The organism is Vibrio sp. PID23_8 (genome assembly GCF_003584965.1).
Classification (GTDB): domain Bacteria; phylum Pseudomonadota; class Gammaproteobacteria; order Enterobacterales; family Vibrionaceae; genus Vibrio.
In genome coordinates this window covers 1-50,361 of record NZ_LIXE01000016.1, presented here as the reverse complement: position 1 = coordinate 50,361, position 50,361 = coordinate 1, and the positions used below count along the sequence as shown (strand labels likewise).

Here is a 50,361-nt window from a genome sequence, read left to right as displayed (position 1 = left end):
CAACAAATCCCCCGAAGGTTCAATGTTGTCGCTGCCGCTCGACTTGCATGTGTTAGGCCTGCCGCCAGCGTTCAATCTGAGCCATGATCAAACTCTTCAATTTAAGATTTTGTTCGGCTCAATGAATACTGACTTCAAAACTACTAATGTAATTTTAAAGCTATTATCGTTCCAACAGAACGATAATGAATTGACTGTGCCAAGTCTTGCGACTTGATTGGTCACTCAGTTCATTGAAACCTAATTTGATACCAAGGTATCTAATTGGATTATCATCAACGAGTGCCCACACAGATTGATAGGTTCTTATTTTTAAAGAGCGATTCTTCTTTGTGATTTACATCACTTCGGAAGAGGCGGCCATTCTAGCGAGATAATCTTTTGTGTCAAACACTTTCTCAAATTATTTCGTTTTTTTTCTTTCTGACCTTGCCGACCTTGCCTTGAGCCCTTGTGAGCCCTGCCCTGTCGACAAGGACGCATTATAGAGATCGTGCTCACATTGGCAAGCGTTATTTTGCAAAAATTGCAAAAACAATGGTTAAACGCTGCGTTTTCGATCAAAGCCTTATTTATCCAACTTTACCCAAAGAACGTGAACAACTTATCCACAGAGTTATACTTTTGAGGCACATTTTCATACCTTATAAATAAAGAAAGCGGCTTTGTAGCTGCTTTCTTTATTTACCTGAAAGTCGGTTACAGCCAACTTTACGACTAGATGCCCGAACCATCTTGCTCAGAGCCATCATCTTCATGCAATCCACATTCACGCTTTAATCCGAAGAAGCGGGTTTCTTCTTCCGACATTCCGGGCTCCCACTTTATAGTCGTATGGGTATCACCTACAGAGAGATAGCCTTGGTCCCAAAGCGGATGATAACTTAAACCGTGCTCTTCTAAATAATAGTGCACATCTTTATTTGTCCAATCGATCACGGGCAAAAACTTGAAGACACCATTTTGTATTGACAAGATAGGTAACCCCGCTCGTGACTTGCTTTGTTCGCGGCGCAACCCTGAAAACCAAGTTCCTATATTTTGCTCACGTAGAGCTCGTCGCATTGGCTCGATTTTGTTTATCTTGTTGTACTTTTCAATTCCCTCTATACCTTGTTCCCAAAGTTTTCCGTAACGTGCTTCTTGCCAATTGGCACTTTCTTTAGCTTGGTACACTTTAAGGTTAAGATTCAGTTGCGCTTTCAACTGATCGATGAATTGATAAGTCTCTGCAAATAGATAACCGGTGTCCGTTAGGATGATGGGAATGTCCGGCTTTTGTTGTGTCACAAGATGGAGCATCACTGCGGCTTGGATACCGAAACTGGATGAGACAGCGAACTCCCCTTCCAAATTCTCCAATGCCCACTTTAGTCTCTCTTGTGCCGAAAGCTGTTCGAGATCGACATTGATTTGAGCAAGACGGAGAATTTGCTCCGTCTTCGTTAATGTCAGTAACTCTGCTAGCTCCGGTTTGGACGCTACAGAATCAAGCATGGAAGTCCCTCTTTGATATGAACACTTCTTGGATAATACCAACTCGAATCGTGAAGTCGCCAAATGCTTCGCCTTCCTCACGTTCAGCAGCCCAACGAGCCACCAGCTGATCAATCTCTTCTAAGATTTGCTTATCCGTAATATTCTCTTTGTACATCTTCGGCACTCGCGTTCCGCCACGGTTACCACCTAGGTGTAAGTTGTATCGACCTGGCGCTTTACCAACTAAGCCGATTTCTGCCAACATTGCTCGACCACAACCGTTTGGACACCCTGTTACACGAAGAATGATATTGTCTTCTTCAGGTAGACCATGCTTTTCGAGAATACCTTCTACATCGGTTACGAACTGAGGAAGGAAGCGCTCTGCTTCTGCCATTGCTAATGGACATGTTGGGAACGCCACACACGCCATCGAGTTTTTACGTTGTTCACTTACGCCGTCATCCATCAAGCCATGCTCACGAGCAATCTTCTCGATCTTCGCTTTTTGGCTTTTCGGTACACCTGCAACAATCAGGTTTTGGTTTGCTGTCATGCGGAAATCGCCTTTATGGATTTTGGCTATTTCAGCAACACCCGTCTTAAGTGGTTTCCCTGGGAAATCCAGCAGACGACCGTTTTCGATGAAGAGTGCTAGATGATACTTACCATCGATCCCTTCAACCCAACCGATACGGTCACCACGTTCCGTGAATTCGTACGGGCGGCTTTGCTCAAACTTAACCCCGGCACGTTTTTCTACTTCTGCTTTAAACACATCACTACCGACACGATCTAATGTGTATTTGGTTTTTGCATTCTTACGGTTAGAACGGTTACCCCAATCACGTTGAGTTGTTACTACAGCAGCAGCAACATCAAGTGTTTTCTCTAATGGGATAAAACCAAAGTCATCCGCTCTACGTGGATAAGTTGACGTATCGCCATGCGTCATCGCTAGACCACCACCAACGAGCACGTTAAAACCAACCAGCTTACCGTTATCTGCAATCGCTACGAAGTTAAGATCGTTAGCATGTACGTCTACGTCATTTTGCGGTGGGATAACCACTGTGGTTTTAAACTTACGTGGCAAGTAGTTCTTACCCAAAATAGGTTCGTCTTCTTCCGTGCTTTCTACTTTTTCACCGTCGAGCCAAATCTCTGCATAAGCGCGTGTCTTCGGTAATAGATGCTCACTGATCTTCTTCGCCCATTCGTACGCTTCTTGGTGTAGCTCCGACTCCACTGGGTTAGTGGTACACAAGACGTTACGGTTAACATCACCCGCGGTGGCAATCGAATCAATACCAATGCTGTTTAGCGTTTGGTGCATCAACTTGATATTTGGTTTTAGCACGCCATGGAACTGGAACGTTTGGCGAGTAGTAAGACGAATACTTCCATATAAAGAGTGCTCAGTTGCAAACTTATCGATCGCTAGCCATTGCTTTGGTGTAATGATGCCCCCCGGCATACGTGCACGAAGCATGACGTTGTGTAGTGGCTCCAGCTTTTGCTTAGCACGCTCATTTCGGATATCGCGATCATCTTGCTGGTACATTCCGTGGAAACGAATCAACTGGAAGTTGTCTGCAGTAAAGCCACCAGTAATGCGGTCTTGCAGATCTTGTTCAATCGTTCCACGTAGTAAATTACTTTCTCTTTTAAGGCGCTCGTTATCCGAGAGTGGACCAAGCACCTCACCTAATACTTCTTGGCTGTTTGATTGTTGATTCGCGCTCATTAGTACACATCCCTTTGGTAACGTTTCGCTTTACGTAGATCGTTGATAAATGCTTCTGCTTCTTCACGAGATAGCTTGCCTTGTTGCTCGGCTACAAATACCAGCGCATCGTGAACGTCTTTTGCCATACGAGTAGCATCACCACACACATAGATGTAGGCACCATTCTGAATCCATTGCCAAACTTGTTCAGCGTTTTCTAGAATGCGATGTTGAACATAAACCTTCTCTGCTTGGTCACGGCTAAACGCGACATCAAGACGGGTCAGCAAACCTGACTTGAGGTACTTTTGCCATTCAACTTGGTAAAGGAAATCTTGAGTAAAGGTACGGTCACCAAAGAACAACCAGTTCTTGCCTTGCGCGTCACGGTTATCACGCTCTTGAATAAAGCTGCGGAAAGGCGCAATACCTGTACCTGGACCAACCATGATGATTGGTGTGTTGTCATCTTGTGGCAGTTTGAAGTTATTGTTGTGCTCAACAAACACTTTCAGTTCACCGCCTTCTTCTAGACGTTGAGCGAGGAAACTCGATGCTCCGCCATAGCGCTTCTCATCACCTTTGTCGTATTCAACCAATCCGACAGTTAGATGAACTTCTTCGTCCACTTCCGTTTGACTCGAAGCGATAGAATATAGACGAGGTGTCAATCGACGAAGTAAACCAACCAATTCTTCTGCGCTTAGCTTGGTCTTCTTTTCTGCAAGGACATCTACGACTTGAGTATTTGCTGCGTACTCACGAAGTTTGTCTTTATCTTCCACTAGCTTTTGTAGTTTCTTACTACCAGAAAGCTCTGCAAACTTCGTGACGAGTTGAGGATTAGAAGCGGTGATCTCATATTTGCTAACTAAAGCGCTGTGAATAGATAAACTCTCACCATCAACTTCGACACTCTCGACACCGGATAAGCCTGCTTTTGCAAGGATGGCATTCGCCAACTCTGAACTGTTATCAAACCAAACTCCGAGCGCATCACCGGCTTGGTAAGTTAGTCCAGACTCTTCAAGGTCAATTTCGACATGGCGAACATCTTTACCTGAATCTCGGCCAGTGATCTTTTGACTTGTCAGCAGTGATGCAGTGTATGGGTTTTGCTTATTATAAGACGAGTGGCCTGATGCTGCCTGCCCGACTGGCAACTGAACCACTTCCGCTTCATTACCTGAACAAAGCGCTTCTTTCACTTGTTCAAGGGCTTGTTTGCGCCATTCCGCGGCAGGCGCATCGTAATCCACATCACAGTCAATGCGATCGATGAAGGCAGTTGCACCAAGCTTAGACAAGTAAGTATCGAAGTCTTTACCCGTTTGGCAGAAGAACTCATAGCTTGAATCGCCAAGCGCAATGACTGCGTATTGCAGGTTTGGTAACTTAGGTGCTTTCTTAGATTGAAGGAATTCATGCAGTTCAATGGCATTATCTGGCGCTTCGCCTTCACCATTGGTCGAGGCCACGACAATAACGTGTGTCTCTTTAGCGAGGTTTTTACCTTTGTAGTCACAGGCATCAAAGAGCTCTACAGCAATGCCTTCGGCTTTCGCTTCTTGCTCTAGTGCTTCAGCAACACCTTTTGCATTACCCGTTTGAGAAGCAAAGATGATGCTCAACTTACCTGCCGGTTGTACAGCGACAGCCGCCGCTGCGTGTGCGATTGGTGTCGCGACTGCAGTACTTGGTTGATTTTGTGCGAGACCCCAGAAATAACCACTGACCCAAGCAAGTTGCTGTGAAGACAACTCAGAGACAGTTTGCTGGAGTGAACCAAATTGTTGATCATTAAGAGGGCTTGCGATTGGCGAGTTTCCACCTTGCCCATTTTTTCCTTCCGACTCATTCTTGTTAGAAGATTCATTCTTTTGAAAAGACATTGTCACGACATCCCTATTCATTGCGTGACTATAGATTAACCACTCTCTTTAATAACAAGAAAGAATAGAAGTGAATGCTTTATAACTTTTTGGAAGTAAGCCCCTCTGCGTTACACTCAACGATCTTCGATGCGTACCTGTTGAAAGCCCACAGCCATTGCCGACTTGGACGCCGTATCGAGATCATCATACAGACACTCCTCACCATGGGTATCAGTGAGAAAAACAAATCCGCCTTGTGCGTGACGAAATTCCACGACCCAACCACCTTCTTGCATTGCAGGCTCGATGATGGCCTCTACAAGCTGTTTTTCACGAAATAGATGTCTTAGTTCATTTATAGTCATCGTAAGCCTCAGCTCCTAGCGTTTAACACTAGATAAGCATGGCCCAACTCTGCGAAGTTAGGCGAGTATTTCGAATAAGTATAATGAAGTGATATAAAAAAAACGCCGCTTATAAGGCGACGTTTTAAAAGAAGTATCTTGAGCTAACTTAAAATGAGAATTCTACACTCGCGAAAAAGCCATTGGCAAAGATAAACTCTTTACCTAAATCTGATAAAAACTCTTCTGACTCTAGGTCAATTACACGGTAACCACCACGCAAAGCCAATTGAGACTCTTGGAAAGGAATACGGTACTGTATGCCTGCCATTAAGTCCGTGCTCTTAATGCCTTTGTTATCACCAAAGTTCATTTCACCAATCACATCAAAATTGGTGTTTGGCACCGTGATTTCGGCGTAGCCGTACCAAGCCCAAATCAGTTCATCGAACTCTTCCGTACGAACGTTAGTCCCTGCATCAGTGTATTTAGTATCACTTAAGTTGCTAAACGTTAGGCCCGCATCAAAGTGCAACAAATCATGCTCAAGAATTTGGTAGTAAAGAGTGAGGTCAAGCTTATCAAAGCCCATAAAATCTGCATCAATGCTGGAATAACGAAGACGAGCATTGGGCACGTATTTTACGTCATGCTCTACCGCTGCGTAGAAAGACCCTGTTGTATTGCTATCTCTTCTTACTTCATTAACTTTGGTATCCGCAACCCAAACTTCTGCACCGACTTTCGTCGTCAAAGAAGACTCTTGTGCAAAAAGAGGGAAAGACGCGGCCAACGATAGTGTCGCTAAAGCGAGGGTCGCTTTATTTGTCATGTAATTTTTACTCCGAGATAGCTGATTTCAACATTAAGGGCATGTAAGAAATACTACCATACTCTCACAGCCCTCTATCAACTAAATCTCGACAATCCGTTACTTATAACGCGGTTGGGCAACAACACTTTTAAAGAACCATATACCTAGAGCAATGACTATCAACCAAGGTAACAGTTTCAATACAGCACCAACCATGCCAAGTAGGAACATCACCACCAATGCGATACCTGTTGCGGCGAATACCGTCATCATTGTGATACCTGTTACCAACAATGTCGCGGCGAACACTAAAATAAAGATAAGCTCCAACATAATCACTTCTCCTTTGTTTTAGTGTTATTACAGCAGGTTCTATACCAACTTTTTCAAATGAAACTAACATAATGATCTAAAAGAAAAAATAAAACCAGAGGCACTTCTGCACTCTGGCTTACATATTCATCACTTGGCAATTCTAACCAACCACTGGTGAATTTTACACATTCAGTTCTTTCGGAATTTTCGCTAGTGCATCTTGCAGTACTTCTAGACCAGAGCCTGGCTTATGCGCGTTTTCACTGATGTGGCGACGCCATTGACGTGCACCCGGCATGTTTTGAAACAAGCCCAACATATGACGAGTAATGTGCCCGATGTAAGCACCTTTTGCCAATTGCGCTTCAATGTAAGGATACATCTCTTCGACAATTTCACTGCGTTTCTTCACTGGTGCATTCGAGCCAAACAGCTCTTGGTCTACTGATGCAAGCAGATAAGGGCTTTGATACGCCTCACGACCGATCATCACACCGTCTAAATGTTGTAGATGTTCTTTTGCTTCTTCTAATGACTTCACACCGCCATTCACAGCGATAGTGAGATGAGAGAAGTCTTTCTTCAACTGGTAAGCGCGCGGGTAATCCAATGGTGGTATTTCACGGTTTTCTTTCGGGCTCAAGCCACTCAGCCACGCTTTACGCGCGTGAATAGTGAATTGCTCACAGCCGCCTTTTTCAGACACAATCGATACAAAGTCAGTGAGGAACTCATAAGAGTCTTGGTCGTCGATACCAATACGTGTTTTTACCGTCACTGGAACATCAACCACGTCCTTCATCGCTGCTACACAGTCAGCCACCAATTGGGGCTCTGCCATCAGACACGCACCAAAGCGACCGTTTTGAACTCGGTCAGACGGACAACCCACATTTAGGTTGATCTCATCATAGCCGCGATCTTGAGCTAGCTTGGCACACTTCGCCAAATCTTCAGGGTTTGAGCCACCCAATTGAAGCGCTAACGGATGCTCTTCTTCGTTGTAAGCAAGGAAATCCCCTTTTCCATGAATGATCGCGCCTGTGGTTACCATTTCGGTATACAGCAGGGTTTCTTTGGTCATTAAGCGATGGAAGTAGCGACAATGACGATCGGTCCAATCCAACATTGGTGCTACAGAGAGCCTGCAAGAATGAGTCATGATATAAACACCCGTTTTTACGTTGCCAAGTAAGAGCGCATTGTGCACTCAAAAAATTAAGTCGGGTATTGTATACCCAAGTACCCTCTAGGTGCTAGTTTCAGCAAGAACGACTGAGTTTTCAGATATGGCGACGAGTAAGGTTCGAGTAGTTCTACACCAAAATCATCACAAACTACGCTAGCCAAGGCAACGCCCCTGTGGGAGCGCCATGAATCCGCTTATGGCTGCCTGATTTCTGCACTGGTCTCTCGTTCTCTGATATCCACAGCGCATCCCTCCCTCGCGGACTTGCTTTATTTCATGATTTTCGTTCTGATTATGGGTAAAATAAAGCGCTTCTGCACAAAGTGCATATTGAAGTGCTTTATCATCAAGCACGTCCGATAGTTATGGTGAAAGATTTGGACTCAAAAATCATTGAACAAATTGAGCGTACATGCGTGGAACGTGGCGTTAGGCTGACTCCACAACGCAGACGCGTTTTTGAACTGATTTGTTCTCACCGCCGCGCTTCGAGTGCGTATGAGCTATTGGAGCAACTTAAAAAGAGTGAACCTCAGGCGAAGCCACCAACCGTTTATCGAGCGTTAGATTTTCTTTTAGAGCAAGGTTTTATCCATCGAGTCGAGTCAACAAACAGCTTTATCACTTGCTGCTCTTTCAACACTCAACAACATTTTTTTCAACTGTTAATTTGCGATAAATGTGGTGATGTCGTTGAACTTGAAGACGAGACGCTGATATCCTTGTTAGCCAATAACGCCGAGAAACACGGATTCAAGTTAACAAATCAAGTTATTGAAACCCACGGTGAATGCCAGGCATGTTCCTCGTAGACAAAAAAAGATAGATAGAAGAACGTTATGCGCGCTGAATTTGTAAACCCGTTTTTAGCTTCTTTAATGAATGTTCTAAAAACTATGGCCTCTCTAGAACTGAAGCCACAAAAACCGCGAATCAAGAAAGATGAGATCGCACGAGGGGACGTTTCTGGCCTTATCGGTATGGTTGGTCCACAAACACGTGGCTCAATGTCAATTACCTTTGATGAAGCATTAGCACTAGAAATCATGCAAAACATGCTTGGCGAACGTCCAAATGGCGTGAACGAAGAAGTGACCGACATGGTTGGTGAGATCACCAACATGGTGACTGGTGGTGCAAAGCGTATTCTTGCTGAAAGTGGCTTCGATTTTGATATGGCAACACCGATTGTTGTATCAGGCAAAGGTCATACTATTCGCCACAAATGTGAAGGCTCCATCATCATCATGCCTTTCTCTTCACAGTGGGGAAATGCCTTCATCGAGATTTGTTTCGAATAAAAGAAAAACAGGTTGGTCAGTGCCAACCTATTTTATTTCTGCCTCAGGTAATAAAAAAGGTCAGCGTTTGCTGACCTTTGTTTTTCTATTCAAACATTAAGCTTTGAACGCTTTAAACGCGTTGATCAGACCATTTGTAGAGCTGTCGTGTGAGCTGATTTCTGATTCATCTGCTAGCTCAGGTAGGATTTGGTTCGCTAGTTGTTTTCCTAGCTCAACACCCCATTGGTCGAAGCTGAAGATATTCCAGATAACGCCTTGAACGAAGATTTTGTGCTCGTACATTGCGATCAGGTTGCCTAGCGTGCGAGGTGTGATTTGCTTAACTAGGATAGAGTTCGTTGGGCGGTTACCTTCAAATACTTTGAATGGTACTAGAGATGCCATCTCTTCTTCGCTCTTACCTGCCTGCGCAAATTCTGCTTTCACTGTTTCTGCAGACTTACCAAATGCCAATGCTTCTGTTTGTGCAAAGAAGTTAGACATCAGTTTTTGGTGGTGGTCGCTCGCTGGATTGTGGCTGATTGCTGGTGCAATGAAGTCACATGGGATCAACTTTGTGCCTTGGTGGATCAACTGGTAGAACGCATGCTGACCATTTGTGCCAGGTTCACCCCAAATGATAGGACCTGTTTGATAAGTTACTGCGTTACCTTCACGGTCAACGTACTTACCGTTAGATTCCATGTTACCTTGCTGGAAGTACGCCGCGAAACGGTGCATGTACTGGTCGTAAGGTAGAATTGCTTCTGACTCAGCACCGTGGAAGTTGTTGTACCAAATACCGATTAGAGCAAGAATCACTGGAATGTTGCTTTCTAAGTCTGTCGACACGAAGTGGTTATCCATCTCATGGGCGCCATCTAGAAGCTCAATGAAGTTGTCGTAGCCAACGGCTAGTGCAATTGAAAGACCGATTGCTGACCAGAGAGAGTAACGACCGCCAACCCAGTCCCAGAACTCAAACATGTTGTCCGTGTCGATACCAAACTCAGATACCGCTGGAGCGTTAGTCGATAGCGCCGCGAAGTGCTTAGCAACGTGTGCTTGATCGCCAGCAGTTGCTAGGAACCAATCACGTGCAGAGTGCGCGTTTGTCATGGTTTCTTGAGTTGTGAACGTCTTAGACGCGATCAAAAATAGCGTTGTCTCTGGGTCGACTTTCTTCAGCGTCTCAACGATATGAGTACCGTCAACGTTAGAAACGAAGTGTAGGTTTAGGTGATTTTTGTATGGTGCGAGCGCTTCCGTCACCATGTAAGGACCAAGATCAGAGCCGCCGATACCGATGTTGACAATATCTGTGATTGCTTTACCTGTGTAACCTTTCCATTCGCCGCCAATTACGCGTTCAGTGAATGATTTAATTTTCTCTAGAACCGCGTTTACCGCAGGCATTACGTCTTCGCCGCCAACCATTACTGGTTTATTAGAACGGTTACGTAGTGCGGTGTGAAGAACAGCGCGATCTTCTGTTTTGTTGATTGCTTCACCACTGAACATCGCTTCAATCGCTGACTTAAGCTCAGTTTCGTTCGCAAGTGCGAATAGATGCTGCAGAGTTTCTTCGTTGACTAGGTTCTTTGAGTAATCGACTAGAATATCTGAGCCGAAACGTGCAGAGAATTTGTCAAAACGAGCCGCGTCTTGAGCAAATAGCTCTTTCATATCCATATCTTGTGCAGATTCGAAATGCGCTGTTAGCGCTTGCCAAGCTTGAGTTTGCGTTGGATTGATATTTTTCAACATGGTCTTTATCCCGATGTTACAGTAGGTCCTATTCCTGACAGTCTAGAGAAAACTGTGGAATCCCCGATTTAGCAAAATGTATATAAATTAGATGTTTGGGCAAATTGCCACAAAACAAGTCTTGTAATTTTTTTTCAGGCATCAATTATGACGGAGAGCTTTTACTCTCACATTGAGTTAGGTCACGTTCCCTGTTTCGAATTTAAACAATTCATTTATGATGCTAAGAATCATACCATTAACTAATTGTTGACTCTAATTGGATTAGGATAGACACCAATTCACATTTTTCCAAAGGAACGCATATGTGGGCACAAAGAACACTGCAACTGAAAGCACGATGTCGTGGTTTTCACCTCATCACTGATGAAATTGAACAACAATTACCAGAAATTCAATCGCTTTCAGTCGGTTTGTTACATCTATTTATTCAGCACACCTCGGCCAGTTTGACCTTAAACGAAAACGCCGATCCAACCGTACGAATGGATATGGAAGCCCACTTCAACAAGTTTGTTCCTGAGCGAGCACCCTACTACCAACATACCTACGAAGGCGATGATGATATGCCTGCTCACATAAAAGCATCATTACTTGGCAACAGTGTGACGATTCCTATCCAAAACGGTCGATTAGCATTAGGCACATGGCAGGGTATTTACTTGGGGGAGCACCGATATTCTGGGGGTAAGCGCTGCATTATCGCGACCATCAATGGTGAAGAGTTCAGATAAAAAAATGCTAACCACGGGGTTAGCCTTTGTTTTATCTCAATTTAGAAAGGTTGGTTGATCATCACTCGGAAAGTGCCTTCGTCTGCGCCTTTTGCCATTTCAGCACGAACCACAATCCCTTCTACTTGGAAGCGTACCGCCCCACCGACGCTCCACTTCATCTCTTCATGCAGTGTTTTTAGATCATAGTCATCTGCGACTCGTCCAACTTCAAAAAACGCTACCCATTGCCACCAAGGCAGATCGTAATAGTTGAGCAGGGGAATATCATCTAGCGGCTGCCAATCCGGTAATACGCGGTATTCAGCAGAATAGTGAATTGCACTGCGGCCGTGATATCGACCTGCGGTGTAACCACGTAGTCGATACAAACCTCCTAAGCGGACTTGATCTTGTTCCGGTGGCCGACTGCACACGCCACCATCACACTGATTCCATGTTGGTGTATCTGCAGTATAAAAATCCAATGCCAACACTTGCTGATCGAACCAATCACCAAGAGAACCAAATGAGTAATAATGACTTTTTTGGAACTCCCACTTTAGCCATAAATCTTCTGACCGCCAACTATTCGCTCCGGTAGTAAGGTCTAAAGAAGTGTGCGAACCACGAGTTGTGTTGCGCACGCTATCGCGGTTATCCCAATCAAACGTCAGAATAAACCCGCTCGCTTCTTCATTATTTCTACTATAAATATCTAACTCTCGGGAAGAGTAGAAAGGTGTGAATACCAATGAGCTCACACCTGACTCGACTGGTGAAGCAAAGCTGACATCACGAACGGGTTGAAACGCGCCAAGTAATCCGTACTCACGCACGTTCCCCCATGGTAAGAGGTATTTGAACTCCAACTTATAGTTCTGCTCTTCCCCATTAGCAATGGTTTTGTTTTGTGTTGATGAATTATTATTACCCTGACTTCCCAAGTAATAGGGATTGTCATTAAAACGGGTTCGATACATCTGTGTGCTGAACAACCAATGAGAAGAAAGAGCGTAATTAAATGCCGATAAAAAACCGACGTAGCTGTCTTTCTCCGAATATAGCCCCATACCAAACAGCGCCGCTTGTGGTTGACCCACTCCTTTTGCAACACCTGCCACGCCTATCGTACTTCCGAGCGTCTCGGTAGTGAAATAGAATGGAACAAATGCGGAATCTTTCTCTTTCGCGAACGACTGAGACGATAAAAAAAGGCTGGCAGAAAAAGCCAGCACTGAGAGTAGTCTTTTCTTCATTGGTTACTTAGCGTATTCCATTTCGACGCGAGAAGTCAGTTTCGTCACTAGCTCATAAGCAATCGTGCCAATGTGACTCGCGACCTCTTCTACTGGTAACGCTTTACCCCAAAGAATGGCCTCGTCACCAACTTTATCCGTAGCATCTGCGCCTAAATCAACCGTCAACATGTCCATTGAAACACGACCAGCGATCGGCACTTTACGCCCATTCACCAAAACAGGAGTGCCATTTGGCGCACTTCTTGGGTAACCGTCACCATAACCAACCGCTATCACGCCGATTTTAGTATTACATTCACAGACCCATGTGCCCCCGTACCCCACACTTTCACCTTTTTTCACTTCACGTACAGCTATCAGATGAGACTTCAATGTCATCACCGGTTGGTAACCAAGATCTTGTGCGGTCTTATCACTAAAGGGGGAGACACCATACATAATGATCCCCGGACGAACCCAATCGAGTTGGCTTTGTGGCCAAGCCAGTAAGCCGGCTGAAGCCGCGAGTGAACGTTCCCCCTGACAACCTGCGGTCAAAGACATAAACAACGCTATTTGCTCAGGGGTGGTATGGCTATCAAGTTCATCAGCACAACCAAAGTGACTCATATAACGAAGCGGCTTAGCTACATTCTGACACGCATTTAGGCGAGTGATAAACTCTTCATATTGTTCTGGACGAACCCCTAAGCGATGCATGCCGCTATCGATTTTTAGCCAAACCACAACCGGCGTTTCTAATTCCGCTTGTTCAAGAGCGATCAACTGCTCTTCACAATGCACCACCGTTTGGATGTTATTGGTGACCAAAACCGCCAAATCACCTGCTGAGTAGAATCCTTCGAGCAATAATATCGGCTTCACCACACCACAGGCGCGCAATTGTAACGCTTCTTCAATTCGTGCAACTCCGAATGCATCGGCATGAGTCGCATGCTTCGCGACGTGACGCAAGCCGTGGCCGTAACCATTGGCTTTTACCACCGCCATCACTTTACTTTCTGGCGCTTGCTGCTTTACTCGTTGAAGGTTGTGTTGTAGTGCAGACAAGTCAATACATGCCATTGCGGCTTTCATGTAGCTCATTGTATTACTCATCATCAATATCAAATGCAGGACCCGCGTAATTGTCAAAGCGCGAGTGTTGACCTTGAAAGGTCAAACGTACAGAACCAATTGGACCGTTACGCTGTTTACCTAGAATGATTTCTGCCGTCCCTTTATAAGGGCTATCCGGATGATAAACCTCGTCACGATAGATGAACATGATCAAGTCGGCATCTTGCTCGATAGAGCCCGATTCACGCAAGTCGGAGTTAACTGGGCGCTTATCCGCACGTTGCTCTAAGGAACGGTTAAGCTGCGACAGGGCAACAACAGGCACATTTAGCTCTTTCGCCAACGCTTTCAACGAGCGAGAGATTTCTGCAATCTCAAGCGTACGGTTGTCCGATAATGCAGGAACACGCATAAGCTGAAGGTAGTCGACCATGATCATGGATAGGCCACCATGTTCACGCGCGACACGACGAGCACGAGAACGGACTTCTGTTGGAGTCAGACCTGAGCTATCGTCGATGTACATGTTCTTCTTTTGCATCAAGATGCCCATGGTAGAAGAAATACGCGCCCAATCTTCGTCATCTAATTGACCCGTACGGATTTTAGTCTGGTCGACACGAGAAAGAGACGCAAGCATACGCATCATCAACTGTTCTGCTGGCATCTCTAGCGAGAAGATCAGCACTGGCTTCTCTTGTTGCATCGCGGCGTTTTCACATAAGTTCATCGCAAAGGTAGTTTTACCCATCGATGGACGCGCAGCCACAATCACCAAATCCGAGCCTTGCAGACCCGCCGTTTTCTTATTGAGATCGGTAAAACCAGTATCCACCCCAGTCACACCGTCTTGCGGCGTTTTGTACAACAGCTCAATACGCTCGAGTGTTTTCTCCAGAATGTTGTCCACATTCTGCGGTCCTTCATTTTCACTGGTGCGCGATTCTGCGATGGCAAAAACTTTACTTTCCGCTAGATCAATCAAATCTTCAGAGCTGCGACCTTGCGGATCATAACCTGCATCCGCGATCTCATTTGCCACGCCGATCAGGCCGCGAACAATGGCGCGTTCCGCAACGATATCAGCATAAGCGTTAATGTTCGCCGCACTAGGCGTATTTTTAGCAAGGTCGGCAAGGTAAGCAAAACCACCGACATCCTCTAATGATTCGTGACGCTCCAAATGCTCAGATAACGTGATTAAATCAAGAGGCTTGCCCGCTTCAAGAATGGTTTTGACACCATCAAAGATAAGACGATGTGGACGACTATAGAAATCACTGCTAACAACACGTTCGGCAACGGTGTCCCAACGTTCATTATCCAATAAGAGCCCACCAATCACTGATTGTTCCGCTTCCAATGAGTGAGGGGGCACCTTCAGTGCGTCTACCTGACTGTCCAAAGGTTTGCGATTTCTGTTTTCCGCCATGACTTTGCTCGATAACTACTATTGACCCGAGATTATAACCTTAAACCTAACTAATATGCTTCCCCGATACGACAATTACTTGTTAAGAGTGGAACAGGAGAAATACGTCTCTTGATGTTAAGCCAATGGCCTCTTTCGGTGAGTTAACACTCCCTAGTAACGTTAACCATCGAGCAAGCATCTATCATTATTGCAAAGAGTCAATATTGTGATTGGTTTCGCCCATATCAGTCATGGATATCACGATGGTAACTAAGCCTGAGTCTAATATAATTTAACGTACCATTGACCAAATAAAATATCTGTATCAGTATCATGCCCCACCATTTTCATTGCATTCGAGGTAGTTGTGTCACGATACTGGTTACTTGGCATTAGCTTGCTTTGTATGGGCGCATCGCATGCTGAAGAGTCAGTACAGCCAGAGCAAACCATTGAAGTGACCGTTCCTCTAGAAACTGAGGTCGAATTCGGCTATCAGGCTCACACAGGTAACACGGACTCTCGTTCCCTAAATGCTCGCCTAAGCGCTGAATACACTTCCGGTCGTCACCGTTCAATGGGTGAATGGAAGTATTACAACCTGTATAAAAACGGCGAGGAAGATAAACGATCTTCCACTTACACCGCACAGAGCGACTACAAGTTGGGGACAAAAACTTACTTGTATGGCAGTTTTAAAGGGGTAGATTCACGCTACAGTGCTTACTTTAAAGATTACACGCTTTCTGGCGGTCTGGGTTATCAGTTTGCTTACACTGAAGATTTCACTTTGGAGGTCGAAATCGGACCGGGCTTTCGCTATCAAGAACCGAACCTTGATGAAATTGACGACGATGATATTGTCTTTTCAGATATCGTCCAAGAGGCGATATTTCGTGGCAACATCAACACGACTTGGCATGCACTCGATAACTTGAGTTTTGGCGTTGACGTCACAATGGTGAGCGGTAAAAGCAACACGCGTATAGATAGCGATATTAGTATCATCAATAACATCACCGAAGATATAGCATTAAAGCTAGAGCAATCTCGTCAGTACCACGATAGGGTGCCAGAAGGGCTGAGCAAAGCAGATAGTGTGTTCTCGGTAAACCTACTATTTATCTTCTAATACCAATGCCGCAAATTATGTAGCCAGTATTAGATAATTTCTGGTCTTCCCCACCTTCCGCTTTTCATTGAAAATTAGACATAAAAAAAGCACCTCGAGAGAGGTGCTTTAAATTCGTCTTGATACTGATATTAGTCAGCAGCAACAACCTGTACTTTCGCAGTAGCGAACACTTCTGAGTGAAGTTGAACGCTGATCTCGAATTCACCAGTGTTACGTAGAGCGCCTTCAGGAAGACGAACTTCGCTCTTAGCAACTTCAACGCCTGCCGCTGTGATAGCGTCAGCGATGTCACGAGTACCGATAGAACCGAATAGTTTGCCTTCGTCACCAGCTTTAGATGCGATAACAACAGCTTCTAGAGCGTTAACTTTCTCAGCACGTGCTTCAGCAGCTACTAGTTGCTCAGCAACTTTAGCTTCTAGTTCAGCGCGACGAGCTTCGAACATTTCAACGTTAGCTTTAGTAGCCATAACTGCTTTACCTTGAGGGATAAGGAAGTTACGAGCGTAGCCAGATTTAACGTTTACTGTATCGCCAAGACCACCTAGGTTACCGATTTTATCAAGTAGAATAACTTGCATTGTTTAATCCTCTTTCTTAATAAAACGAACCGATTACTGATGCTTGTCAGTGTACGGTAGTAGAGCTAGGTAGCGTGAACGCTTGATAGCGCGAGCTAGTTGACGTTGGTATTTAGCGCTTGTACCAGTGATACGGCTAGGAACGATTTTACCAGCTTCAGTGATGTAGTTTTTAAGAGTTGCTACGTCTTTGTAATCAATCTCTTGTACGCCTTCTGCAGTGAAACGGCAGAATTTACGACGACGGAAGAAACGAGCCATGGGCTATCTCCTGATCTTAAATTTGAGTAATATTGTCGGCATGTAACACTAATTTCCCAACGCCATTTCGGCCGGTTTGATAAGCGACAAAACCACTTACCTTAATGTTACTACCTTGTACTAAATTCTGAGTTAACGCTTGTGACCTAAGCCCACTGACAACTACCGGCATTCGACAATAAACTTGTCGTGGTAGGTCAGCTTCGATAACAGCAGAGCGATGCTCTAACCAAAACCGACAGTGTTCAATGCCACTTGGGCTTTTACTACGAATGGGCGGCTTGGCAATGGTGCCACTCAGCTCCATTCGATTGGCCATAAGAGAAATTACTCAGCAGCTGCTTCTGGCTTAGCTTCAGCACGCTCTTCGCGACGTGGAGCACGCTCTTCACGTTGCTTAAGCATGATAGATTGCTCAGTGATAGCCGCTTTAGTACGCATGATCATGTTGCGTAGAACTGCATCGTTGAAACGGAAAGCAGTTTCTAGCTCATCGATTACAGCTTGGTCAGCTTCAACGTTCATTAGAACGTAGTGAGCTTTGTGAAGCTTGTTGATTGGGTAAGCCAGTTGACGACGGCCCCAGTCTTCTAGACGGTGGATTTTACCGCCAGCTTCAGTGATTGAACCAGTGTAACGCTCGATCATGCCAGCAACTTGCTCGCTTTGATCTGGGTGCACCATGAATACGATTTCGTAATGACGCATGGGTTGCTCCTTACGGATTATTCAGCTTCCACAAATGGCCCGGTCGTCCAGAGGAAGCAAGGAACTAAAGAAAATTGACCGAGTTTTAAGGAGCACGAATAGTACAGAAAGGACGCAAAATAGGCAAGTGATTATTTGCACAGCGCGAGGGATATTTTTGCACCCTTGCCTTCAGAAACGACAAAGGCTGCCAGCAAAGTGACAGCCTTTTTAATCAGTGTGTTATTACACTTATTTCAGCGCTTATTTAACTTGAGCAAGTTCCGTACGCATTTGGTCAATCACTTGCTTGTAATCTGGCTGACTAAAAATTGCTGAACCCGCGACAAACATATCCGCACCCGCTTCGGCGATTTCACGAATATTATCGACTTTAACACCACCATCGATCTCTAAACGGATATCACGACCAGACTCATCAATCATTTTGCGTACAGCACGGAGCTTATCCAAAGTGTTCGGAATGAACGATTGACCACCAAAGCCCGGGTTAACGGACATAAGTAGAATCAAATCCACTTTGTCCATGATGTACTCTAGGTGAGCAAGCGGTGTTGCTGGGTTAAGCACCACGCCCGCTTTACAGCCGTGCTCTTTGATCAATTGAAGAGTACGATCGACGTGCTCTGATGCCTCAATATGGAAAGTGATCATCGATGCGCCCGCTTTCGCGAAATCAGGAATAATACGGTCGACTGGCTTGACCATTAAATGAACGTCGATTGGTGCAGTAATACCGTAATCACGCAGCGCTTTACACACTGGCGCACCAAATGTCAGGTTTGGTACATAGTGGTTATCCATCACATCGAAGTGCACGACATCCGCACCCGCTGCGAGTACTTTTTCTACGTCTTCACCAAGACGGGCAAAATCAGCCGATAAAATGGATGGCGCAATGAGAAAATCTTTCATACCTGACCTCAGTAGTGGCGAGCAAACAACAAACAAATTTGCGCACAATTCTACCGAAGCCAGTGGGGAGATCCACTATTTAGAGACAATAGTGTGAGAACTAGGAGTCAGATTTATCCGTATCTGGGGCACGAAACAGAGCAAGCAGCTCATCAACTTTATTGCGTCCACTGCCGTTGCGGCTGATGGTTCGCTTCACTTTAACCACATTAAGCTCAGCACCATGGTACAGGCGACGCGTTAATGTCGTGTCGTGGTTTGAAATCAGAACGGGAATACCACGTTCAGTTGCAGCTCTCTCTGCAATGTCAGCCAATGCTGCTTGGTCATCAAGAGTAAAACCATTACCGGCATATGAGGTAAAGTTCGCCGTATTCGACAACGGTGCGTAGGGTGGATCACAGTAAACCACGCTGCCTTTGCGCGCTCGGCTGAATGTCTCAGGGTAACCTTCACAGACAAATGTCGCCTTCTTCGCTTTTTCTGCAAAGAATTCAAGCTCGGCTTCTGGGAAGTAAGGCTTTTTGTAAGAGCCAAACGGTACGTTGAAGCCACCTTTTTTGTTGTAACGGCACAATCCATTAAAACCAAAACGATTCATATAAAGGAATGCAAGGGAACGGTACATCACATCGTCGGTACCGTTAAACTCAGCGCGAATACTCAGGTACGCTTCTTTACGATTATTCTCTGCGACAAACCAACGCTTTGCCTCTGAGATGTAATCCTCAGGACGCTCTTTCAACAGGTTATAGAGGTTAATTAGGTCGGGGTTGATGTCTGCCAGCAAATATTGGTCATAGTCGGTATTCAGGAATACTGAACCAGCACCAACAAAAGGTTCAACTAGCTTCCGAGCCGGTGGCAAATGACGTTGGATGTCTTCAACCAGACCGTATTTTCCTCCCGCCCATTTTAGAAAGGCTCGTTGCTTTTTCATCTACTGCTCTATCTATCGACCAAAAATTAAGGCTGCGGAATGTAACATATTTTTCGACGAAGCTCAGGATTATTTCACGCGATCAATTTCGCGATGTACTTGACTCAAGGATTTTGCCCAAGGACTCACCGACTTAAGTGAATCAGGCAGTCCTTCAACCGCGTCACGCGCTAACTGAATGGTCGGGTAATCTTGATAAGTAATTATATACCACTCTGTACCACTGCGAACCGTTGGGTAAATGCGCACTTGGTGATTGAGCTGATGGAGATCTAAAAATACTTGAACATCTTCCATTGATGTCATGGCAGCAAGCTGCAAAGTATAGGCTCTTGGAGACAAAGCCTTTAACTCTTCACGAGCAAACGAAAACTTCAGCACCGGTTGACGCGAAGCCAAGTCTGAATCCGATCCTACCGACGTCTCACTATCTTCCGCCTCAACCACTTTAATCAATGATGAGCTGGCACTGCTTTGTAATGAAGCATCGGACGCTTTAACAACGGCGTCGATTTTAGCCGTATTCGCATGCTCAGGCTTACCTTCAAGCAAAGCATCGACCACATCAGATTCAATGACCACACGCTGTTGAGCCTCTTCAGAGCCAACACTTGCAACTTCGCCAGTCACCACAGGTGGTAATGCGTCCGAGTCATCGGTCACATTAAACAGATCAGAGTGGCTATCAGCATCCGTTTCCATCGACGTACCTACCGATACACCGACACTTGATTCGACTTCGGGCTCGGTTAACGTTGGGATCGCTGTTTGCTCCAAACTGCCTGTCATTTGCTGCGCTTTTTCCTCTGGACTTGGTTGATTATACATCCACCAGTAGCCACCTACTGCCAGTAACAATAACACCAACACAAGCAATGCGATGTTACGCGATGATCCGACCATTGAGCGGATAATAATCCTTTTTTCCATTTTCATCCCTCCTAACGCCATAATGTCGCCTGGAACAGGTTCAACTTTTTTAAAAGCATCTCGAACGCGTTTTTCCGCATCATCATCCACGTATCGAACCACTAAAGATTCAAAAAATCGACGCGCCTCCACTTCCGAGAGCATCTCAATGTCTAATTCAACTGGCTTTAACTCTTGCCCATAACTAAGGCGCGCGAGAACCGACTCTATCTTTCCAGCGATAGTAAAGAGTACGACATTTATTTTCCACTTTGGATTCGCTTGTGCTTCTAACACCAATATCCAAAGTTCTGAGAGCAGAGTTTCACTCAGCAAGTGAGCGTCATCGACCACAATAGCGATATCACACGAGTCGTTGCCGATAATTCGCACAAAGCTATCAATCAATCTATCTTGTTGATTAAAAAGAGCATCAGAAACAATCTGGTTCAAAATAAGCGTACGATGCTGCACATCATCTTGATTAGTTCGACACAGTAACAAACATTGATTTTTATTGCTTGCACCGAGCTCAAGGTATCGTTGTGCTAACCATGATTTTCCGTAACCGGCATGACCATTAACCGCAATCAGGTTGGACCCAAAATTGGTCAGTAAACCCAATCGATCCAACAATTCAATTTGAGAGTCCAATTCCAGTACGTGAGCGAAACTCATTTAAAAACCCTAATCAACAACAAAAATGACACCCTAAAACAGCATGACTAAATCAAATATCACGCCCAAAGTCGATGGCTTGTTTGATCACGTCTTGAGGTGTGTCCGCGATGACTTCTGCGCTGCCGATACCCGTTGGTAACACTAGGCGAAGCTGACCAGATAGCACTTTTTTGTCACGCATCATGTGCGCCATAAAGTCATCAAATGTCATACTTTCTGGGGTGTGTACAGGCAATTTAGCGCGGCGCAAAATTGCAACAATTCGATCGAACTGCGCTTGAGAAATCAACCCACGGAGATGGGATGTTTTTGCTGCCATCACTGTACCTGAAGAAACCGCTTCACCATGTAGCCAGTTCCCATAGCCTAGCTCCGCCTCAATCGCGTGACCATAAGTGTGACCAAGGTTGAGCAATGCTCGAATACCGGTTTCTTTCTCATCCTGCGCGACAACTTCTGCTTTGATTTCACAGCAACGTGCAATCGCGTAAGTCAGGGCTTCTTCATCTAGGGCGTACAGACGATCGAGGTTCTCTTCCAACCAATCGAAAAATGCACCATCATAAATAATGCCATACTTGATGACCTCTGCGATGCCCGCAGCAAACTCACGCTCTGGCAATGTCGACAAACAATTGGTATCGATAATTACGGCTTTTGGCTGGTAAAAAGCACCAATCATATTTTTGCCTAATGGGTGGTTAACAGCCGTTTTACCACCAACTGATGAGTCAACTTGAGACAATAATGTCGTAGGGATTTGGATGAAATCCACACCGCGTTGATAACACGCTGAAGCAAAGCCAACGAGATCACCAATCACACCACCGCCCAATGCGATAATCACCACATCACGCGCATAACTTCCCTCCAATAGGAAGTTCATGACTTGGTTAAATACGTCTAGGCTTTTGTATTGCTCGCCATCAGGTAACTCAAGTAAAGAGGCGTCACAGCCAAGCTGCTTCAGTTGGTTAAGAATTTTATTCGCGTACAGAGGTGCAACCGTGACATTACTGATCACGACCACTTTCTGGTTTGCGTTTTTATTTGAGAGAATTTGAGAAAGGTACGCCGGGTCCTCAAATAACCCGGCGCCTATAGAGATTGGGTAGCTACGCTCTGCTAGATTGACCGTAATCCGTTCCATCGGGGCCTCCAATTAAAAAAGATAATTGCTTATCTCTCTTCTAGCATTTTTACGATTTGGTTGGCTACCACTTTTGCACTCTGGTCGTCAGTACGAACGGTGTAATCCGCCACTTCTTCATATAGAGGATTACGTTCACCAGCCAATTGCTCCAATACTTCACGAGGTTTATCCGTTTGAAGTAAAGGACGCTTCTTGTCACGGTTAGTACGTGCCAATTGCTTTTCGATAGTCGTTTCTAGGTAAACAACAACACCACGAGCTGAAAGGTGATTGCGGTTTTCTTTGCTCATGACAGAGCCGCCACCTGTTGCTAGCACGATACCTTGCTCTTGAGTTAGGTCTTCAAGCACCGCTTCTTCACGCTTACGGAAGCCTTCTTCACCTTCTACATCAAAAACCCAAGAGATATCTGCGCCTGTGCGTTCTTCAATCACTGTATCAGAGTCAACAAACTCCATATGCAGCTGCTGTGCGAGATGTCTACCAATTGTACTTTTGCCGGCACCCATTGGGCCAACAAGAAAAATATTACGTTTCTCAGCCATATTTAGCGGTATTTTTACAACGTTAATTCAATAAGATCGTCACAAGAAAACACAGCCAAACTGCTATTCAACAAGGCTTGTGACACCAATTCCTCACAGATAATTCGTGATAAGACCCGAAATTATCCAAGCATGGTGCCACTAATGCAACTTTATTTTTGATCTAATCGCTTTTTTTACTGATTAAGCGTTACTGGATTACGACTTTGGGTGTGACAAAAACCAGCAACTCACTTTTACCTACATTTTCATAACTGCGACGGAAAAGCGCCCCCAATAGCGGCAAATCCCCCAATAAAGGCACTTTATCAACAGAGTTGGTAATGTTGTGCTGGAAAATACCACCGAGTACCACCGTCTCACCATTGTTCACCAATACCTGAGTTCCAATACGTTGAGTATCGATAGCCACAGCTTCACCAGTTCCCGTTTTTACTACTTGCCCTGGCCTATCTTGCGTCACACTTAAATCCAACACTAAGCGGTTATCTGGCGTAATTTGCGGCGTCACTTTTAAACTCAACACCGCTTTTTTGAACGTTACCGAAGTCGCACCACTTGAAGAAGATTCTAGGTATGGGATCTCTGTACCTTGCTCGATATAAGCCGGTTTTTTATTGGTAGTGATTAAACGCGGACTAGAAATGATTTCTGCTTTCGATTCTTGTTGTAACGCAGAAAGCTCTAAGTCCAATAAGGTATCAGAGCCCAGCTTTGCCACTTGGAAAGCAATACTGGTTGCACTCGGATTGGTCGCAGCTAAATTCACATTCAGGAAGTCATCAATACCGGCACTGCTACTAGCGTCTTCACCTTCACTACCGCCAGCATCGTAGAGGCCAATGGTCGCTAAATTACTCTCAATTGAACCTCCGACAGTATTGCTGCCATTGGTTGAGGTAAAGCCCCAGCGAACACCCAGTTCATCCATATTGCCTTCATAGATAGTCACAATTCGGGCTGCAATTTGTACTTGTTTAACGGGAATATCCAGCGATTCGATGATTTCTCGGATAACGGCAATGTTCTCAGGTAATTCACGAATCAAGAGTGAGTTAGTACGCTCATCAATCGTCATTTTTCCGCGTTCAGACAACATACTAATGTTACCCTCGCCATTGATCATCTCTGCAATATCTGATGCTTTAGCGAAATTAACTTTGATGATTTCCGATGATAGTTCGCCCATCTCCTGCTCGAGTTTTTGTTTCTCCAGTTGCTGCATTTCTCGTAAATCGAGCTCATCCTTTGGCGCGACCAAAATCACATTCCCATCAACGCGTTTATCTAGCCCTTTTACCTGCAAAATAATATCCAATACCTGTTGCCAGGCTACACCATCAAGGCGCAGGGTCAGATTACCGGCGACCGAATCGGACACCACCAAGTTGAATTGATTATGATCGGCAATCAATTGCAATACGTTACGCACAGGAATATCTTGGAAATTAATCGAAATCAGCTTGCCTTGCTTATCTAAGATGCTCTTATCTGGCACTTTTTCATTCGGCTTTAACTTACTAACCGTCACTTCAAGATAACGCCCAGAGAGCCGATAATCATGGGTATAACCTTCATCGATATACGCCTGCAAACGTGTGCCCGAAACCTCACGAAAGACCTCGACACTTTCAACTACGGTTGAGAAGTCTTTTACATCAAGCAGATAAAGCTGTTCATCTGCCACTAAAGTGTTGAGCAAATCAATGCTCAGCCCTTCCTGGACGCGCTTAATATCCACTATCGCTGCTGGAGAGGCCAGTTCGACTACAATGATCGCATCGTTGTCTTTGTTAGTGCGAAAATCGATACTTTTTAGTGCATTAGCTTGTCCTCCTTCAGCGTGAGCTAAAGGCGCCAAAAGTAAAAGCAGCCAGAAAGTAAAAAACCCAGTTAGCTTCTTTGGTAGGCTCGGAAATCCTTGTCTCATCTTCATTACTCAATATCAAAAAATAAATACAGCTATATCTATCTCAAAGCCAGCTTAACTTTGCGTTTTTGCCAGCACCCTAAGCCATCGGGCAGGGTTTCATTAATCGTTAAATAACGCTGGGATACATGGGTAACCTTGCCATTGTTGCGCCCAAGATATTGCCCCGGCTTAATGGGGTAAACGGTGCCGTTTGGTGCTTGCACAAGCCCTGAAACATTGTTATCTACACCCATCACACCTTTTAAACGCAACTGACTAAGAGGAAAGCGTTCCAGTTTTCCGGTACGCTTTCTCGCCGGAGGCTGCCAGCAATCTTTCCTAACCTCGGGTTGAGTCGCAATAATGGCTTCTTTCGGTAGCTCAAATGGGGCTCGCATCACCATGGGATCATAAGCGACCACCCGATATTTCTCCGCTGGCCTCAGTTTTTCCGCATCACGACGCGCTTTCTCTTCTACACCACGAATGAAATCGCTCAATGATTCATCATTGGCTTGGCACCCAACTAATACGCTGGCAATAGCAATACCTATCATCAGCAAAGTTTTATTTCTCAACTTTCGCTTCCTCAGGTTTGAACTGGTAAGTGTTCGCCTTTACGCGAAAATGCAGAGCTTCGCTCTCTTGACTGACTCGCTGCCACGTCACATCGGTAAATGTAATGATACGAGGCAGCGTCGCAATAGCTTGGGAGAAACGGCCAATATCATGAAAATCACCTGTCAGCTCAATATTGAGTGGCAAACGGTATAGAAAGTGCTCGGACTGTTTCTCCCCCCACTCAATACTGGTAAACGTCAGCTTGTTATCAATACCGAGCTCATTAACAGAGGCCAGCATGGTTGCCAGTTCTTTCTGCACTGGCAGTTGTTGCAATAGCATTTTGTAGCGCGTGGTGAGCTCATCCAACTGCGATTGAAGCTGAGGCAACGTTGCAACTTTATTTGCTTTGATTCTGAGTGCCACTTTTAAGGCTTGCTCTTCTTGGATCTGGCTATTAAGGCGTTGCTCTTCGGGAATAAGATAAAACCAATAGCCAAAGCCCTGAATGAACAACACCATTAATAAGATGACAGCCAACTGAGGATGTAATGGCCACTCTGCAATTTCATCAAATTCTAGATCTGACCAATTAGCCATGTTGACCTCCTGTCTGTTGAAGAGGCTCTTTAAACAAGAAGGAGGCTTTGAAGGCCTGAAATTCTTTACCAAAGCGCACTTTACCGTGAACAATCGAATGCATTTCTACATCGAGTAACTTGGCCGACCTCTCCATCTTATCCAGCATAGTTGCCAAGCGCGGCGTGCTATCGGAAATGCCTGAAATCTCTATCTCATAATCGTTCATCTTGATCTTATCGACGTACACACCATTCGGGATCACGGAAGGCATCAAATTCATGAACTCCGTCGTTTTGTTTCGCCCGCGTTGAAGTTCTTCAACAACCTTCAAGCGTCCTAAGATCTTGTCGTGTTCTTGCTCGGCGATCTTCATCGCTTTCATTCGTTGATCTAGTAGTGAAATATAATGTGCTAAATAATCGATGCGCTGCTGCTGCTGATCTTGCTGATACTGGTAGTACTGGCCAATGCTCCATTGAATGCCACCTGCCACTAATGCACTTAAAATCACTAGCCCGACAAAGCGACGACGGAGTGCCTCACGCTGGCGTTCGCGCCAAGGAAGAAGGTTAATGTGATACAACATTCTTACCTCCTAACCACTGAATCCCACGCACAGCAAGCCCCGCAGCCGCAGTGAAACGCGGCCAGTCCGCGGTGTAACGCTTGCGCTTAGGCACTTTCATATCAAATAAACCAAGAGGGTTGAGCAACTCACACTCTATCGCCAGTTGTTTAGACAGAGCTTCAGCGAGCATTGGCATGGTCGCCCCTTCGCCAGACAGCCAGATACCTTGGATGTTTTGTGAACCATTCATCGAGCTGTATAACTGCATTTGACGCTTCACATGTTCGATCATGTGACAGTTAAACGACTCAGCCATCCCTTGTTCATTATTTTCAGAGAGGGCATCGTGTCTCACTCCACTGACGTTGCGGGTCCCGCAGACAAACTCTTTATGAAAGAGCTCGCCTTGCTCAGTAAACATGGTGAATGAACTGCTCATTTCTCCAAGGTGAAGTAAACAATACGCACTCCTGCTAGGAAAGCGTCCTGCGGCCAACTGCCAAATGTGCCCAAGACTTTGCGAGTGCACATCCACCAGCACCGTTCTCAACCCTGACTTTTGAACGGCACCAACTCGCGCTTCTACCACTTCTTTACGCGTTGCAAAGAGTCGATAACTATCTATGCCTCGTTCCTGTTCTGCGACTTCAACTAAAGCAAAATCAAGACTCAGTTCTTCCACAGGAAATGGCGATTGATGTGAAAAAGCCCGGACGATGGCAAATTCTTTTTCACTTTCATCCAAGTGGTGTTCAATTGGCAACGTTTTACTGATCACTGCATTGTCAGGAACAGAAATAGCCACTTGTCGAGCGCCAAAAGGAAACATTTTTTTCATCTCTTTTAGGGTCTTTACAAATTCTTGATGATTTATGATGTTATTTTCAGCGACAATACCTTCCTTAAGTAATATTTCTTTGTAGCCCAATAAGGCGTAACTGTTGCCATTGGGTTTAAGTACCACGGCTTTGAGGCTGTTATGACCGATATCTATGCCAGTAACTAATAGCTTATCCATCTCTACTCTCGATCCGATATTCAATCGTGCAAAGTTGTTCTTAGCATCGAGAGAATTTTCTTCGTGCAAAGGTTGTGATTAGCATCTAAATAAGAGTTAATATCTCTATGTGCTAAATTTTTAACCTAAGAGTACAAGGGTTTGCCGTTATACAGCCTCAACCAATCAGGGATTCTCCGGTGAAGTTCATAAAGCGTTTACTATTTTTAACATTGATTTGCATAATTCTTGGAGTCACCACAATTTTCGGCTTCTACCAGTATGTAAAGCCTGAATTGCCAGACGTTGCAACTCTAAAAAATGTTGAATTACAAACACCTATGCAGGTGTTTAGTCAAGATGGAAAACTGATCGCACAGTTTGGCGAGAAACGTCGTATTCCTGTTACTTACGACGAAATTCCACAAGATTTAATTCACGCACTGATCGCGACCGAGGATAGCCGATTTTATGAGCATCCAGGTATCGACCCGATCGGTATTACACGGGCTGCAGTGGTTGTGGCGCTTTCTGGTTCAGCAAAACAAGGTGCGAGTACTATTACTCAGCAATTAGCTCGTAATTTCTTCTTATCGAATGAAAAGAAGATCATGCGAAAAATTAAAGAGATTTTTATTGCAATCCACATCGAACAGCTTCTATCTAAGCAAGAGATCATGGAGTTGTATGTGAATAAAATCTTCCTTGGCTATCGTTCATATGGCTTTGGTGCAGCTGCTCAGGTTTATTTCGGTAAGAGCCTAAATGAATTGACATTGAGTGAAATTGCAACGTTAGCCGGCATGCCAAAAGCGCCTTCGACCATGAACCCGATCTACTCATTAGAGCGTGCAACCAATCGTCGTAATGTGGTATTGATGCGCATGCTAGATGAGAAATACATCACTCAAGAGCAATATGACCAAGCTCGTTCTGAGCCTATCGTAGCACGCTACCACAGCGCTGAAATTGAACTTTCCGCCCCATATGTCGCTGAGCTTGCACGTTCATGGGCAGTCAATGAGTATGGTGAGGAAAAAGCCTACACTTCGGGCTTAAACATCTACATGACAGTGAACTCAAAACTTCAAGATGCTGCAAATACAGCCGCTATCAATAACCTATTGGCTTATGATGAGCGTCACGGTTACCGAGGTGCAGAGAAAACCTTATGGAAAGCCAGAGAAGAAGCGTGGAATACAGAGCAAATTGAAACGCACCTGAAAACGCAACCAACTTACGGAGAGCTATACCCTGCGGTTGTCACCAAAGTGGAGGATAAATCGGCACAAGTTTGGGTGAAGAACAACAATGAGCAGACTATCGCTTGGACTGGCATGAACTGGGCACGCAAGTTTTTGACCGATGAGCGTCAAGGGCCTGCGCCAACATCTGCAAAAGAGATCCTAACCGCAGGTCAGCAAGTATGGGTGCGTGCAATCAACACCACCGATAAAGAAGGCACCATCACAACCCATTGGAAATTGAGCCAAGTACCAAATGCGAATACGGCTTTTGTGGCAATGAATCCAGAGAACGGTGCGGTGCTTTCTCTGGTTGGTGGTTTCAACTTCATACACAGTAAGTTTAACCGTGCAACCATGTCTGTGCGTCAGGTCGGTTCGAGTATCAAACCGTTCATCTACTCTGCAGCATTAAACCAAGGTCTAACACTCGCTTCACTCGTCAACGATGCCCCCATTAATAAATGGGATGAGGGCTCAGGTTCGGCGTGGCGTCCAAAGAATTCACCACCAACATACATTGGCCCAACGCGTCTACGCATAGGCCTGGCACAATCAAAAAACGTGATGGCTGTTCGTACGTTACGTGAAGTTGGCTTAGACGAGACGCGCCAGTACCTAGCCCGTTTTGGTTTTGACATCAATGAGGTTCCTCGTTCAGAGACTATCGCCCTCGGTGCAGGCAGCTTAACACCAATGAAAGTCGCACAAGGCTATTCTGTGTTTGCCAATGGCGGTTATTACGTGGAGCCGTATTACATTGATCATGTTGAGAACCCGTTCGGTGAGGTGCTATTTAAAGCCAATCCAAAAACAATTTGTCAGAAAAATTGCCCTCAAATGAGTGTGCAAGCAGAAGATAAGTTCATCACAGAGTTTGGTGAACAAGATGTCGCGTTAGACAACGCCGACACAAATCATACATTGGAAAGCAATGAGCCTAATTACGCACCACAGGTTATTTCAGAGCAAAATGCTTTCTTAATGCGTGAAATGATGTACAGCAACATCTGGGGTGGTGGCAGTTGGCAAGATGGCACAGGTTGGAATGGTACAGGCTGGCGAGCACAAGAACTTGATCGCCGTGACATTGGAGGCAAAACCGGTACCACCAACGATTCTAAAGATACTTGGTACAATGGTTACGGGCCAGGCATCGTGGCGATTTCATGGGTAGGTTTCGATGACCACTCGCGCACACTTGGCCGTACAACCATCAACAGCAATCTAGGTCAAGACCAGATCTCTGGAGCAGAGTCTGGCGCAAAAACCGCAGAGCCTGCATGGATTGACTTTATGCACGCAGCACTAGAGGGCACACCACAACAAAGTAAGAACATCCCTGATGATATTGTTCGCGTACGTATCGACCGTGACAGCGGGCTGTTAACTCACAAAGTGGATGGTACATCGATGTTTGAGTACTTTGAAAAAGGGACTGAGCCTACAGAGTACGCCGGCAATCACCTCGAAGATAGTATCTACTCCACAGGCAGTGGTGAGACAGAAGAGTTGTTCTAATCGCTTAACAAAGAATAGGGAAACCAGAGGCTTCCCTATTCTTATCTACTTTTTGACTGTTCATGCCGCTATAGACGCGGTTTGCGAGCCAAGAATGTCTTTAACCTTCGCTGCTAAGGTCTCAAAACGCGCACGCAGTGGTGAACCAGGACGGTAAACTAATACGATACTTCTCGATGGCACAGGGTTCACAGCAGGTACATAGCAAACCCCATCTTTTTCCTTCTCCTTCGGAACCGAAAGCTGCGGCAATAGCGTAATGCCCGCTCCTGCTGCCACCATATTACGCAATGTCTCCAAACTCGTGGCTTTAAAACGTTCATCATCTTTGGCGCCGGCTGCAAAGCAGAAGCCTAAAGCCTGATCTCGCAAACAATGACCATCACCAAGTGCCAATACCGTTTTACCACTGAGTTCAAGCATATCAATATGATCGAGTTCTGCCCATTCATGGCCACAAGGGACGGCGACACTCATGGGTTCACTGTAAACCTCAATCTCTTTAAATGGTGCAGTCTCGGTTACTGATGCTAAAACAAGACAATCCAATTTTCCTTCTTCTAACTGACGGACCAGTTGATGGGTCTGCGCCTCATGCAAGAACAATTCAAGCTCTGGAAACTCTTCTTTTAGTTGAGGGACGATCTTTGGCAATATGTAAGGGCCAACCGTAGGTATAAAGCCAATATGCATAGGGCCAGTCATCGATCCACTTTGACCACTCGCCATATCTTTAAAGGTTTTCACTTCACTTAAGATGCGTTTCGCCTGCTCCACCAGCTGCAAACCAGAGTCAGTAAACAATACACGTCGGCTACTTCTCTCTAAAAGGGTCGTGCCTAGCTCATCTTCTAACTTACGAATTTGCCCACTTAACGTCGGTTGACTCACAAAACAGGCTTCCGCTGCCTTTCGAAAATGCTTGTGCTCTGCAAGCGCAACCAGATACTCAAAATCTCGGATATTCATGACATACGATTCGCTTTTATTGCTTGATAGAAATAATCTATCAAAACCATAGCATTAAACGATTGGAGCTATCAAAGTTTTTTTTCAATAATGAGTACATTGAAGCATGACGACGCGGAAAAACCGCTAAGCTCTCAACAAATTATTCATATAAAAAGGAAATCATCATGTTTGCATCAAAAGAAGGTCAAGCTGTACCATCAGTTACTTTCCCTACTCGTAAAGGTGACGCATGGGTGAACGTAACCACGGATGAACTATTTAAAAATAGAACGGTTATCGTATTCAGCTTGCCAGGTGCATTTACTCCAACATGCTCATCAAGCCACCTACCTCGATACAACGAATTATTCTCTGTATTTAAAGAGCATGGCGTGGATGAGATTCTCTGCGTATCGGTCAACGACACGTTCGTAATGAACGCGTGGAAAGCAGATCAAGAAGCTGAGAACATCACTTTCATTCCAGATGGCAACGGTGAATTCACAGATGGCATGGGTATGCTCGTTGATAAGAATGACCTAGGCTTTGGTAAGCGTTCGTGGCGTTACAGCATGCTAGTAAAAAACGGCGTGGTCGAGAAAATGTTCATCGAACCGAACGAGCCTGGTGACCCGTTCAAAGTTTCAGATGCAGACACAATGATGAACTACGTGGCACCTGAGTACAAGACTCAAGAATCCATCACCGTATTCACTAAGCCAGGCTGCCCTTTCTGTATGAAGGCAAAGCAGAACCTGATTGATCACGGTCTTCAATATGAAGAAGTCATTCTAGGTAAAGACGCAACAACCGTGAGCCTGCGTGCAATCTCTGGACGTACGACGGTGCCTCAAGTCTTCATCGGTGGTAAACACATCGGTGGTAGCGAAGAGCTAGAATCTTACCTAGATTAATCCTTTGTCTAATAAGCGCAGTCTACGTTGTTAACGTCCTGAGCAACAGCCTCGTCATTGACGAGGCTGTTTCATATAGGTAAGGCCAAGTAAAGATGATCCTCACTCAGATGACAGATAGAAAAAAGCCCCAAAACCAATATTAGTTTTGGGGCCCTCTTAGATTCTTCTAAGAAAAAGCAGTGGTACTTTAATAGACCAACCTTCTTCTCAAAGGTTCCAATTTTTTCGCTTATTATTTTATCCGATTTGAAAATCTTCGCTTAAGCGACGTTACTTTTCTGAATTACCTGCTCTATAAGATTGATCTCTAAAGCGACTTCATCACACGCATGTTGACGTGGACATTGGTCACAATCTTTCAATACTTTCTCCGGCAACAGTGACTTTGACGTTGGTAAGAAGCTTTGTTTCATAAAGAACTCAGGCGTGCGAGTCAGAACAAAGACTTTCTTGATCGCCATTTGACGCGCTTTCTCAATCAGGTTGTGCACAATCGCACTCCCCTGCCCCTGCCCTTGCCAACCGGCTTCAATACCTAGCGTTCTAATTTCAGCCAAACCAGAATCATAAACGTACAAAGATGCACAACCCGTTACTTCACCATGATGCTCCGCAACGGCAAAAGAACCAATATCACGCACCAGTTCATTACGTGAACGCGGTAAGTTCTCACCCATATTCGCCCAATAAGCCACCATGCCTTCCAATGTCTCGATATCGGTCAAACGTGCAGGACGAACTTTCACCGCCGAGGTATCACGTTGTGTTAGGCGCTTATCGGCTTGTTCCACCGCACAAGCAACTTGCTGTGGTGACACACCACCAAGCGCGCAACGTTTTTCTAAGCAAGATTCGATGGTTAATATATCGTACACATCCACTTCAATCACCTCGGAGAAGGTTTTGAGCTCTCGCAATGATAACTCTTCCAATGCACAACCTTTAGCAATTGCACCAACAACCGCAACACCGACAATATGGTGCGCTTCACGGAATGGGATGCCTTTCGCCACTAAGTAATCAGCCAGCTCAGTTGAGTTTGCATAGCCTTGCTTCGCCGCTTCTAGCGTACGCTCACCGTTGACTTTAATACCATCAAAGCATAGCGCTGCCATTTCCATGCAGTCGTTCCACGTATCAAGCGCATCGAACAGACCTTCTTTGTCTTCCTGCATGTCTTTGTTATAAGCCAGTGGCAGCGCTTTTACGGTCATCATCATGCCTGCGAGTGCGCCATATACACGCCCGGTTTTACCGCGGATAAGCTCTAGTGCATCTGGGTTTTTCTTCTGCGGCATCAGAGAAGATCCCGATGTCACGGTATCTGCCAGTTCGATGAAGTTAGACTCACCCGAATTGTAGAAGATCATGTCTTCTGCCAAACGCGACAGGTGCAGCATAGAGATAGACGCCACCGACATTAGCTCCATCACATGATCACGATCAGATACCGAGTCTAGCGAGTTACGTGTTGCACGGTGGAAGCCAAGATTGTGAGCCAACTCTTCACGGTCGATTGGGTAAGCGGTACCAGCAAGCGCGCCTGAACCAAGTGGGCAGGTGTCCAAACGCTTCAGGGCATCGCTTAAGCGTGAGTAATCACGCTCAAACATTTCGACATAAGCCAAACACCAGTGAGCAAAGGTCACAGGTTGTGCGCGCTGCAGGTGTGTATAACCAGGTAGGACTGTATCTTGATGCTGCTTTGCTACGCCAACCATTTTAGTTTGTAAACGGTCGAGGGCAATGAGCAGTTGCTGACCTTGCTGACGGCACCAAAGCTTGAGGTCCGTTGCCACTTGGTCATTACGCGAACGACCGGTATGTAGCTTTTTACCTAAGTCACCCACTTTGCCTATCAACTGCTGCTCAACCCATGAATGGATATCTTCCGCATCCGAATGCAAGATTTGATGTGGGTCTTCCATGACTTCTAGTTTGAGCTCATTCAGTGCGAGTTCAAGCTTTTGCTGCTCTTGTGCGGACAGCACATCGACAGAAAGTAACGCTTTAGACCACGCAATAGAACCGACAATGTCTTGCTCAGCTAATCGGTAGTCGAAACGCAACGAATCGTTGAAGTCTTTAAATCTGGTGTCTGCCGCTTGGGTAAATCTTCCGCCCCATAATGCCATTGCGTCTCTCCTGATGACTATTACTTATGCTAACCTGCTATTCATGAAGTGTTGACCAAACTGATGATCATTTGCTCACTTTTTCTTATGTTTCAACGGTACGATAAACCCAACAAAAAATAAAGTATAAATTCAGTATTATTACATATTTATTCACGATTATTTTATTTTTATGTTGGCCATATCAGCAAAATAAAAAAGACCTGCCGATAGTAGGCAGGTCTTTTATTTTATAAGGTGTTAAATTGGCTTATTTTTTCTGGCTGTTCAATGCGCGGATACGGCTGGATAGCGAATACAGACGGATGAAGCCTTCTGCATGGCTTTGATCATAAACTTCATCCTCACCAAAGGTCGCAAACTGCTCACAGTACAAACTATTGTCAGAGCGTTTTTGAGTGACCGTAGCTTGGCCTTTGTACAGCTTCACAACCACTTCACCATTAACATCCTTCGCAAGTTCTTCTGTCGCGGCAAGGATCGACTTACACAGTGGTGTGAACCAACGACCGTCATACACGAGATGCGATGCCTTTAGGCCTAACTCTTCACGGAATTCGAATGATGATTTATCGAGCACGAGCTGCTCAACCGCACGCAGAGCTTCCATCATGATGGTGCCCCCTGGCGTTTCGTAACAACCACGAGACTTCATCCCCACAAGGCGGTTCTCGACGATATCAATTCGGCCAACGCCATGCTTCGCCCCTTTCTCGTTTAAGTAAACCAGAGTGTTGTAGGGCGTCATTGCTTCACCATCAACTTCAACAACTTCACCTTTCGCTACCTTTAACGTCACGTATTCTGCTTCGTTTGGTGCTTGCTCTGGATCGACTGTCCAAACCCAGCAATCTTCGTTCGGTGCATTCCATGTATCTTCGAGAACACCACCCTCTGTTGAGATGTGCCACGCGTTGGCATCTCGCGAGTAGATCTTAGTCAGAGACGCTGAGCAAGGAATATTACGCTCTGCGAGGTAATCCAAACACTCTTCACGGCTAACAAGATCCCACTCACGCCATGGAGCAATCACATGTAGATCCGGTGCTAGTGCTGCAAATGCGCCTTCAAAACGCACTTGGTCATTACCTTTGCCAGTACAACCGTGACACAGCGCGTCAGCGCCCACTTTACGCGCCACTTCTACCTGTGCTTTAGCAATGATTGGACGCGCCATTGACGTACCTAGCAGATATTTACCTTCGTAGTAAGCCCCCGTTTTTAGTGTCGGGTAAATGTAGTCTGCGACCATCTCTTCTTTCAGGTCAGCGATGTAACACTCCGAAGCACCCGAGGCTTTTGCTTTCGCTTCAATGCCTTCTAGCTCTTCTGCGCCTTGACCAACATCGGCAACGAAAGCCACCACTTCACAATCGTAGTTCTCTTTTAGCCACGGGATAATGACTGAAGTATCTAGACCGCCTGAGTATGCGACTACCACTTTTTTAACGTTCACTTTGCTCATTTTTGTTCTCCAAACTTACCTGGCGCTGCGCTCGGCGGTCAGTGCCAACCACTTCCTAATGTTGAATTTTTTAACTGTTTTGCTTCTGCTTTATTGCGGCAGAAACTGCGTTCCTATACTTTCACCCGCGAATAACTGGGTAAGTTTCTCTGGGTAACGCCATGTCGCGACTTCGATAGGACGACCAAGATCATTGGCGGCCTCCAAGGCGGCTTTAACTTTGACGATCATGCCGTCGGTGATCACTTGCCCTTGGATCAAGGCATCGGTTTCTTGCTCGGATAGCGTTTTAATCAAATGACCTTTACCATCCAATACACCACTCACATCAGACAAAAGTACTAACTCCGCATCTAATGCACCCGCTACAGCAACAGCAGCTTGGTCTGCATTCACATTCATCATTTGGCCTTTATCTGTCAGGCCAATTGAGCTAATGATCGGTAGCGCACCTGTGTTTAGAACCGCTTGTAATAACGTTGAATCACCCGGTGATGCTTTGCCTACTGCGCCTAACTCTGGATTAAGCTCTTCGACATGACACATTCCGCCATCTGCAAGACTAAGTCCTACCGCATTCAGCCCATCAGCAATCGCTTGACCTTGCAGTAACTTATTCGCTGTACCCGCAAGCGCACCTGCAATCACAGGAATTTGCTCATAAGGCGTCACACGAAGACCATTTTTCTTTACGGTCTCAAGCTGAAGCTTTGCCATCAACTCATCAACTAGGTAGCCACCTCCATGAACGATGGCGATTTGTCGCTGCGCCGATTTTTGGTATGCCGCAATAGCAGCAAACAGTTGGCTTAAGGTTTGAGTGCAAGATAGAGCTGCACCACCGAGCTTAATGACTAAAGGAGCTTGATTGGTTTGCGTCATCGCATTTCCCTCTTTCAACGACTACAGCAACGCTGTCAGTTCTGGGTAACCGTAATGAATATTGAGACATTGCATCGCTTGACTCGATGCACCTTTAAGTAGGTTGTCGATCGCCGATATCACAATGATGTGCTCGCCTTTTACCCTCCAGCCGATATCGCAGAAAGGGGTATTTTCGACATCCTGAATACGTGGAATACCATCGCCTTTTAGACGAACTGCTGGCTTACCTTGATAGGCTTGTTCAAACGCTTGTGCCACTTGTTTTTCCGCCACACCTTGCGCCAACTTCATTGTGATGGTGGCAAGAATGCCGCGCTTAAAGTTGCCTAGATGTGGAGTAAAAATCACATCGCAACCTAAGTGTTGAGTAATCTCTGGTTGGTGGCGATGGTTAAAGACACCATATGGCTGCAAACTCACTTCGCAGAAGCTATTGACCATGGAGGCTTTACGTCCTGCGCCAGACACACCACTGGTAGCATTAATCACTGGCCATTGGTTGGTATCTAGTAATGCACTTTCTAACAGAGGTTTGATTGCGAGCTGTGAAGCGGTTGGGTAGCACCCCGCCACTGCAATCAAGGAAGTGGTTTTGATTAATTCTTGGTTCCACTCTGCTAAGCCGTATGCTGCTTTATCTAGCCAGTTGTTATATTGATGTTCGAAGCCATAAAAGGTGTTGTAGAAGCCTTCGCTTTTCACACGGAATGCCCCCGATAAATCGAATACCTGACAACCCGCATCTAAGAAAATTGGGGCTAAGTCGTGGCTCACTTCATGCGCTGTCGCCAGAAAGACGACATCTGACACTTGAGCAACTTGCTCAGGGTCGGTCAGTGGTGAAACTGGCATATCAATCACACCCGCTAACTTGCCGTGCAATTGAGCAATATTCTTTCCTGCATCTACGCTATTGGCGGAAACGTATAAACCTGATAGCGTGAGTTCAGGGTGTTTGTTGACCATTAAAGCCAACTCTGCGCCGGTGTAGCCGCTGGCTCCGATAATCGTGGTTTTTAGCATTACATGGCATCCATACGCTTAAGGTCAAAATGACTATTCATATTTAATTTTTGCTATTTTTTGATTTTTTATTCATTAAATATGACTTAGTATGTGTTTTACATTTTTACACTCTGTCTGTCAATAGGAGAATTGAAAGATCCATGCAATTACCAAGTTTTCTAGAAGTCTATGAAGGACTGATCAGCACCTCTTCGATCAGCTCAACCGATTCAAGTTGGGACCAAGGCAATGCCAAAGTGATCGAGAAGCTAGCTTCTTGGTTTAAAGATCTTGGCTTTAGTGTTGAAGTGATCGAGGTGGAACCAGACAAACACAATATGATCGCACGTATGGGTGAAGGCGAAGGCGGTCTACTCCTCGCAGGTCACAGCGATACCGTGCCATTTGATGAAGGCCGTTGGAGTTTTGACCCACATAAACTGACCGAGAAAGATAACCGCTTTTACGGTTTGGGCACTGCTGATATGAAAGGCTTCTTTGCGTTTATTTATGAAGCGGTGAAGAAAGTCGATTGGAGTAAGCAGACCAAGCCACTTTATGTATTAGCAACCTGTGATGAAGAAACCACCATGCTGGGTGCGCGTCATTTTACTGAGAATGCGCCTTTTAAGCCGGATTACTGCATCATTGGTGAACCCACCAGTCTTGTACCAATTCGAGGTCATAAAGGGCATGTGGCAAATGCCATTCGCGTAACAGGTAAATCCGGTCACTCTTCAAACCCTGCTTTAGGCGTTAACGCAATTGAGATCATGCATGACGTCATGTTTGCCATGATGCAACTGCGCGATAAATTAGTGAAAGAGTATCACCATCCTGGCTTTGCCATTCCAAGTCCAACCCTAAACCTTGGTCATATTCATGGTGGCGACAGCGCTAACCGTATTTGTGGCTGCTGTGAGCTGCATTACGACGTGCGTCCTCTTCCTGGTATTAGCCTTGATGGTTTAGAGAACATGCTGCGTGGCGCATTAAAAGAACTCGAACTGAAATGGCCAGGGCGATTGGAAATTATTCCACTGCACGAACCCATTCCGGGTTACGAATGCCAACATGACCACCCATTTATCGGCGGCGTTGAAGAGATCTGCCAAACTAGTTCAGAAACCGTTAACTACTGTACTGAAGCGCCATTCCTGCAGCAGTTGTGTCCAACCTTGGTTCTTGGCCCTGGTTCGATTGACCAAGCCCACCAGCCGGATGAATTCCTGTCTTTCGACTTTATCGACCCAACCATCGATGTGCTGTCACGTGCGATGGTGAAATATTGTTGTTAGTCGCATTCTGTACTTTCCTGACAATGCAGTTCGATTGAGCTGCTATTTGTTATCTTCGAGTCTCTTCTTCTAGCACGCTATATCCTTCTTTTGGTGAGCGGTTTTGTAATTAATTTTCACTTAGAGCGGTATAAGCGGACCTAATTTTGCTCTAAATCAGGAGAGCTGTGGAATAATTGCAAACTTACTCGGCTTTATTTGACTAGAACTGGTGGTTTTCGCTAGATTGGAGTCTTAACAAGGACAATGGATGTAGTTTTTTTACGAGGCAGGATGACAATGAACGAGAAATACGCCGCACTCAAAAGCAATGTGCGCATGTTAGGCCACTTACTGGGCAACACGATCCGCGATGCCCATGGCGAAGAAATCTTCGAGAAAGTGGAAACTATTCGTAAATTATCCAAATCGGCTCAAGCTGGAAATAGCGCTGACAGAGAAAGCTTAATAGAAGAAATTAAAAGCCTGCCAGATGAGCAATTGACGCCCGTGACCCGTGCGTTCAACCAATTTCTAAACCTGACCAATATTGCTGAGCAATACCACACCATTTCACGCCATTGTGAAGAGCATATCTGCGAACCTGACGCAATTAACTCGCTGTTCTCAAAGCTTGTGCAAAATGATGTAAGCAAGCTAGACACGGCACAAGCGGTTCGCGAGCTGAACATTGAATTAGTTCTAACTGCGCACCCTACCGAAATCACTCGTCGCACCATGATCAATAAACTGGTTAAGATCAACGAGTGTCTATCTAAGCTAGAGCTGAGCGATCTCTCTTTCAAAGAGCGTAAGAAAACTGAACGCCGTCTTGAGCAACTTATCGTGCAAAGCTGGCATTCTGACGTTATTCGTCAACAGCGCCCAACCCCGCTTGATGAAGCAAAATGGGGCTTTGCGGTTGTAGAAAACTCACTATGGGAGGCAGTACCTGACTTCTTACGTGAAATGAACGACCGTCTAAAATCATACCTTGGCGAAGGTCTACCGATTGATGCTCGCCCTGTACACTTCTCATCTTGGATGGGTGGTGACCGTGACGGTAACCCATTTGTGACCCACAACGTAACTCGTGAAGTACTGCTTCTATCTCGCTGGAAAGCGGCAGACCTGTACCTTAACGACATCAACGAGCTGATCAGCGAACTGTCAATGACAGTGTGCAACGACAAAGTTCGTGAACTTGCGGGTGAAGATCAACACGAACCATACCGTGCGATCCTAAAACAGCTACGTTCACTGCTGAACGAAACCAAAGACATTCTTGACGCGAAAGTTCACGGTCAGAAACTGGCCGTCAAAGCGCCGCTACAAAAAGTAGAGCAGCTTTGGGAGCCGCTTTACGCGTGTTACCAATCACTCAACGAATGTGGCATGGGCGTTATTGCCAACGGCTCACTGCTAGATACGTTGCGTCGTGTTAAAGCATTTGGTATCCACTTGGTTCGCCTTGATATCCGCCAAGAAAGTACCCGTCATGCGGATGCTCTGTCTGAACTGACGCGTTACCTAGGCATTGGTGACTACGAACAGTGGAGCGAGCAAGACAAGATTGCTTTCCTAACCAATGAACTTGCGTCTAAACGTCCTCTTCTACCTCGTGACTGGGAACCATCTGAACCCGTTAAAGAGGTTTTGGACACCTGTAAGATTATTGCCGCGCAACCTCGCGAAGCATTTGGGGCTTACGTTATCTCCATGGCACGAACGGCCTCTGACGTACTCGCTGTGCACCTACTACTACAAGAAGCGGGCTGCCCTTACCGCATGGACGTGTGTCCGTTGTTCGAAACGCTAGACGACTTGAACAACGCAGAATCCGTTATCAAGCAACTGATGGGTATCGATCTATACCGTGGCTTTATCCAAAACCACCAAATGGTCATGATCGGCTACTCTGACTCTGCGAAAGACGCTGGTGTTATGTCGGCGGGCTGGGCACAGTACCATGCAATGGAGTCGTTGGTTAAAGTCGCCGATGAGGAAGGCGTTAAGCTGACTCTGTTCCACGGTCGCGGCGGCACAATCGGCCGTGGTGGTGCACCTGCACATGCTGCCCTGCTATCTCAGCCACCGAAGAGCTTGAAAGGCGGTCTGCGTGTAACAGAGCAAGGCGAGATGATCCGCTTTAAGCTTGGTCTACCAGACGTTGCCGTAAACAGCTTCAACTTATACGCAAGCGCAATATTAGAAGCAAACTTACTGCCGCCACCAGAGCCAAAACAAGAATGGCGTGACTTAATGGAAGTGCTGTCTGAAATGAGCTGTGAAGCCTACCGCAGTGTAGTTCGTGGCGAGCCAGACTTCGTCCCTTACTTCCGCCAAGCAACGCCTGAACTCGAACTGGGTAAACTGCCTCTAGGTTCTCGCCCTGCGAAGCGCAATCCAAATGGCGGTGTTGAAAGTCTCCGCGCGATTCCTTGGATCTTCTCTTGGAGCCAAAACCGCTTGGTACTACCTGCATGGTTGGGGGCCGGTGAGGCGATTCAATACTCGGTTGATAAAGGTCACCAAGCACTACTAGAAGAGATGTGTCGCGAATGGCCGTTCTTCTCGACTCGCCTTGGCATGCTAGAGATGGTGTACTCGAAGTGTAATATCGACATTTCGCGTTACTATGATCAACGCTTAGCGGATGCGTCTCTATTGCCTCTTGGCGATCGTCTGCGTGCACAATTACAGCAAGATATTAAAGCGGTACTGAACGTAGAAAACAACGAGAACTTGATGCAACGCGATCCTTGGGGCCTTGAATCAATTCGCCTGCGCAACATCTACGTAGAGCCATTGAACATGCTTCAAGCTGAGCTGCTTTACCGTACTCGTCAAACCGAAGAGCCCTCTGCTGACTTAGAGGAAGCGTTGATGGTGACGATTGCAGGTATTGCCGCAGGTATGCGTAACACAGGCTAATCACTATTGCCAAAGGGATAACAAAGCTGAGCGAGAGCTCAGCTTTTACTCCTATTCAACAATAACTTTACTATATGGATAACAATTATCCAGACAATTAATCCAAAAATAAAACAAAAAGTCCGCATCTATCAACATAAAAAACCACAACCAAACACTATTGAGCATTTTATTAGTTTTTTGAGCGAATCTCGCCCTAGTATTCCACTTCATGCTTATTATTTATATACTACTCGCCTGCTGAGAGCCCTAAAAAGTCCAATCATATAGGCTCCAGCTCGATGGAAGCATCCATCACTCTAGGTGATAAACGGCTTTAAGGTGACAGAACCAACTTTGTTGGTGCTACTTATTAAATAAAAATCTCAAGCGCCAGCAAGAGCGCAGCTGAAAGTATAAGTAGTTTGTTTACAAGTTTATTGACCATTTGGATTGAAGACATGTCATTACCACACGTAATCTTAACCGTTCTTAGCACTCGCGACGCGACTGGTTACGATATCACTAAAGAATTCTCAGCGAGCATCGGCTATTTCTGGAAAGCAAGCCATCAGCAAGTTTACCGTGAACTGAATAAAATGGCTGAGAAAGCACTCGTTACCTGCGTACTTGAACCTCAAGAAGGCAAGCCTGACCGCAAGGTATACTCAATCACTGACGCTGGTCGTAGTGCATTGGGCGAATGGTTTGATCAACCAACTGCCCACCCAACGGTTCGTGATGAGTTTTCTGCGAAATTGATGGCGTGTTCCGTTCAATCGGCAGCACCTTTCCGTGTTCAGCTTTCTGAGCTAGTAGAAGAATCTCGTAAGCTGGTTTCTCACTACAAAGAAATCGAAGCAGCATACTACGCAACACCATCAACACTAGACAAGCAAGCGCGTTTAGAGCGTTTGACTCTTCGCCGTAACCTAATGCTACGTGAAGCGTGGATTAACTGGGCTGAAGAAGTGCTAACTGAGCTTGAAGTGATCAGTTAATTTTAACACTTAAGTTAGAATAAAAAGGCTTGCCGATAGGCAAGCCTTTTATGCATCAGAAGGAAGTGAATTACGCCTCAACTACCGCTTGCGGACGCACACCTAAGGTATGGCATAGCGCGTAAGTCATCTCGGCACGGTTTAGTGTGTAGAAGTGAAAGTCTTTCACCCCTTCACGGCTGAGCACACGCACAATATCAATCGCTTGGCTCGCACCGACTAGCTGACGCGTCACAGGATCATCATCCAAGCCTTCAAATTGCTTGCTCATCCAGCCTGGCACTTTCACATTGTTCTGCGCCGCAAAGCGAGATGCTTGTTTGAAGTTCGAGACTGGTAAGATACCCGGAACGATTTCTACATCGATTCCAGCGGCTACACAACGGTCACGAAAGCGTAGGTAAGACTCCACATCAAAGAAGAACTGAGTAATCGCACGGTTTGCACCTGCATCGACTTTACGTTTTAGGTTAAGCAGATCAGATTGCGCGCTTTTCGCTTCTGGGTGTACTTCTGGAAACGCCGCCACCGAGATATCAAAATCATGACGCGCTTTAAGCAGCTCTACCAAATCCGATGCATACATATCTGGAGCACCACCACCCAGTGGAATATCACCACGTAGAGCTACGATGTTTTTGATACCGTTGTTCCAGTAATCATCCGCAATGTCGATCAGCTCATCACGAGTTGCATCAATACAGGTTAAATGAGGCGCAGCCACAAGACCCGTCGTCGCTTTAATCTCTTTAATAATGGAGTGGGTTCTGTCACGTTCACCTGAGTTTGCGCCGTACGTTACAGAAACGAATTTTGGTTGAAGAGTTTTAAGGCGATGCACAGAGCTCCAAAGTGTCTCTTCCATCTTTTCACTGCTTGGTGGAAAAAACTCAAATGAGACGTTGATATTGTCTGATAGTTCAGCAATATTTTGGTTTAAGGCATCGATATGGCCTGCATGCGTGTATCCCATCTTACTCTCCCTGTGACAACTCCGTCACTAAATCAAATCCCAAAACCGACGTTTGGACGTCCATATGTCTACAGAATGTATTGAATACGATTTAATGTCAACCTTGTGATTATGAATTTTTCTCAAGTTAACAATGAGGATAGTTCAAGTTTCTTTGCGGCAACTCCGTAACCTAACTCTGCAATTCAGTATGGCATTATCGAGACAATAAAAAACCCCGGAAGCAGTCCGAGGTTTTGTTATCGTTCGCAAAAATTGGCTTGGAATAATTTAAAACAAACTAGCTAGGCGATTAAGGTCGGATTGAATCGCGCCGGCGGTCACTTCACGTCCCGCACCAGGACCTCGAATCACTAATGGATTGTCTTTGTACCATTTGCTTTCAATCGCGAAGATGTTGTCACACGGCAGCAAGTTCGCCAGTGCATGCTCACGTGATAACGCTTCGACACCCACCGTTGCCTTGCCGTTGCGCTCTAAGCGAGCGACGTAACGTAACACTTGGTCGTTTTTCTGCGCCTTGGTTAAACGCTCTTGCAGAATCTCGCTTAGGCTATCGCCTTGGTCGAAGAAAGCGTCTAGGCTCAATTCTCGCAATTCTTCTGGCACAAGGGATTCCACTTTCACACTCTCTGGTTCAATGTCCAAACCAGATTCTCGGGCTAAGATAACCAACTTACGCACCACGTCAGAACCATCGAGGTCAGAACGAGGGTCAGGCTCGGTCAAACCTTGTTGCCACGCTAAATCTACCAGCTCTACGAACGGTACTGAGCCATCAAACTGCTGGAATAACCAAGATAGTGTGCCGGAGAAAATGCCCGATAGCGCGACAATGTCATCACCGCTTTCACGTAAATCTCGAACGGTATGGTTAATTGGTAGACCTGCACCAACCGTCGCGTTGTACAACCAATGGCGGCCAATTTTAGCAAAGGCATTTTGTACTTGGTGGTAGTACTGGCTGTCAATCGAACCTGCGATCTTATTTGCGGAGATCAGGTGAATGCCTTGCTGAGCAATCTCAACATAACGTTCAGCTAACTCTTTGCTTGCCGTGACATCCAATACCACGGCTTCATCATAATGTTGAAGTTCCCCAAGTCGCGTTAGCCAACTCCCATCGTTGCAAATTCCCTCATCCTCAAAACGCTGTGCGACCACGGCCGCGTCAATGCCTTGATCATCAAACCAAAACGTTTGGCTATCAACCACTGCAACCAAATCGAAGCTCATACCATGTCGCTTTTCTAGCTCTCCTTTTTGCGCTGAAAAAAGTCGTAACCAACTAGAGCCAATATTCCCCTTACCACACAGCGCAACCGCGACGCGCTTTTGGGCTTGGAATAACTGACTATGGATACCTTGCACGAGCTCTGCCACTCCTGCGCAACGTAATACCGCCACCAGGCTCAAGCCAGATTCAGTTTCAGAGATAAATTCAACCGGCGCGTGTTTTAATTGCTGATAGAAACCGAAACAGTGACTGGCATTTTTTGTCACCCCAGCGCCCACCGCAGCCAATAGGGAATAGCCTTCCTTGAGCTTGATTTCAGCTTCTACTGCTAGCTCTTGCAAGTACGTCAGTACTCCACTGGCAATTTCAGCTGTGTACGCTAAGCGCAGCGTTTGTTGATCCGATTGAGCTTCATACGCTAAAGGTTCTAGTTGAGCACGTTTTAGAGCCCGCAAAACCTCTTTCTGTGCACGTTCAAAGTCATGACCATGGAGAAAGGCTAACTGAACCAACAGCACTTCATCCAGCGATGTAATGATTTTAGCCCCTCGCCCCGAAGCCAATACACGCTCAATACGTGTCGAACCCGACTCTGGTTCATAGCTGCATTTAAGATTCAAATCCATTGCGCTCTGCGCAACAGGCTGAAGCGTTCGACTATGTAACACCGGAGCCGCCAAGCGAGCGAGTTCACTCGCTTCATCCAAGCGCAGCAAAGGGAGTAGACAAGCATCCGACACCAAACGAGGGTCTGCACTGTATACGCCTGGAACATCACTCCATATGGTCACCATACTCGCTTCTGCCAGAGCGCCAATCACCGTTGCAGAGTAGTCTGAGCCATTCCGGCCAAGTAATACCGTCTCGCCAGATTCATTTTGCGCCATAAAACCTGTAATAATGATTCGCTTGTGACTGTTCTGCGTAAGTACCGTTTTAATTAGTGGATAAGATCGTGCACAGTCTACTTCTGGTTGAGTCCCGGCATCAGCTCGTAAAAATGCTCGTGCATCCTGCGCGACTGCTGGCAAATCGTACTGTGATAACAAGGCAGCAAGTAAGCGTGAGGACCACACCTCACCATGCCCTAGCACTGCGGCTTTTTGTGCTTCCGTTAGTGGAGCCGACAACTCTGCTAATGTACTGAATTCATCTTGCAGAGAAGCAAGTAATTGCACCTGCGCTTCGCCTTCCAGCAAAGCTTCCACCAACTCGGTTTGGAACTGTCGCAAACTTTGCAAGGCTTCATGAGCAATGCGGCCGTCTTTATCTAACCCTTCTAAAAAGTCAATAAGCCGATTCGTCGTTTTACCTGCCGCAGATACCACGACTAAATCATTCTCTGCCGAATACTCTTTAAGAATCCCAACCACACGTAAGTAGCACTCGGAGTTGGCTAGACTACTGCCTCCAAACTTGTGTAGCTGACGTTGTACCCTCATGACTTTCTCCCCCTAATTACTGCGCTGCTTTCGCGAAGGCTTGCTCAAGATCAGCAATCAAATCTTGTGCATCTTCAAGACCAACAGACAAGCGCAATAACTGTTGAGATACGCCCGCTTCTGCTAATGCCGTTTCCCCCATTGCACGGTGAGTCATGGAAGCTGGATGACAAATTAGACTTTCTACCCCCCCTAAAGACTCAGCTAAAGAGAACAATTCCAGCTCTTTCACAAATACTTTTAGCTGTTCAAACGAACCGGCGAATTCAAAGCTCAGCATTGAACCAAAGCCAGATTGCTGTCGCTTCGCAATATCATGACCCGGATGTTCTGGCAGGCTAGGGTGATAAATCTTCGCCACCAACGAGTGCGTTTGAAGATAGCCCAACACAGCGAGTGAACTTTCTTCATGAACTCGCATTCGGGCACCCAACGTACGAATTCCTCTTAATGTCATGTAACTATCGAATGGTGTTCCAGTCGCGCCAATGCAGTTCCCCCACCACGCCAACTCTTCAGCATGCGCTTCACTCTTAGTGATCACCACACCACCAATGACATCTGAATGCCCATTGATGTACTTTGTCGTTGAGTGAATCACAAAGTCTGCGCCCAGTTCTAAAGGCTTTTGGTACACCGGAGTCAAAAAGGTATTGTCGACCGCTACTAAAGCCCCCACTTTTTGGGCTTTTTCACATATAGCCGCGATATCCACCACGCGAACCAACGGGTTAGATGGCGTTTCTAACAAGATCAATTTGGGCTTTTGCTCAAGTGCAATATTCAGTGCCTGCTCGTCAGACTGGTCAACAAACTGAACCTTGAAATCACCTTTATTTGCACGAGTATTAAACAAACGATAGGTACCACCGTAGCAGTCATGTGGAGCAACAATGAGGTCATCAGGGCCTAAGAAAGCTGAAACCCAAAGGTTAAGTGCAGAAGTGCCACAGTTGGTTACCACCGCACCTTTACCAGATTCTAATTCATATAGAGCTTTCTCTAGTAAGCCTCGGTTCGGATTTCCTGAACGGGTATAATCGTACTGAGGAACTTCTCCAAAAGCGGGAAAGCCATAGTTAGTAGAAAGGTAGATGGGTGGAACAACAGCGTGGTACTGACTGTCTGACTCAATACCAGTGCGTACAGCAATGGTCGCAGGCTTATAGGTGCTCATGGGGGTATCCTTTCACGGCTGGTGACATCTGAGTGGGAATGCGCTATATCTAACCTATCTTATTCGATTGATTAACACTCTTCCCTGACTGTTAACCTCACTTTACTTGTCTAAAATTAGGACGTCAACACCTCCAGACGTCTATATGTCTTTGCTTATGGCGGTAAATGCAGCTAAAATCAGCACCTATATTTATTTTTCAACTTATTATATGAATGAAGGTGTGCAATGGCTGACTGGAATGGCGAATACATTAGCCCGTATGCAGAGCACGGTAAAAAAAGCGAACAAGTAAAAAAGATTACCGTATCTATCCCGCTAAAAGTTTTGAAAGTGCTGACTGATGAGCGAACTCGCCGCCAGATCAATAACTTACGCCATGCAACCAACAGTGAGCTGCTTTGTGAGGCTTTCTTACATGCTTACACAGGGCAACCACTACCAACGGATGAAGACTTACGAAAAGATCGTCCAGACGATATCCCAACGGAAGCAAAAGCGCTAATGACGGCAATGGGCATCGAATTCGAAGCATTTGACGAAGAATAATTGCTTACAAATTTGCCATCGTTCAGAAGCGGCATCGGGGCTCGTTTCAGAAACAATAAAAAAGGGATGCAATCGCATCCCTTTTTTATTCCAACGACTTTCTTCTATGAGATCGTTACTCTGCCATGTAATTTTCTGGTATTTCAATACGAGCAACACCTGAATCAACGGCAGCTTGAGCAACCGCTTTTGCTACGCGTGGCAACAAACGAGGATCCATCGGTTTAGGAATGATGTAGTCCGTACCAAATTCAAGCTTGTCCACACCTGCCGCTTTCAATACTGCTTCTGGTACTGGCTCTTTTGCTAGTTCACGAATTGCACCTACTGCCGCTAACTTCATTTCATCGTTAATCTCGCTTGCACGTACATCAAGCGCACCACGGAAGATGAATGGGAAGCACAATACGTTGTTTACTTGGTTCGGGTAGTCACTACGACCAGTACCCATGATCAAGTCATCACGCACTTCATGCGCGAGTTCCGGCTTGATCTCTGGATCCGGGTTTGAACATGCAAATACGACCGGTTTATCGCCCATTAGCTTCAGCGCTTCTGCTGGCAATAGGTTTGGACCTGACACACCCAAGAATAGATCAGCCCCTTCAATCACGTCTTCCAGCGTGCGCTTATCCGTATTGTTCGCAAATAACTGTTTGTATTCATTTAGGTCATCACGACGTGTATGAATCACCCCTTTACGATCCAACATATAGATCTTCTCACGCATTGCGCCACACTTAATCAACAGCTCCATACAGGCCACTGCCGCTGCGCCAGCACCAAGACAAACGATGGTAGATTCTTCAAGCTTCTTACCTTGCAACTCGATTGCATTCAGCATACCTGCAGCCGTAACAATCGCCGTACCATGTTGATCGTCATGGAATACCGGTACGTCACAACGCTCGATCAAGCGCTTTTCGATCTCAAAACAATCGGGAGCTTTGATGTCTTCTAAATTAATGCCACCAAAGGTATCGGCAATGTTTGCTACCGTGTCGACAAACTCATCAATAGTACGATGTTTTACTTCGATATCAATCGAATCCAACCCCGCAAAACGCTTAAACAACAGCGCTTTACCTTCCATCACAGGCTTAGAAGCCAGTGGACCAAGATTACCCAATCCTAGAATCGCCGTGCCGTTAGAGATCACCGCAACCATATTACCTTTCGCCGTATACTTGTAAACGTTATCGGCATTTTGCGCGATTTCACGCACTGGCTCAGCAACACCTGGGCTATATGCTAATGCAAGATCGTTCGCCGTTTCTGCAGGCTTGGTCAGTTCAACCGCAATCTTTCCTGGCGTTGGGTATGCGTGGTAATCCAATGCTTGTTGGCGGCGTTCTTCTTCTGGGGTCAGTTCTTGGCGAGTGTCTTCAGACATGGGTCGTTTCTCTTTTTATGGTTTTTGGGTAAGGGGGATAAATCTTAATGTATAGAAATCAATCTTCATAGGCAAGATTGCGAGCTATATCTTTAAAAAATGGGAAAATAAAAGAGATTAGACCAGACATTTGTACTTAATACCTGATTTAAAGGGTAGTTGCTTCAAAAACATAAAAACGTAGAGCAAAGAGCAAATACTGGTAGCCCCAGTGGATTAAGCACTGCACTTTGGTGAGCTTATAAACCGTTCAAATACGTAATAAGGAGCGAGAAAATGAAATCGTGCGTGAGGAGATGTTATGTTTAAAAAAACAGCAGGATGGGGGTAATAATGACAATACCGCAAATAATGATTAAATAATGAGTGGAATGGTTATCATCACTAACCCAAAAACGATATAAAAAAGGGAAGCCTTAGCTTCCCTTTCGATGCGCCTTCTTCAATGAGAAGAAGAGTGCAAGATTTCGTTTAATTCGTTAAGAATTATTCGAAGATCTTAGCAACAACACCAGCACCTACAGTACGGCCACCTTCACGGATAGCGAAACGTAGACCTTCGTCCATTGCGATAGGAGCGATTAGT

The 50,361-nt window shown here is 45.7% G+C and carries 45 protein-coding genes and 1 pseudogene; 11 read left to right on the top strand and 35 right to left on the bottom strand.

Features of this window, described 5'->3' with window-relative positions:
* On the top strand, window positions 1–217 hold a 217-nt coding region (locus AK966_RS20020; RefSeq protein ID WP_220473359.1), incomplete at its 5' end, for a hypothetical protein.
* A 500-nt stretch (window positions 218–717) separates the two neighbouring features.
* Here AK966_RS20020 and AK966_RS18015 read toward each other — a convergent pair.
* The 7 genes from AK966_RS18015 to dusA form a co-directional block, all read right to left on the bottom strand.
* Window positions 718–1,497, bottom strand: a complete 780-nt coding sequence (locus AK966_RS18015) for a phosphoadenylyl-sulfate reductase (protein WP_099080837.1) — start codon at window positions 1,495–1,497, stop codon at window positions 718–720.
* Window positions 1,490–3,226 (bottom strand): assimilatory sulfite reductase (NADPH) hemoprotein subunit, encoded by a 1,737-nt coding sequence (gene cysI, locus AK966_RS18010; protein ID WP_099080836.1) that lies wholly within the window; start codon window positions 3,224–3,226, stop codon window positions 1,490–1,492. The genes AK966_RS18015 and cysI overlap by 8 nt, the downstream gene beginning before the upstream one ends.
* The gene (locus tag AK966_RS18005) at window positions 3,226–5,100 is read right to left on the bottom strand and encodes an assimilatory sulfite reductase (NADPH) flavoprotein subunit (protein WP_119464649.1); all 1,875 of its coding nucleotides are present in this window, start codon (window positions 5,098–5,100) and stop codon (window positions 3,226–3,228) included. Before AK966_RS18005 ends, cysI begins: the two co-directional genes overlap by 1 nt.
* A gap of 116 nt (window positions 5,101–5,216) precedes the next feature.
* Entirely contained in the window at window positions 5,217–5,447 is a 231-nt protein-coding gene (locus AK966_RS18000; protein WP_099080834.1) for a hypothetical protein, read from the bottom strand.
* A gap of 148 nt (window positions 5,448–5,595) precedes the next feature.
* Window positions 5,596–6,258: a TIGR04219 family outer membrane beta-barrel protein gene (locus AK966_RS17995; protein ID WP_099080833.1), complete on the bottom strand. Its 663-nt coding sequence runs from the start codon at window positions 6,256–6,258 to the stop codon at window positions 5,596–5,598.
* A 99-nt stretch (window positions 6,259–6,357) separates the two neighbouring features.
* On the bottom strand, window positions 6,358–6,573 hold the full coding sequence (gene pspG / locus AK966_RS17990) for an envelope stress response protein PspG (protein WP_099080832.1): 216 nt from the start codon (window positions 6,571–6,573) through the stop codon (window positions 6,358–6,360).
* 163 nt (window positions 6,574–6,736) lie between these two features.
* The gene (gene dusA, locus AK966_RS17985; protein ID WP_119464650.1) at window positions 6,737–7,717 is read right to left on the bottom strand and encodes a tRNA dihydrouridine(20/20a) synthase DusA; all 981 of its coding nucleotides are present in this window, start codon (window positions 7,715–7,717) and stop codon (window positions 6,737–6,739) included.
* Window positions 7,718–8,109: 392 nt separating this feature from the next.
* Here dusA and zur point away from each other — a divergent pair, with 392 nt between their 5' ends.
* Both zur and AK966_RS17970 read left to right on the top strand, forming a co-directional pair.
* Entirely contained in the window at window positions 8,110–8,556 is a 447-nt protein-coding gene (gene zur / locus AK966_RS17975) for a zinc uptake transcriptional repressor Zur (RefSeq protein ID WP_099080831.1), read from the top strand.
* 27 nt (window positions 8,557–8,583) lie between these two features.
* Window positions 8,584–9,045: a chemotaxis protein CheX gene (locus tag AK966_RS17970; protein ID WP_099080830.1), complete on the top strand. Its 462-nt coding sequence runs from the start codon at window positions 8,584–8,586 to the stop codon at window positions 9,043–9,045.
* 96 nt (window positions 9,046–9,141) lie between these two features.
* Here the strand turns inward: AK966_RS17970 and pgi are convergent, their stop codons facing one another.
* The gene (gene pgi / locus AK966_RS17965) at window positions 9,142–10,794 is read right to left on the bottom strand and encodes a glucose-6-phosphate isomerase (RefSeq protein WP_119464647.1); all 1,653 of its coding nucleotides are present in this window, start codon (window positions 10,792–10,794) and stop codon (window positions 9,142–9,144) included.
* A gap of 305 nt (window positions 10,795–11,099) precedes the next feature.
* On the opposite strand from pgi, the gene AK966_RS17960 reads away from it, so the two are divergent.
* On the top strand, window positions 11,100–11,528 hold the full coding sequence (locus AK966_RS17960; protein ID WP_099080828.1) for a secondary thiamine-phosphate synthase enzyme YjbQ: 429 nt from the start codon (window positions 11,100–11,102) through the stop codon (window positions 11,526–11,528).
* 41 nt (window positions 11,529–11,569) lie between these two features.
* On the opposite strand, the gene AK966_RS17955 is transcribed toward AK966_RS17960, so the two are convergent.
* The 3 genes from AK966_RS17955 to AK966_RS17945 are packed head-to-tail and all read right to left on the bottom strand — an operon-like array spanning window position 11,570 to window position 15,260.
* The gene (locus AK966_RS17955) at window positions 11,570–12,766 is read right to left on the bottom strand and encodes a hypothetical protein (protein ID WP_172438185.1); all 1,197 of its coding nucleotides are present in this window, start codon (window positions 12,764–12,766) and stop codon (window positions 11,570–11,572) included.
* A gap of 3 nt (window positions 12,767–12,769) precedes the next feature.
* Window positions 12,770–13,846, bottom strand: a complete 1,077-nt coding sequence (alr, locus tag AK966_RS17950; RefSeq protein ID WP_099080838.1) for an alanine racemase — start codon at window positions 13,844–13,846, stop codon at window positions 12,770–12,772.
* Between the two features lie 13 nt (window positions 13,847–13,859).
* Window positions 13,860–15,260, bottom strand: a complete 1,401-nt coding sequence (locus AK966_RS17945; protein WP_099080827.1) for a replicative DNA helicase — start codon at window positions 15,258–15,260, stop codon at window positions 13,860–13,862.
* Between the two features lie 349 nt (window positions 15,261–15,609).
* On the opposite strand from AK966_RS17945, the gene AK966_RS17940 reads away from it, so the two are divergent.
* Complete coding sequence (locus AK966_RS17940; RefSeq protein WP_099080826.1) at window positions 15,610–16,374, top strand: YdiY family protein; 765 nt, start codon at window positions 15,610–15,612, stop codon at window positions 16,372–16,374.
* A gap of 131 nt (window positions 16,375–16,505) precedes the next feature.
* On the opposite strand, the gene rplI is transcribed toward AK966_RS17940, so the two are convergent.
* From rplI to pilM, 14 genes are all read right to left on the bottom strand, one after another.
* Window positions 16,506–16,958, bottom strand: coding sequence for a 50S ribosomal protein L9 (gene rplI, locus AK966_RS17935; protein ID WP_099080825.1), 453 nt, complete (start codon window positions 16,956–16,958; stop codon window positions 16,506–16,508).
* 33 nt (window positions 16,959–16,991) lie between these two features.
* The gene (gene rpsR, locus AK966_RS17930; protein ID WP_000090472.1) at window positions 16,992–17,219 is read right to left on the bottom strand and encodes a 30S ribosomal protein S18; all 228 of its coding nucleotides are present in this window, start codon (window positions 17,217–17,219) and stop codon (window positions 16,992–16,994) included.
* 16 nt (window positions 17,220–17,235) lie between these two features.
* Window positions 17,236–17,538: a primosomal replication protein N gene (gene priB, locus AK966_RS17925; protein WP_099080824.1), complete on the bottom strand. Its 303-nt coding sequence runs from the start codon at window positions 17,536–17,538 to the stop codon at window positions 17,236–17,238.
* Window positions 17,539–17,546: 8 nt separating this feature from the next.
* Window positions 17,547–17,927, bottom strand: coding sequence for a 30S ribosomal protein S6 (gene rpsF / locus AK966_RS17920; RefSeq protein WP_099080823.1), 381 nt, complete (start codon window positions 17,925–17,927; stop codon window positions 17,547–17,549).
* A gap of 243 nt (window positions 17,928–18,170) precedes the next feature.
* Window positions 18,171–18,842 (bottom strand): ribulose-phosphate 3-epimerase, encoded by a 672-nt coding sequence (gene rpe / locus AK966_RS17915; protein WP_119464646.1) that lies wholly within the window; start codon window positions 18,840–18,842, stop codon window positions 18,171–18,173.
* Window positions 18,843–18,942: 100 nt separating this feature from the next.
* Complete coding sequence (locus tag AK966_RS17910; protein WP_099080821.1) at window positions 18,943–19,782, bottom strand: Dam family site-specific DNA-(adenine-N6)-methyltransferase; 840 nt, start codon at window positions 19,780–19,782, stop codon at window positions 18,943–18,945.
* A 69-nt stretch (window positions 19,783–19,851) separates the two neighbouring features.
* Window positions 19,852–21,369, bottom strand: a complete 1,518-nt coding sequence (locus tag AK966_RS17905) for an AAA family ATPase (RefSeq protein ID WP_099080820.1) — start codon at window positions 21,367–21,369, stop codon at window positions 19,852–19,854.
* A 52-nt stretch (window positions 21,370–21,421) separates the two neighbouring features.
* On the bottom strand, window positions 21,422–22,522 hold the full coding sequence (gene aroB, locus AK966_RS17900; RefSeq protein WP_099080819.1) for a 3-dehydroquinate synthase: 1,101 nt from the start codon (window positions 22,520–22,522) through the stop codon (window positions 21,422–21,424).
* A 29-nt stretch (window positions 22,523–22,551) separates the two neighbouring features.
* Entirely contained in the window at window positions 22,552–23,070 is a 519-nt protein-coding gene (gene aroK, locus AK966_RS17895) for a shikimate kinase AroK (RefSeq protein WP_099080818.1), read from the bottom strand.
* A 190-nt stretch (window positions 23,071–23,260) separates the two neighbouring features.
* A complete protein-coding gene (locus AK966_RS17890; protein ID WP_182852749.1) occupies window positions 23,261–25,006 on the bottom strand; it encodes a type IV pilus secretin PilQ in 1,746 nt (581 codons plus the stop codon).
* Window positions 25,007–25,038: 32 nt separating this feature from the next.
* A complete protein-coding gene (locus AK966_RS17885) occupies window positions 25,039–25,560 on the bottom strand; it encodes a pilus assembly protein PilP (protein WP_099080816.1) in 522 nt (173 codons plus the stop codon).
* Entirely contained in the window at window positions 25,550–26,143 is a 594-nt protein-coding gene (locus AK966_RS17880) for a type 4a pilus biogenesis protein PilO (protein WP_119464644.1), read from the bottom strand. The genes AK966_RS17885 and AK966_RS17880 overlap by 11 nt, the downstream gene beginning before the upstream one ends.
* Window positions 26,136–26,711 (bottom strand): PilN domain-containing protein, encoded by a 576-nt coding sequence (locus tag AK966_RS17875; protein WP_119464643.1) that lies wholly within the window; start codon window positions 26,709–26,711, stop codon window positions 26,136–26,138. Before AK966_RS17875 ends, AK966_RS17880 begins: the two co-directional genes overlap by 8 nt.
* Window positions 26,695–27,711: a type IV pilus biogenesis protein PilM gene (gene pilM / locus AK966_RS17870; RefSeq protein ID WP_119464642.1), complete on the bottom strand. Its 1,017-nt coding sequence runs from the start codon at window positions 27,709–27,711 to the stop codon at window positions 26,695–26,697. The genes AK966_RS17875 and pilM overlap by 17 nt, the downstream gene beginning before the upstream one ends.
* 179 nt (window positions 27,712–27,890) lie before the next feature.
* Between pilM and AK966_RS17865 the strand changes: the two genes are divergently transcribed.
* A complete protein-coding gene (locus tag AK966_RS17865; protein ID WP_119464641.1) occupies window positions 27,891–30,455 on the top strand; it encodes a penicillin-binding protein 1A in 2,565 nt (854 codons plus the stop codon).
* A gap of 60 nt (window positions 30,456–30,515) precedes the next feature.
* Here AK966_RS17865 and oxyR read toward each other — a convergent pair whose 3' ends face one another.
* Window positions 30,516–31,424: a DNA-binding transcriptional regulator OxyR gene (oxyR, locus tag AK966_RS17860; RefSeq protein WP_119464640.1), complete on the bottom strand. Its 909-nt coding sequence runs from the start codon at window positions 31,422–31,424 to the stop codon at window positions 30,516–30,518.
* Window positions 31,425–31,591: 167 nt separating this feature from the next.
* Between oxyR and AK966_RS17855 the strand changes: the two genes are divergently transcribed.
* Window positions 31,592–32,320, top strand: a complete 729-nt coding sequence (locus AK966_RS17855; RefSeq protein ID WP_119464639.1) for a redoxin family protein — start codon at window positions 31,592–31,594, stop codon at window positions 32,318–32,320.
* 263 nt (window positions 32,321–32,583) lie between these two features.
* On the opposite strand, the gene argH is transcribed toward AK966_RS17855, so the two are convergent.
* The 4 genes from argH to argC form a co-directional block, all read right to left on the bottom strand.
* Complete coding sequence (argH, locus tag AK966_RS17850; RefSeq protein WP_119464638.1) at window positions 32,584–34,458, bottom strand: argininosuccinate lyase; 1,875 nt, start codon at window positions 34,456–34,458, stop codon at window positions 32,584–32,586.
* A gap of 250 nt (window positions 34,459–34,708) precedes the next feature.
* Window positions 34,709–35,923: an argininosuccinate synthase gene (locus tag AK966_RS17845; protein WP_099080808.1), complete on the bottom strand. Its 1,215-nt coding sequence runs from the start codon at window positions 35,921–35,923 to the stop codon at window positions 34,709–34,711.
* 90 nt (window positions 35,924–36,013) lie between these two features.
* Window positions 36,014–36,805 (bottom strand): acetylglutamate kinase, encoded by a 792-nt coding sequence (argB, locus tag AK966_RS17840; protein ID WP_119464637.1) that lies wholly within the window; start codon window positions 36,803–36,805, stop codon window positions 36,014–36,016.
* A 21-nt stretch (window positions 36,806–36,826) separates the two neighbouring features.
* The gene (gene argC / locus AK966_RS17835) at window positions 36,827–37,831 is read right to left on the bottom strand and encodes an N-acetyl-gamma-glutamyl-phosphate reductase (RefSeq protein ID WP_099080806.1); all 1,005 of its coding nucleotides are present in this window, start codon (window positions 37,829–37,831) and stop codon (window positions 36,827–36,829) included.
* 143 nt (window positions 37,832–37,974) lie between these two features.
* Here argC and argE point away from each other — a divergent pair, with 143 nt between their 5' ends.
* The 3 genes from argE (at window position 37,975) to AK966_RS17820 (ending at window position 43,004) form a co-directional block, all read left to right on the top strand.
* A complete protein-coding gene (gene argE / locus AK966_RS17830) occupies window positions 37,975–39,111 on the top strand; it encodes an acetylornithine deacetylase (RefSeq protein ID WP_099080805.1) in 1,137 nt (378 codons plus the stop codon).
* A gap of 279 nt (window positions 39,112–39,390) precedes the next feature.
* Window positions 39,391–42,024, top strand: coding sequence for a phosphoenolpyruvate carboxylase (gene ppc / locus AK966_RS17825; RefSeq protein WP_099080804.1), 2,634 nt, complete (start codon window positions 39,391–39,393; stop codon window positions 42,022–42,024).
* Between the two features lie 440 nt (window positions 42,025–42,464).
* A complete protein-coding gene (locus AK966_RS17820; protein WP_099080803.1) occupies window positions 42,465–43,004 on the top strand; it encodes a PadR family transcriptional regulator in 540 nt (179 codons plus the stop codon).
* 70 nt (window positions 43,005–43,074) lie between these two features.
* Here the strand turns inward: AK966_RS17820 and metF are convergent, their stop codons facing one another.
* From metF to AK966_RS17805, 3 genes are all read right to left on the bottom strand, one after another.
* On the bottom strand, window positions 43,075–43,977 hold the full coding sequence (gene metF / locus AK966_RS17815) for a methylenetetrahydrofolate reductase (protein WP_099080802.1): 903 nt from the start codon (window positions 43,975–43,977) through the stop codon (window positions 43,075–43,077).
* Window positions 43,978–44,247: 270 nt separating this feature from the next.
* Window positions 44,248–46,656, bottom strand: coding sequence for a bifunctional aspartate kinase/homoserine dehydrogenase II (locus tag AK966_RS17810; protein WP_099080801.1), 2,409 nt, complete (start codon window positions 46,654–46,656; stop codon window positions 44,248–44,250).
* 16 nt (window positions 46,657–46,672) lie between these two features.
* Window positions 46,673–47,833 (bottom strand): O-succinylhomoserine (thiol)-lyase, encoded by a 1,161-nt coding sequence (locus AK966_RS17805; RefSeq protein WP_099080800.1) that lies wholly within the window; start codon window positions 47,831–47,833, stop codon window positions 46,673–46,675.
* Window positions 47,834–48,061: 228 nt separating this feature from the next.
* Here AK966_RS17805 and metJ point away from each other — a divergent pair, with 228 nt between their 5' ends.
* Window positions 48,062–48,382: a met regulon transcriptional regulator MetJ gene (metJ, locus tag AK966_RS17800; protein ID WP_005432736.1), complete on the top strand. Its 321-nt coding sequence runs from the start codon at window positions 48,062–48,064 to the stop codon at window positions 48,380–48,382.
* Window positions 48,383–48,497: 115 nt separating this feature from the next.
* Here metJ and AK966_RS17795 read toward each other — a convergent pair whose 3' ends face one another.
* Together AK966_RS17795 and AK966_RS17790 are read right to left on the bottom strand one after the other, a co-directional pair.
* On the bottom strand, window positions 48,498–49,775 hold the full coding sequence (locus AK966_RS17795; protein WP_099080799.1) for a malic enzyme-like NAD(P)-binding protein: 1,278 nt from the start codon (window positions 49,773–49,775) through the stop codon (window positions 48,498–48,500).
* A gap of 486 nt (window positions 49,776–50,261) precedes the next feature.
* Window positions 50,262–50,361 (bottom strand): annotated as a pseudogene (locus AK966_RS17790) (elongation factor Tu); the annotation flags it as partial.

What these genes read in the sequence shown, in the direction of transcription:
- rplI (WP_099080825.1), bottom strand. Translation starts at nt 16,958, where the DNA reads ATGCAAGTTATTCTACTTGATAAAATCGGTAACCTAGGTGGTCTTGGC.
- AK966_RS17890 (WP_182852749.1), bottom strand. Translation starts at nt 25,006, where the DNA reads ATGAAGATGAGACAAGGATTTCCGAGCCTACCAAAGAAGCTAACTGGG.
- AK966_RS17945 (WP_099080827.1), bottom strand. Translation starts at nt 15,260, where the DNA reads ATGGCGGAAAACAGAAATCGCAAACCTTTGGACAGTCAGGTAGACGCA.
- priB (WP_099080824.1), bottom strand. Translation starts at nt 17,538, where the DNA reads ATGGCCAATCGAATGGAGCTGAGTGGCACCATTGCCAAGCCGCCCATT.
- AK966_RS17955 (WP_172438185.1), bottom strand. Translation starts at nt 12,766, where the DNA reads ATGAAGAAAAGACTACTCTCAGTGCTGGCTTTTTCTGCCAGCCTTTTT.
- AK966_RS17910 (WP_099080821.1), bottom strand. Translation starts at nt 19,782, where the DNA reads ATGAAAAAGCAACGAGCCTTTCTAAAATGGGCGGGAGGAAAATACGGT.
- AK966_RS17795 (WP_099080799.1), bottom strand. Translation starts at nt 49,775, where the DNA reads ATGTCTGAAGACACTCGCCAAGAACTGACCCCAGAAGAAGAACGCCGC.
- zur (WP_099080831.1), top strand. Translation starts at nt 8,110, where the DNA reads ATGGTGAAAGATTTGGACTCAAAAATCATTGAACAAATTGAGCGTACA.
- rpe (WP_119464646.1), bottom strand. Translation starts at nt 18,842, where the DNA reads ATGAAAGATTTTCTCATTGCGCCATCCATTTTATCGGCTGATTTTGCC.
- argB (WP_119464637.1), bottom strand. Translation starts at nt 36,805, where the DNA reads ATGACGCAAACCAATCAAGCTCCTTTAGTCATTAAGCTCGGTGGTGCA.
- aroB (WP_099080819.1), bottom strand. Translation starts at nt 22,522, where the DNA reads ATGGAACGGATTACGGTCAATCTAGCAGAGCGTAGCTACCCAATCTCT.
- argE (WP_099080805.1), top strand. Translation starts at nt 37,975, where the DNA reads ATGCAATTACCAAGTTTTCTAGAAGTCTATGAAGGACTGATCAGCACC.
- pilM (WP_119464642.1), bottom strand. Translation starts at nt 27,711, where the DNA reads ATGGATAAGCTATTAGTTACTGGCATAGATATCGGTCATAACAGCCTC.
- AK966_RS17905 (WP_099080820.1), bottom strand. Translation starts at nt 21,369, where the DNA reads ATGAGTTTCGCTCACGTACTGGAATTGGACTCTCAAATTGAATTGTTG.
- AK966_RS18015 (WP_099080837.1), bottom strand. Translation starts at nt 1,497, where the DNA reads ATGCTTGATTCTGTAGCGTCCAAACCGGAGCTAGCAGAGTTACTGACA.
- AK966_RS17820 (WP_099080803.1), top strand. Translation starts at nt 42,465, where the DNA reads ATGTCATTACCACACGTAATCTTAACCGTTCTTAGCACTCGCGACGCG.
- argH (WP_119464638.1), bottom strand. Translation starts at nt 34,458, where the DNA reads ATGGCATTATGGGGCGGAAGATTTACCCAAGCGGCAGACACCAGATTT.
- ppc (WP_099080804.1), top strand. Translation starts at nt 39,391, where the DNA reads ATGAACGAGAAATACGCCGCACTCAAAAGCAATGTGCGCATGTTAGGC.
- AK966_RS17875 (WP_119464643.1), bottom strand. Translation starts at nt 26,711, where the DNA reads ATGTTGTATCACATTAACCTTCTTCCTTGGCGCGAACGCCAGCGTGAG.
- dusA (WP_119464650.1), bottom strand. Translation starts at nt 7,717, where the DNA reads ATGACTCATTCTTGCAGGCTCTCTGTAGCACCAATGTTGGATTGGACC.
- AK966_RS17960 (WP_099080828.1), top strand. Translation starts at nt 11,100, where the DNA reads ATGTGGGCACAAAGAACACTGCAACTGAAAGCACGATGTCGTGGTTTT.
- AK966_RS17855 (WP_119464639.1), top strand. Translation starts at nt 31,592, where the DNA reads ATGTTTGCATCAAAAGAAGGTCAAGCTGTACCATCAGTTACTTTCCCT.
- argC (WP_099080806.1), bottom strand. Translation starts at nt 37,831, where the DNA reads ATGCTAAAAACCACGATTATCGGAGCCAGCGGCTACACCGGCGCAGAG.
- cysI (WP_099080836.1), bottom strand. Translation starts at nt 3,226, where the DNA reads ATGAGCGCGAATCAACAATCAAACAGCCAAGAAGTATTAGGTGAGGTG.
- AK966_RS17970 (WP_099080830.1), top strand. Translation starts at nt 8,584, where the DNA reads ATGCGCGCTGAATTTGTAAACCCGTTTTTAGCTTCTTTAATGAATGTT.
- AK966_RS17845 (WP_099080808.1), bottom strand. Translation starts at nt 35,923, where the DNA reads ATGAGCAAAGTGAACGTTAAAAAAGTGGTAGTCGCATACTCAGGCGGT.
- AK966_RS17805 (WP_099080800.1), bottom strand. Translation starts at nt 47,833, where the DNA reads ATGAGCACCTATAAGCCTGCGACCATTGCTGTACGCACTGGTATTGAG.
- oxyR (WP_119464640.1), bottom strand. Translation starts at nt 31,424, where the DNA reads ATGAATATCCGAGATTTTGAGTATCTGGTTGCGCTTGCAGAGCACAAG.
- pspG (WP_099080832.1), bottom strand. Translation starts at nt 6,573, where the DNA reads ATGTTGGAGCTTATCTTTATTTTAGTGTTCGCCGCGACATTGTTGGTA.
- AK966_RS17810 (WP_099080801.1), bottom strand. Translation starts at nt 46,656, where the DNA reads ATGAGGGTACAACGTCAGCTACACAAGTTTGGAGGCAGTAGTCTAGCC.
- pgi (WP_119464647.1), bottom strand. Translation starts at nt 10,794, where the DNA reads ATGTTGAAAAATATCAATCCAACGCAAACTCAAGCTTGGCAAGCGCTA.
- AK966_RS18000 (WP_099080834.1), bottom strand. Translation starts at nt 5,447, where the DNA reads ATGACTATAAATGAACTAAGACATCTATTTCGTGAAAAACAGCTTGTA.
- AK966_RS17880 (WP_119464644.1), bottom strand. Translation starts at nt 26,143, where the DNA reads ATGGCTAATTGGTCAGATCTAGAATTTGATGAAATTGCAGAGTGGCCA.
- AK966_RS18005 (WP_119464649.1), bottom strand. Translation starts at nt 5,100, where the DNA reads ATGTCTTTTCAAAAGAATGAATCTTCTAACAAGAATGAGTCGGAAGGA.
- rpsF (WP_099080823.1), bottom strand. Translation starts at nt 17,927, where the DNA reads ATGCGTCATTACGAAATCGTATTCATGGTGCACCCAGATCAAAGCGAG.
- metF (WP_099080802.1), bottom strand. Translation starts at nt 43,977, where the DNA reads ATGGGATACACGCATGCAGGCCATATCGATGCCTTAAACCAAAATATT.
- rpsR (WP_000090472.1), bottom strand. Translation starts at nt 17,219, where the DNA reads ATGGCTCGTTTCTTCCGTCGTCGTAAATTCTGCCGTTTCACTGCAGAA.
- metJ (WP_005432736.1), top strand. Translation starts at nt 48,062, where the DNA reads ATGGCTGACTGGAATGGCGAATACATTAGCCCGTATGCAGAGCACGGT.
- aroK (WP_099080818.1), bottom strand. Translation starts at nt 23,070, where the DNA reads ATGGCTGAGAAACGTAATATTTTTCTTGTTGGCCCAATGGGTGCCGGC.
- alr (WP_099080838.1), bottom strand. Translation starts at nt 13,846, where the DNA reads ATGAAAGCCGCAATGGCATGTATTGACTTGTCTGCACTACAACACAAC.
- AK966_RS17995 (WP_099080833.1), bottom strand. Translation starts at nt 6,258, where the DNA reads ATGACAAATAAAGCGACCCTCGCTTTAGCGACACTATCGTTGGCCGCG.